Raw genomic sequence first — 54517 nt, 5'->3', positions numbered from 1 at the left:
ATCAATCCCATGCTTGCTGACATCAATGAACTGATCAATTTTCTGGCCGTCGCCAAGCACCGCAGCTTTCGCAAGGCTGCCGAAGAGCGCAACGTTACACCTTCCACCCTCAGCCACTCGATGCGTACGCTGGAAGACCGCCTCGGGGTCAAATTACTAAATCGCACGACCCGCAGTGTAGTGCTGACCGAGGCCGGTGGCTTGCTGTTTGGGAAAGTCGAGCCCATTTTGCGTCACTTGTCACAAACCCTGGATGAGGTGCATGCGTTCACCGCTTCGGTCAAAGGCACCTTGCGCCTGAACGTGCCGCGCCCAGGCGGCCGTGTATTGATCGAACCGATCATCAACGGGTTTCTGGCGCAATACCCGGATGTCCAGATTGAGATGGTCAGCGATGACAGCATCATCGACATCGTCGACAAGGGCTTCGATGCCGGCTTGCGTTTTGGCGGGAGTGTGGCGCTGGACATGATTGCTATCCCCATTGGCCCGCCTCAACGCTTCGCGGTGGTGGCTTCGCCGGCCTTCATCGAAGCCCATGGCCGCCCGGCCAGCCCTGAAGCCCTGCGCCAGTTTCCGTGCATTGGCAGGCGCTTTCCCAGCGGCGTGCTGTATGGCTGGGAGTTCCAGCACCGCGACGCGTTCATGACCGTGCGCGTACAGGGGCCGCTAACGCTGGATGACGACGAGTTGATGATCCGTTCGGCGATCAGCGGCGTCGGCCTGGCCTACGTGCACCGGACCTATGCCACCGAGCACCTCGAAAGCGGCGCGCTGGTCAGCGTGCTAGAAGAATGGTGTAACCCCATCCCGGGCTACTACCTGTACTATCCCCGCCACCGACACAACTCCGCCGTACTGCGGGTCTTCATTGAGTGGTGCAATCAGTATTACCAGCACCTGGCACCCTGGCGGCCCGAGCTTGCGCCCGAACCACTCAGCGCATTGCCGCCAGCTTGATGCCAAACCCTACCAGGCAAGCCCCTGCCAGCCGCTCGAACAGGTTGGTAATCCGGGGGTTGGCGCGCATGCGTTCGGCCAGCCGGTGCGTCAGTACCACGGCAATCAACCCGTACAGGAACGTCACCACAGCCACCGTCGCGGCCATGAAACCGAAGGTCACCAGCCCCTGGTGCTTCACCGGGTCGATGAACAGCGGGAAGAACGCCATGTAGAACATGATCGCCTTGGGGTTGAGCAGGGTGATCAGCAGGGTCTGGCGCAGGTATTGGCCGTTGTCCATGCGGCTGGTGCGCGGCGCGTCACCCGGTTTGCTCAACAGCATGCGCAGGCCCAGGTAGGCGAGGTACGCGGCGCCGGCCCATTGCACGATGTGGAAGGCTGCAGGGTAGGTGGCCAGCAAGGTGGCGACGCCAGCTACCGCCAGCCACAACAGGACCTGGTCACCGACGATCACCCCACAGGTCGCGGCCAGGCCTGCCTTGATGCCGCCCTTGCCGGTGGCAGTGATCAGGGCAAAATTGCCCGGGCCCGGGATGGCCAGAAGAATGATGAAGGCGATGACGAATGCGCCGTAGTCGGTGACGCCGAGCATGGTGAGCTCCTGTAGAGCAGTGCAAAGGCAGAGTCATGACTATCGTCGCCAACCGCGTGCTTTACAACCTGTTGTTGCACATTCGCAATCCATCATTGCCAAGCGCGACTTGGATCCAATGCCTGTTTTCTGTATCATCCCGCCGCCATCAGACGATGGTCGAAGATGATTCATTTAAAGGACTTAGTAATGAAAAAGCTGTTCAAGGCCACCGTAGCCGTTGCTGTAGTTTCGGGTGTTGCCCTGCTGTCGGGTTGCACTGGCCAGGTTTACAACCAGCCGAAAAACTGCACCTACGACTACCTGTTCCACCCTTCGGTTTCCATCTCCAAGATCATCGGTGGCTGCGGCCCGATCGATAAACTGCCTCAGCAGCAGTAATCTTGGCGGTACCCTGATCGCGACGCTTGCGGCGTGATCCAAGGCCCCCGGTCATGTACATGGCCGGGGGTTTTTTGTTGATGGGCCACTTACCAGCGCAGCGACACTGTTCCCAGCAGGGTTCGCTCTTCACCCCAGTAACAACGGCCGGCGTTGTTGCAGCCTGCCACATACTCTTTGTCGAACAGGTTGCGGGCATTGACCTCGACCGACCAGTTCTCGTCGATGTCATAGCCGACCTTGGCATCCACCAGCGTCACGTCGCCGGTATCCAGCTTGCCGTACAGGCTCGCCGGGGTGTATGCGAAGGTGCTGTCGAAGTGGCGCACGCCGCCGCCGATCTGCAGGCCTTTGAGCAGGCCGTCCCGGAAGCGGTACGTGCTCCACACCGACGCCTGGTTACGGGGTACACCGGTCATCTGGTGGTCTTCGTACAGTGAGCCGGCCACGTCCTTGGTGATGCGCGAATCGGTGTAGGTGTAGGCGGCCGTGAGGTTGAGGTTTTCGCTCAGGTCGCTGTTCAGCTCCAGCTCCACGCCCTTGGCTCGGCTGGCGCCGATCTGGCGGTAGTCACCCACGGTGGAATCGAACAACACGTCGTCCTTCTTGCGCAGGTCGTACACCGACGCTGTGAAGGCGGTGTTCCAGCCTTTGGGCTCGTACTTGATACCCACTTCGTACTGCTCGCTGGTGGTCGGGTCCAGCGGGCCGCTCTTGCTTTCTGTCTGCTGGGTCGGGGCAAAGGCGGTGGAGTAGCTGAAGTACGGCGACAGGCCGTTTTCGAACGGGTACATCACGCCGGTCTGCCAGGTGAACTTGCTGTCCCAGCTGTCCATGTCGGCTTGTGCGTTCAGGGTGCCGGCCTTGTTGCGGAACTGGCTGTTTACCCGGTCCAGGCGCCCGCCCAGCAGCAATACCCAGTTGTCCACCTTGGTTTGCATCTGGCTGTAAAGGCCGTACATGGTCTGTTCAAGCAGGGCGTTCTGCACATGCAGGGGTGTGCTCGGCTTGCCGTTCCACACCGGGTCGAACACGTTGATGGTGCCACCGTTGCCCGCGTCCCAGTCCTGGTTGAATGAGGTGCGGTCCAGGCTTGCCCCCACCAGGAAGGTGTGGTCGAACGCACCTTGGGTGAAGTGGCCTTCGAACTGGTTGTCCAGCGAGTAGGCGATGGACTTGTTGTAGCGGTCGTAGGCCGTGTTGCTCAGGGTGGTACCGAAGCCGCCGTTATTCAGGCTGCCTGGCCACATTTCCTGGCGGTCGATGCGCGATTGCATGTAGCGCGAGTTCTGGCGGAACTGCCAGGTGTCGTTGAAACGGTGGCTGAACGCGTAGCCTAGGCTCCAGGTTTCGCGTTCGAAGTTGTCCCAGTCCGGGTTGCCGGACAACTGGTCCTTGTCGATCTTGCCGTTGGGGTTGTGCAGCAGGGTACCGGCGGCCGGGTAACCAAGCTCCATCAAGGTGCGGTCGCGCTGGTAGGTGGCCAGCACCGTCAGGCTGTTGAAATCGTCGAAGTTCAGGGTCAGGGACGGCGCAAGGTACAGGCGATCATCAGGTTGATGGTCAACCTGGGTATCGGAATTGCGGCCCATCATCACCAGCCGGCCAAGCACATTGCCCTCATCGGTGAGCGGGCCGGACACATCCACGCCCAACTGGCGGCGGTTATGCGAGCCGTAGCTCAGTTGCACTTCGCCGCGCGCTTCGGCAGTAGGCCGCTTGCTGACCAGGTTGACCACGCCGCCGGGGGCGTTTTCGCCATACAGGATCGACGTCGGGCCACGGAATACTTCTACCCGCTCCAGGCCGTAAGGTTCACTGCTGGTGTCGTAGCGGTTGCCCTGCACTCGCAGGCCATCGCGCAACAGGCCGTAGCCATAGTCAGTGGCATTGAAACCACGGATGAAGAACAGGTCACCCGCCTGGCCATCACCGCCAGCAAAGGGCGGGGAGAAAATGCCTGGGACGTAGCCCAGCACCTCGGTGAGGGTTTGCGATTGCTGGTCGTCCATGCGTTGGCGGGTGACTACCGAAACCGAGCGCGGGGTGTCAGCCAGGGCGCTGCTGGTCTTGCTGGCGGTGGCGCTGGATACCGCGCGGTAGCCGCTATCACCCTGGCCGTTGCTGGCGAGCAGGGCTGCGGCGTTGATCGAGGTGGCGTCCAGTTGCAGTGCCGTGCCATCGGCAAGGGGTTGCAGCACGTAGCCGGCGCTACCTTGCGGCACGGCTTGCAGGCCGCTGCCTTGCAGCAGCCGGGCCAGGCCTTGGGCGACGCTGTAGCGGCCTTGCAGCCCAGGGCTGGTCTTGCCGGCGGCCAGTTCGTTACTGCCGGCCAGGTAGATGCCGGCCTGGCTGCTGAACTGGTTGAGTGCGCGGGTGAGCGAGCCGGGGGCGATGTTGAAGCTGGTTTCGGCGCTGGCCGCCTGTTCGGCGTGGGCCAGGCTTGCTGACAGCATCAGCGGTGTGGCGGCACACAGTGAAAGCGGGGCGGCAAGCGCCAGGCGAAGCGCGGGGTGGAAGGGCGTCGGCATGCGGGTCTCTGGAGTCGGTAAGGTGAGTTGGAAGGGCTATGCCGGGTTAACCGAACGAGATTGGAAAAAGGGAACTGGCTTGGCAGATATTTTTACTCCCACAGGAGGGTGTGTAGCGGGTCAGGCAGGCTCGACTGTGACCCACCACGGCGTCAGCCGCTGCACCCGCACTGGCAGTGCCGCTTGCAGTAATTCCAGCGCCCGATCGGTATCGTTGAGCGGAAACGCCCCCATCACTGACAAATTCGCCACCTCCGGGTGCCAGCCCAGATGCCCATGGCGATAGCGCCCGAGCGTTTGCAGCAAGTGCGCCAAGGGCATGTCTTCGGCATTCAGGCGGTGGTGAATCCACGACTCGCCTGCGCTTTGTGCCGGGCGGGTACTGCCGATGCCTTCGGCACTGAAGTCCACCTGCTGGCCGGCCTGGACGATGCAGCGCTCTCCGCTGAGCGCGGTGCTCACCTCCACGGCGCCGGCGTACACATCCAGCCTGGTGTTCTCGCCTTGCTGGCACACCGCAAAGCGGGTTCCCAGCGCCTGCATGCGCCCTTGCGCGGTGTCGACGAAGAAGGGGCGACGCGGGTCGTGGGCGGTTTCCACCAACAGTTCGCCAAAACGCAGTTTCAGCACCCGGCTGAAGGTGGAGAACTCCATGTCCACGGCACTCTGTGCGCCCAGCCACAGCTGGCTGCCATCGGCCAGGCGCGTCTCGCGGATTTCCCCAATGCCCGTGGCCATGTCGGCGCCCCAGCCCGATAAGGGGGCACCGTGCCAGGCCCGCCAGCCCAGTAACGAGCTGGCGCCCAGCACCAGCAGCGACTTGAGCCCGGTGCGCCGGCTGAAGCGGTGTGCGTCGTGCTCACGCAGTGCCCGGCCCGCCGCCGCGCCTTCGCCCTGCAAGGGGGTAAAGCGCTGACCGACACGTTGCACATAGTGCCAGGCCGCCTGATGGTCACTGTGCTGGCCCAGCCAATGCTGCCACTGTGCGCGCAGGTGAGGGCTGACGTTGTCGTCCTGCAACTGCACATACCACCGCGCGGCTTGTTGCAGGCTGGCATGGCTGAGCTTTTGTGCGGATGGGGTCATGGCGTCACTCCACCAGCAACCCGTCGAGTTCGGCTTCAAGAATGGCGCAATGCAGAAACGCCTGGGCCAGGTACTTCTTGATCATGCGTTCGCTCACGCCGATATGCGCAGCAATATCGCGATAGGCCAGGCCATCGATCTGCGCCAGCAGGAATGCCTGGCGCACCTTGCTGGGCAAACGCAGCAACATCGCGTCCACCTCGTGCAGGGTTTCGACAATGATTGCGCGCTGTTCGGGGGAGGGCTGCAATGCCTCGGGCTGCAAGACCAACTGCTGCAACCAGGCCTGTTCCAGCTTCTGCCGCCGCCAGTGGTCCACACACAGGCCGCGAGCGATGGTGGCCAGGTACGAGCGCTCACCGCGTTCACCGTCGAACTGCCTCGGGCGGTTGAGGATGCGCACGAACGTGTCCTGCACCAGGTCGGCAGCATCGCAACGGCTGCCCAGCCGACGGTATAGAAAACCCAGCAACCAGCGTGAATGGCTGTGGTACAGGGTATGGAGCGAGGTGTTCAACTCTGGGATCGAAACCACGGCGGCATCCGGCGCGAGCGCATACTGGTGTAAATGAGAAGTGATCGCGATAGTAGGGGGGCCAGAAAAATACTGCAATCGTCGTAATGCTTGCTGTTATCCCCTGGGACAACCCGTCACCTTGACGCGAGGACCGGCAATTTGTTTGTGCTGGCATTTCATATACAATCAAAAAAACGATTCAGCGTTGTCGGTCAATTCGACAAAAGGCCGAGTCGTTTTCTGGTTCTCTGGCTGCTGAACAATGATCAACAACAAGCCTGCGCTGAAGAACACGCTTTACCTGGGCCAGCCACAGGCCCGCCCTCTGTTCTCCTGACTGGAATTGATCAATGTTCAAGAAAGCTGGCAAGACCTTGCTGGGTCTGGCTGTCGCTGCAAGCTTCATGCAAGCGCACGCCGCAGAAACCAAGAAAGTAGACGTGCTGCTGGTCGGCGGCGGCATCATGAGCTCCACCCTGGCCGTGTGGCTGCATGAGCTGGAGCCAAGCTGGTCGATGGAAATGGTCGAGCGCCTGGACGGCGTGGCCGAAGAAAGCTCCAACGGCTGGAACAACGCCGGTACCGGCCACTCCGCGCTGGCCGAGCTGAACTACACCCCGGAAGACAAAGACGGCAACGTCAACATCGCCAAGGCCATCGAAATCAACGAAGCCTTCCAGATTTCCCGCCAGTTCTGGTCGTGGCAGGTACGCCAGGGCGTGTTGAAGAACCCACACTCGTTCATCAACACCACCCCGCACATGAGCTTCGTGTGGGGCGATGACAACATCAAGTTCCTGAAGAAACGCTACGACGCGCTGCAGGCCAGCCCGCTGTTCCGCCCGATGCAGTACTCCGAGGACCACGCGCAGATCGCCAAGTGGGTCCCGTTGATGATGGAAGGGCGCGACCCGAACCAGAAGCTGGCCGTGACCTGGACGCCGATCGGCACCGACGTGAACTTCGGCGAGATCACCCGCCAGTTCGTTGGCCACCTGCAAACACAGAAAGGCTTCGACCTGAAGCTGTCCAGCGAAGTGCAGGACATCACCCGCAACAAGGACGGCTCCTGGCACGTCGAGTACAAGAACCTGAAGGACGGTACCGAATCGGCCACCGACGCCAAGTTCCTGTTCATCGGTGCCGGCGGCGGCGCACTGAAGCTGCTGCAGAAGTCGGGCATTCCTGAAGCCAAGGAATACGCAGGCTTCCCGGTGGGCGGCTCGTTCCTGGTGACCGAGAACCCGACCGTGGCCATGCAGCACATGGCCAAGGCCTACGGCATCGCTTCGACTGGCGCACCACCCATGTCGGTACCACACCTGGACACACGCGTGCTGGACGGCAAGCGCGTGATCCTGTTTGGCCCGTTCGCCACCTTCTCGACCAAGTTCCTGAAGAACGGCTCGTACCTGGACCTGCTGAGCAGCACCACCACCCACAACGTGTGGCCAATGACCAAGGTGGGTATCGAGCAGTACCCGCTGGTCGAGTACCTTGCTGGCCAGCTGATGCTGTCGGATGACGACCGCTTCGAAGCCCTGCGCACCTACTTCCCGAACGCCAAGAAAGAAGACTGGCGCCTGTGGCAGGCCGGCCAGCGTGTGCAGATCATCAAGCGTGATGCCGAGAAGGGCGGCGTGCTGAAGCTGGGTACCGAAGTGGTAGCGTCCGAAGACCGCACCATCGCTGGCCTGCTGGGGGCATCGCCAGGCGCCTCGACGGCTGCACCGATCATGCTGAACGTGCTGGAAACCGTGTTCAAGGAGAAGGTCGCTACCCCTGAGTGGCAGGCCAAGATCAAGGAAATCGTGCCAAGCTACGGCACCAAGCTGAACGATTCGGCGGCGGCCACCCAGAAAGAGTGGAACTACACCGCTGAAGTGCTGCAACTGGAGAAACCGCCGGTGATTGACGCCAGCGTCGACTTCGGTGGCGATGTGAGCAAGCCGGTTGAGAGCAAGCCGGAGAACGACATGGCGCTGTAATCGGCCATTGTTGTGAAAGAAGCCACGGGGGAGACCTCGTGGCTTTTTTTTTGCCTTTCACTGTTGCCGAAGAATGCACTCCAGCAACCCGGGAAACCGCTCACCCAGCATTTCGCTACGCAGCGAATTCATGTGGGTTGTTCCCACGTTGCGGGTATGCACCAACCCCGCATCGCGCAACACACGGAAGTGGTGGGACATGCTGGACTTTGGCCGGCCGCCGTCCAGCTCGCCGCAGCTGGCTTCGGTGACACCGGCCAGGTGTCGGACGATTTCCAGGCGCACGGGGTCGCTCAGCGCATAGAGCAGGCGTTCGAGGATCAGGTCTTCAGCGGTGGGGTGTTTGTAGGCTCGCATGGCTCACATGATAACGGGGGTTTCATTAATTGCCATAGTTCGATTATGATCGAACAATAGTATTCAGATAAACCCGGAGTTTCCCATGTCCGCACTGTTCGAACCCTATACCCTAAAAGACGTCACCCTGCGCAACCGCATCGCCATTCCGCCCATGTGCCAGTACATGGCCGAGGATGGCCTGATCAACGACTGGCACCAGGTGCATTACGCCAGCATGGCCCGTGGCGGTGCCGGCCTGCTGGTGGTCGAAGCCACGGCGGTCGCACCGGAAGGGCGCATTACCCCCGGTTGTGCCGGTATCTGGAGCGATGCCCACGCCCAGGCTTTCGTGCCGGTGGTGCAGGCCATCAAGGCGGCCGGTTCGGTGCCGGGCATCCAGATTGCGCACGCCGGCCGCAAGGCCAGCGCCAACCGCCCGTGGGAGGGGGACGACCACATGGGTGCTGATGACGCGCGTGGCTGGGAGACTATCGCCCCGTCCGCCATTGCCTTTGGCGCGCACCTGCCAAACGTGCCGCGCGCAATGACCCTGGACGACATCGCCCGGGTCAAGCAGGACTTCGTCGATGCCGCCCGCCGTGCGCGTGATGCCGGCTTTGAGTGGATCGAACTGCACTTTGCCCACGGCTATCTGGGCCAGAGCTTCTTCTCCGAGCATGCCAACAAGCGTACCGATGCCTACGGCGGCAGCTTCGACAACCGCAGCCGTTTCCTGCTGGAAACCCTGGCTGCAGTGCGTGAAGTATGGCCGGAGAACCTGCCGCTGACCGCGCGTTTTGGTGTGCTGGAGTACGATGGCCGCGATGAGCAGACCCTGGAAGAGTCGATCGAGTTGGCGCGCCGCTTCAAGGCCGGTGGCCTGGACCTGCTGAGCGTGAGCGTCGGTTTCACCATCCCTGAGACCAACATTCCGTGGGGACCGGCATTCATGGGGCCGATTGCCGAACGCGTGCGCCGTGAGGCGAAGCTGCCGGTGACCTCGGCGTGGGGCTTTGGTACGCCGCAACTGGCTGAGGCCGCGTTGCAGGCCAACCAGCTGGACCTGGTGTCGGTAGGGCGTGCGCATTTGGCTGATCCGCACTGGGCGTACTTTGCGGCCAAGGAGCTGGGGGTGGAGAAAGCTTCCTGGACCTTGCCGGCGCCGTATGCGCACTGGCTTGAGCGCTATCGCTGAGGTTTGACGGGCTGCCTTGCTGGCCTATTCGCGGGCAAGCCCGCTCCCACAGGACACCACAGGTTTCAGACCCTGCGCCATACTGTGGGAGCGGGCTTGCCGGCGAATGGGCCAGAACAGGCTAAAACCGATCCAACCGGTAGGCCTCCCTCTCAGGCCTACTGGCCTGCTCAGCCAACCGCCCCACCCACTCCGCCGTCACCGCTGCCTGGGTCAGCCCCAAATGCTGATGCCCAAACGCCAACAGCACCCGCCCGTCACACACCCTGTCGATCACCGGCAACGAGTCTGGCAGCGAAGGCCTGAAGCCCATCCACGGCGTAGCCCCTTCGGCACTCAAGTCTTGCCGGAACAACCCCTTGCTCAAATGGTGCAACTGCCAGGCGCGTTGCATGCTCGGCGGTGCCTCCAGCCCGGCGAATTCCACCGTGCCGGCCAGGCGCAAGCCGTCGGCCATGGGCGTCATGATGAACTTGCGTTCCAGCGACGTGACCGCAAACGGCAGGCGCTGGTGCTCACTCGGCAGCATCAGGTGGTAACCGCGCTCCGTGTCCAGCGGCACCCGTTTGCCCGTCAGTGCGGCGGTCAGTTTCGCAGAGTGCGCACCACAGCTGATCAGCACCTGACGGGTATTGAACGTGCCCTGGTCGCTGACCAGGGTGACCCCGCCGCTGTGCAACCGGCCACCCTCGACCTGCGCCTGGGCAAACCGTACGCCACTGGCTTTGGCCGCTTCGAACAGCTCGCACACCACCCTGTATGGATCGATGAAATGACCGGTCTTCGGAAAGAACAGCCCGCCGAGCAATGACGGATTCAACTGAGGTGCCGCTTCGCGTACGGTCTCGGCCGACCAGAAGTCCACCGGCACCGCTTGTTGTTGCATGCGTGCGCGCAAGGCCTCCAGCGCCTGGCGTGATTCAGGCTTCTCGAACACCAGCAGTGAGCCATCTTCCTGGAACAGCTCGCTGCGCCCGATCGAGCCCAGTAGGCGCTGCCAGGCACTCAGGCTGCCTTCGTTCAGTGTGCGGATGCCGGCCACGCTGCGCTGGAACGGCGCCGGGCGCAGGTTGAGCAGCAGTCGGGTGAACCACGGCATGGCCTTGGGCAGGTACTTCCAGTCCAGGCGCAGGGGGCCCATCGGGTCCAGCAGCATGCGCGGCAGGCGCTTGAGGATGGACAGGTCGGCAATCGGGAACACCTGCTCGGTCGCCAGGTGCCCGGCATTGCCATAGGATGCGCCCTGGCCGGGCGCCTGACGGTCGACCAGCAGCACTCGGCGGCCCTGACGGGCCAGTTGCAGGGCGCAAGCGACGCCGACAATGCCGGCGCCAACCACCGCGATATCGGTTTCAGGGGTTTTGAGCATGCTCAGCCTTCCCGTTTACCGTCAAGCAGGCGCCGCAGCTGCAGCGGGTTGCCGTGCTGCAACGCCGACGGCAGCAAGGCTTCGGGGAAGTTCTGGTAGCACACCGGGCGCAGGAAGCGCAGGATCGCCGCCGTGCCCACCGAGGTGGTGCGGGCATCGGAGGTGGCCGGGAACGGTCCGCCGTGGACCATCGCATCGCACACCTCAACGCCCGTCGGCCAGCCATTGACCAGAATGCGCCCGGCCTTGCGTTCAAGGGTTGGCAGCAGGGCGCGGGCGCTGGCGATGTCGGCATCGTCCAGTTGCAAGGTAGCGGTCAGTTGGCCTTCCAGATGCTCGGCCACCTGGCGTACCTGCTTATCGCTCTTGCACGCCACTACCAGTGACGCGGCGCCGAATACTTCGGCCTGCAACGCCGGGTCTGCCAGGAAGGCTTCGGCCTGGGTCACGAACAACTGGGCCTGGCATTGGTTGGGGCCTTGCCCGGCCTGACCACTGGCTGCCGCCTCGGCATTGGCGTTTACCGCCAGGGCACCGACACCGGCCTGGTAAGCACTGAAGATGCCCGGGGTGAGCATGGTCTGCGCGGCGGCCTGTTGTACGTGCTCGCTGGCGGCAGCGATGAAGCGCTGCAACGCGGGCCCTTGCCGGGCGATCACCAGGCCGGGGTTGGTGCAGAACTGGCCAGCACCTTGGGTCAACGACGCAACGAAGCCTTGCGCCAGCGCTTCGGCGCGGGCCTCTAGAGCCGCCTCGAAGAGGAATACCGGGTTGATCGAGCTCATTTCGGCGTACACCGGGATCGGCTCCGGGCGTGCCTGAGCGGCCTGGCACAGTGCGACACCACCGCTGCGCGAGCCGGTAAAACCCACTGCCTTGATGCGCGGGTCGCTGACCAGGGCGATGCCCACTTCTCGGCCAGAGCCGTACAGCAGCGAGAACACGCCGGCCGGCAAACCGCACAGCTTCACCGCTTGCGCCACGGCCTGGCCGACCAGTTCGCTGGTGCCAGGGTGGGCGCTGTGGGCCTTGACCACCACCGGGCAGCCAGCGGCCAATGCTGACGCGGTGTCGCCACCGGCCACCGAGAACGCCAGCGGAAAATTGCTGGCGCCGAACACGGCCACCGGCCCCAGGGCCACCTGGCGCTGACGCAGGTCGGCGCGGGGCAGGGGCTGGCGTTCGGGCTGGGCATTGTCGACCCGCACATCCAGCCATTCACCAGCCCGCACCACCCGGGCGAAAGTGCGCAACTGGGTGCAGGTGCGGCCACGTTCGCCCTGGATGCGTGCTTTGGGCAGGCCGGTTTCGGCCACGGCGCGGTCGATCAGGGCATCGCCGAGGGCTTCGATCTGCGCGGCGATGGTTTCGAGAAATTGTGCCCGTTGTTCGAGCGAGGTTTCGCGGTAGGCGTCGAATGCCGCCCAGGCCAGGGCACAGGCCTGGGCCACGTGTTCGCCGGTGCCGCCGAGGTAGGCCGGTTCCAGCGTTTGGCCGGTAGCCGGGTTGATGGCGCGGATGGCTTCGCGGCTGCCGGTTACCGGCGTCTGGCCGATCAGCAGGTTGCCTGTGAGGGGCATGTAGCCTCCTTGGAATCAAATACGGGTATCAAGGGAAACCGCAGCCCCTGTAGGAGCGGCCTTGCCGGGGCGCCGGACCGGTCCTACAAGAGTCCGCGCAGGACTAAAGTCAGGCGACGTTCTGCTCAGCCGACCAACTCGCATACCAGCTACGGAACAGCGCGTACTGCTGCTCGGCATAGTTGCGCTGGGCATCGGTCAGCACGTCGGTCTCGTTGAAGTGCAGGCTGTACTCGCTGTCACCGTTCAGCACCATCAGGTGCTTGTAGTACAGCACCAGGTCGCAACCCTCATCGAATGACGACAGCACCGCCAGTGCCGCCTCCAGTTCACGCGCCAGGCGGCGGGCCTTGGCGTCGCCCTTGGCCGCCTGCTTGCTCAGGCTCACCAAATGCAGCACTTCACGCGGCAGGGCGTTGCCGATGCCGGTGATGGCACCGGTGGCGTTGCAGTTGACGAAGCCGTGCACCACCTGAGTGTCCACGCCAACCATCAAGGTCACAGCCTCATCCTTGGAGGTGATGTGCTCGGCGGCATAACGAAGGTCGGCACCCCCGCCGAACTCCTTGAAGCCGATCAGGTTGGGGAACTCGCTGCGCAGTTCGAAGAACAGATCGGCACGGGTGGCAAAACCGTAGTAGGGGCTGTTGTAGATGACTGCCGGCAGCTTCGGCGCAGCAGCCAGGATGGCCGAGAAGTGGTGTTTCTGGGCGATCAGCGAGGCACCACGGCTAAGCACGCGGGGGATGACCATAAGGCCGGCGGCACCGACCTTGGCGGCATGGGCAGCGTGGGAAACCGCTTCGCGGGTGTTCACCGCACCCGTGCCGACGATGGTCGGAATGCCGGCGGCCACCAGGCGCGCGACGCCTTCCTGGCGCTCGGCTTCGGTCAGCAGCGGCCAGTCACCCATCGAGCCGCAGTACACCACGGCGCTCATGCCGGCCTCGATCAGCTCTCGGCCCTTGCGCACCAGGGCGTCGAAGTCCGGCTTGCGGTCGGCGGTGCATGGGGTCATCAAGGCGGGCATGGTGCCGGTGAAGATGTTGTCAGTCATTGTTGTCACTCCTCGCAATGTTCAGTCGGAAAAAGCCGGGGTCAGATGCCCCAGGCGAACGGGTCTTGTTCGTCGATCAGCAGGGTGCTGTCGGCGGTCATGTAGGCGCGGCCGGTGATGAACGGGCGAATGTGTTCGCCGTCGCGCTCGTAGCGGCCGTGGAACTGGCTGCCGGTGATGCTCGCCTGCACCCAGGTCTGGCCTTCGGCAAGCTTGCCGTCGGCGGCCAGGCAGGCCAGCTTGGCGCTGGTGCCGGTACCGCAAGGTGAACGGTCGTAGGCCTTGCCTGGGCACATCACGAAGTTACGGCTGTCGGCGTTGGCGTCGTTGGCGAACAACTCGACGTGGTCGATGGGGGCGCCGTTTTCACCGGTGATGCCCTGGGCTTCGAGGGCCTTGAGCATGGCCCAGGTGTACTCGGTGAGCGCTTCCCGGTTGTCCAGCTCGATGCGCTGGCCGTGTTCGGAAACCAGGAAGAACCAGTTGCCGCCCCAGGCAATGTCGCCGTGCGCGACGCCGTGCCCGGGCACATCCACCGCCACCTGCTGGCGGTAGCGGTAAGAGGGCACATTGCCGACGGTGATGGCGCCATCTTCATGCAGAGTGGCGCTGACCTGGCCGACCGGGGTGTCGATCTTGTGCACGCCGGGCGCGATCAGGCCCAGGTGCTGCAACGAGGCGACCAGGCCGATGGTGCCGTGGCCGCACATGTTCAGGTAGCCGGCATTGTTGAAGAAGATCACCCCGCACGTGGCGTCGGCCGACACGGGTGGGCAGTACAGCGCGCCCACCAGCACATCGTTGCCGCGAGGCTCCAGCAGGCAGGCACGGCGCCAGTGGTCGTGCAGCTCGCGCAGTTCGTCGAGCTGTTCGGCCATGCTGCGGCCATGCAGTTGCGGGAAGCCCTTCATCACCAGGCGGGTCGGTTCGCCGCCAGTGTGGGAGTCGATGACGTGAATCTGTTTCATGGGCTTGTCCCTTGCGTAAAAGATCAGGAGGCGACGGCAGCAGGGCGGCCGGCATAGGTGTCAGCGGTGGTTTCGCTTTCGTCCTCGCCTTCCAGGCGCACCAGGTGTGCAGGCACGCCAGTGGCCGCTCCCCAGTAGTAGATGCCCAGGGCACAAGCCGCCACGGCTACGGTGTCGAGCGGGTGGCCGATGACCCCCAGGCCGCCGAAGCTGCCCAGCCACGACAGCAGGATGGTTACTGCGTAGAAGCCGATCAGCCATGCCGACGAGCGCACTTGCTGGGCCAGTGACAGGTGCTGGGTGGGCACGAAGCGACCGCACAGCAGGTACAGCACGAACATCACGATTTGCAGGGCCAGTAGCCACGACACGGTATTCCAGCCGGACCAGTACACGATCAGCGCGGCGATGATGAACGACAGCGGCCCGAGCACGCCCATGCCCTTGACCCGGAACGGGCGTGGCATGTCTGGCGCATTGCGGCGCAGGGCGGCGACGGTGACCGGGGCCACGGCGTAGCTCAGTACCAGGGCAGCGGAAACCACGTTGATCAGCGCTTCCCACGATGGGAATGGCAGGGTCCAGAACACCGACAGGGCAAACGTCAGCCACAGGGCCGGGCGCGGAATGCCGGACTCTGCATCGATGCGGGTGAAGTACTTGAAGAAGGTGCCCGTCTGCGCCCAGCCATAGATCACGCGCGGGGTGGCGTTCATGTAGATGTTGCCGCAGCCGCTGGGCGAGATCACCGCGTCCGCCACCACCAGGTAGGCCAGCCAGCCCACCCCCAGGGCAAGGGCGATGTCACGGTAGGGCAGGGCCAGTTCCTTGGTGACCGCAGCCCAGCCGTTGGTGAGCATTTCGGTCGGTACGCTGCCGAGGAAGGCCAGTTGCAGCAGGGCGTAGATGGCGGTGGACAGCAGCACCGAAAGGATCAGCGCAATCGGGATGGTGCGCTGCGGGTTCTTCACTTCGCTGGCCACCGAAATGATCGGTGTCAGGCCCAGGTAGGCGAAGATGATGCCGCCCGCCGACACGGCCATTTCCACCCCGGACAGGCCGAACGGGGCAAAACCGTGGACCTCGAAGTTTTCTGGCTTGAAGAAGGTGAACAGCACACCAATCACCAGCAGTGGCACGATGAACTTGAACACGCTGACCAGGTTGTTGGCCTTGGCGAAGGTTTTCACGCTGCGGTAATTGAGGAAGAAGAACAGCCCCAACAGCGCGAACTGCACAAGCCAGCCAAGCACGGTCGGGTCGCTTGAACCGGTTTGGGTCAGCCCGGGAAACCAGGCGGCGGCGTACTGGCGTGACGCGACCACTTCGATGGCGATCAGGCTGGAAAAGGCGATCAGGGTGATGAAGCCCATCAGGTAGCCCAGCAGCGGGCCGTGCGAGTAAACCGGGTAGCGCACCACGCCACCGGCGCGGGGCAGGGCGGCGCCCAGTTCGCAGTAGACGATGCCCAGCAGCAGTACGGCGAACCCGCCGAGGAACCAGGACAGGATGCCGGCCGGGCCAGCGATGGCCGAGACGTGGCTGGCGGCGAACAGCCAGCCGGAGCCAAAGATGGCCCCCAGGCCGATGAAGGTGAGGTCCAGCAGTGATAACTGTTTCTTGAATTTGCCTGACATGGGTTCGCCTTTTTGTTGGTTATTGGATAGGCAGGTCTGATGTCACGAGATGCGGCTTTGTGGGCCGCGCGCTTGTAGGACTTGGGCGGCTTGCGTGGGGCATAGAGTGAACCGGTCAGGGCGGCGGTTCTTGATGGTTTTCTGCAGAGGGAATGACGAAATCGGCACAGTTGCAAAAAATGCTGGCGGCGAGGGTGGGGTGCTGGATAGGCTGTAGGCCTTAGCGAATAAGGGCTGTAGAGATGTGTTGGTAGTGCCGGCCTCTTCGCGGGCAAGCCCGCTCCCACAAGTACAGCGCAGAATTAGAAGTGTGTCCGGGACCTGTGGGAGCGGGCTTGCCCGCGAAAGGGCCGGTACAGCCAGCAGAGAACCGACAGATGACCGATATTCCCCTGGCAACGCTATACCAATCCCTCGACCAGCACCGCCCCGCCACCTTGGAGGCCCTGCTGGCCAGCGTTTCCCTGCTGCTGCCGATCCTCGACGTAATCCCCAACGCCGCCATCTTTATCAAGGATCCGGCCGCCCGCTACGTGCTGGCCAACCACACCTTGGTCCAGCGCTGTGGCCTCAAGCGCTTGCAGCCGTTGCTGGGCAAGACCAGTGCCGAAGTGTTCCCGGCGCAGCTGGGCCCCGGCTACACCGAGCAGGACCGCCGCGTACTCAAGGAAGGGCTGGTGCTGGAAGACCAGCTGGAGCTGCACCTGTACGGCAGCCGCGAGCCCGGCTGGTGCCTGACCTACAAGCGCCCGCTGTACAACCAGGCGGGCGAGATCATCGGCCTGGTGGGCATTTCGGTCGACCTGCAATCAGCCGCCGACACTCACCCGGCCTACCAGCGCCTGGCCGCAGTGGACGAGCACATCCGCCAGCACTTTCACCAGCCGATCAGCATGGGCGAGCTGACCCGCATCGCCGGCATTTCCGTGGCTCAGCTGGAGCGCTACTGCAAGCGGGTATTTCACCTCACGCCCCGACAGATGATCCACAAGGCGCGCCTGGAGCACGCCCACCGCCTCCTGCATTCGGACCTGCCGATCACCGACGTGGCGATGCGCTGCGGCTACACCGACCACAGCGCCTTCAGCCGCCAGTTCAAGCAACTGACCGGCTTTACCCCGCGCCAGTACCGCCAGGCTACGGCGCTGTAGGCGCAGTGGTCGCAGGCGTCGCGATATTGGCCTGCCAGCGGTTATAGACCTTTTGCGCGCGCTCCATGCGTGACAGTTTCAGTACAACCAGCACGAGTCCGAGCATGAGGATCGCGGACAACCCCGCCAGAATGCCACGTTGCCCCTTTACCCCGTTTTCTACTTGTGCGCCGTAGTCGGATGCCAGGAAGAACGAGCAGATCGTGTCGAGCTTCTCTTCCGGCATGTACCGGGTGAAGGGCGCGAGGCTTTCTGAAGAGCGGCATTGGTCGAGCGTCAGTTTTTCATCCGGAAACCACATTTCAAACTTGATGTCCTGCGGTGACAGATAGAAAAAGGGGGAGTCCGGGTCATTTTTGAGCGATACCATCAAGTATTCCGACTGGCTCGCCATGGGTAGAGGAGCCATCATCATGCCAAGTACGGCCAGCAAGGCAATGAACCCCTTGAAACGCCGCGGGGAGAACCGCGCTGTAGCGAACTTGGGGGCGCTGAAGTCAGTCCAGTCAATGTAGGCGCGGTTGCGGCTCAGGTCGCCGGGCGCAAAGCCGTTGTCGACGATCCAGCGGTGCGCCTGGCTGGCCTCGTCCAGGTTATTGGCCGGGATGTTGAACTCATAACGGAAGAATTCGATCTCCCGCAGTTCCTTGCGCAGGGTATTCAACTGCGAGTGGCTGTCGAATTCGGTGGTGCCTCCAAAGCTGCGCCAAATAAGGTCTCGAAGGAAATACAGCGAGCCGGCCCGGCTGTAGATGAACCATAACGCCATCCCCAGCAGTATGGCCACACCGATACCGCCCAATGGGGCGAGCGTTTCTATGCTCCAGAATGAGGAGGCCAGGTTGGTGGAAGTCGTCATGTCAGCTCCTTGAGCGAAGTAAGCGGGCCTTGTGTCTGCATCAGGCCGGCGGGTCCGATAAGGTGACGATAGTAAAAGTGCTCAAGCTGACATGTCGTTAGTGAAACTTCCGAGTTGATTGTGGGAAATTTCCTTATTGTTCGCGAGGCATGAACTTCAAGCGTTGGCAAACAAGCTGCACGCCTCGGCAAAACACTGCTCGGCAATGGCTGAGCGCGGCTCGCTGCGGCGCAGCAACAGGCCGACCGGGCTGTGGATGGCTGCGTCGGCCACCGGCAGAATGCGCAGGTGCTCGCTGAGGTCTTCGAGGCCGCAGTCCAACGGCATGATCGCGCAGCACATGCCGGTGTTGATGGCCTGGATCAGCTGGAAGGTCGAGTCGCTTTCCAGTACCGCATGCGGTTCCAGGCCACGGCTGCGCAAGCTCAGGTCCAGCGACTGTCGGTAGTGCATACCCTTGCTCAACAGGCCCAGCGGTATGTCGCTGAGCGCGTCCCAGCGCAGGGTGTCGCTGCCAAACTGGAAGTGCCGGGTGTCGTGCAGCAGGCCCATGGTGGTGGTGCCCAGCTCCAGTACTTCGAAGAAGCTGGTGTTGACCTGGTCCAGGTAGCAGATACCCAGGTCGAGCTGGTTGCGGCTCAGTCCGTCGATGACTTGCTCCGAGCTCAGCGAGCTGAGCTGGAAGTGCAGTTCGGGGTATTTTTCGCGCAGCGGCAGCAGCAGGTGCATGGGGTTGAAGCTGGCCAGCGGCACTGTGCCCAGTCGCAGGCTGCCGACCACCTGGCCCCGGCAACTGGCGGCCTCGGCCTGCAGGCCGTCGTGGGCGGCGAGCAGGGTGCGGGCCCAGGCCAGAATACGCTCGCCGGCCTCGGTGAAACCTTCGAAGCGCTGGCCGCGTTTGACCAGCACCAGGTCCAGCTCGTCCTCCAGGTTGCGCAGGCGCATGGACAGCGTCGGCTGAGTGATATGGCACAGCGCCGCCGCCTGGCCGAAGTGGCGGGTCTGGTCGAGGGCGATGAGGAACTTGAGCTGCTTGATGTCCATGAAAGTGCCTGGCGTAGGGTTGTGCAGACCATAACCCACGTCTGCGATAGATGTCATTGATCGGCCGGTAAGCCATACCGATTGGACGCCCCCGAGCCACGCCTCTAGCGTGGTGACAATGCCATTCAAGGAGCTTTTACCGTGCGCGTCCAACCCGATGCGGTCTTCGTACCGCTCAACATCGCCGTGCTGACCGTCAGCGACACCCGTACCTACGACAACGATACCTCCGGCGAGCTGCTGGCCAGCCGGTCGGTCGAGATCGGCCACCGGCTGGTGGCGCGGGCGTTGCTCAAGGACGACCTGTACAAGATCCGCGCCCAGGTCGCCACCTGGATTGCCGACGAGCAGGTGCAGGTGGTGCTGATAACCGGCGGTACCGGCTTTACCGGGCGTGACAGCACACCGGAGGCGGTCGAGTGCCTGCTGGACAAGCGCATCGATGGTTTTGGCGAGCTGTTCCGGGCGCTGTCGATTCTGGATATCGGCAGTTCTACCGTGCAGAGCCGAGCGCTGGCCGGGTTGTCCAACCGCACGTTGGTGTGCTGCTTGCCGGGTTCCACCGGCGCCTGCCGTACGGCGTGGGAAGGAATTCTGGCGGAGCAGCTGGATGCAAGGCACCGGCCGTGCAACTTCGTCAAACACCTGTTGCCGATCGATGCCTGCGCAACTCGGGGCTGATACAACATCCTGCACGGGCCTCTTCGCGGGCAAGCCCGCTCCCATAGGTACAGCACAGGATTCGAAGTGTGTGAGGTCTCTGTGGGAGCGGGCTTGCCCGCGAAGAGGCCAGAACAGGCAATCACACACCGTCAGCTCAACACATACCCCACCGGCAACAACGCCGGTGGCAACTGCGTCTCCCCCAATCCCGCCAGCACATCCCGCTCCACCGTCCGCACCATGGCATCGGTCGGCAAGTCGTTCTCATCCCGCCCGAACGGGTCTTCCAGTTCGTTGCCAATCGCATCCAGCCCGAAGAACGTGTACCCCACGATGGTGGTGAACAGCGGTGCCAGCCAGCCCAGCGGCTCGGCCAGGGCAAACGGCAGCAGCAGGCAGAAGATGTAGATGGTGCGGTGCAGCAACAGTGTGTAGGGGAACGGTAATGGTGTGAACTTGATCCGCTCACAGGTGGCCTGCACCTCGGTCAGGCCTACCAGCCGCTGTTCCAGCAGGCTGTAGCGCCAATCGCTGATGTGCTGTTGTTCCGCCAGCCGCGAGCAATGCTGGCCAATGTCGCACAGGATGCCATCGCACACGTTATGCGGGCTGATCGCCTCTGGTCGGGCCAGCCAGGGCCGGGCGGCCGCCAGGTCGTCCTCGTTACGCAGGCGGGCATTCAGCGCATGGGCATAGCCACACAGGCTGCGCAGCAGCTCTGCGCGCAGCGCTTGGTCAGCAATCACCACGCTTTCGCGCACGAACGAGCGGGTTTCGATAATCAGCTTGCCCCAGGCCTTACGGCCCTCCCACCAGCGGTCGTAGCAGGCGTTGTTGCGAAAGCTCATGAAGATCGACAGCGACAGGCCCAGCAAGGTAAACGGCGTGGCACTGACCGGGTAGAAAAACGCGGGGAAATGGCGCTCGACCAGCACGATCAGCGCGGCCAACAGGGTCACCATCAGGCAGCGCAGGGCGATGCGCTTGACGATCGACCCCTTCAGGGTGAACAGCACACGCAGTACATCGGGGGTTGGGTGAACAATCATGGAAATCCAGAGACGGCCGTTCAGCCGCCGGTCATGTTCATGAAGCGCAGGATCTGCACATCGCCACCCACTTCGAAGTGGTGGCGGTAGGGCTTGAGGTGCAGGGAGTCGCGGATGGCCTTTTCCAGGCGCTCGCGGTTGCCTGGGTGAGCACGCAGCACGTGCTTCAGGTCTACCGAGTGTTCGTTGCCCAGGCACAGCAACAGGCGGCCTTCGACCGTCAGGCGCACGCGGTTGCAGGTGGCGCAAAAGTTGTGGCTGTGCGGCGAGATGAAACCGACCCGGGTGTTGGCGGCTTCGGCCAGGCGCCAGTAGCGGGCAGGGCCCTGTGATGATTCGGTGGACTCCACCAGGGTGAACTGTTCTGCCAGGCGCTCGCGTACTTCGTCGCTGGAGCAGAACGACTCGCCACGTTCGTGTTCACTGATTACCCCCAGCGGCATTTCTTCGATGAAGGTGATGTCCAGCTCCCGATCGATGGCAAAGCGCACCAGGTCGACCAGCTCGTGGTCGTTGCGGCCTTTGAGTACCACACAGTTGAGCTTGATGCGCTTGAAGCCGGCCTGGCGTGCGGCGTCGATCCCGGCGATGACCTGGTGCAGGTCGCCGGTACGGGTCAGCTGCTTGAAGCGTTCGGTGTCCAGGCTGTCGAGGCTGATGTTCAGGCGCGACAGCCCGGCGTCGAACAGCGGCTGCGCCAGGCGCCCGAGTTGCGAGCCGTTGCTGGTCATGCACAGCTCGCGCAGGCCGGGCAGGGCGGCAATCCGCCCGCACAGCTCGACGATGCCCTGGCGTACCAGCGGCTCGCCGCCGGTCAGGCGGATCTTGCGGGTGCCCAGGGCGACGAAGCGCTCGGCCACCTGGAACAGTTCTTCGAGGCTGAGGATCTGCTGGCGCGGCAAAAACTGCATGTCTTCGGCCATGCAGTACACGCAACGGAAGTCACAGCGGTCGGTGACCGACATCCGAAGGTAGTCGATTTTCCGGTTGAAGCCGTCGATCAGGGCCCGGCTGTTCTGTTCCACGTTCGCGCTCGAATGGGGTGGGTTCACTCCAAGCTATAGCCTGGCCGCAGGGCCGTCAAATTGCTTTGCCCGACTGGTTGATCGATGGTTTCTATCACGGCTGCAGGCCCGATGCCTCAAAGCTTCCACCCCATGATCGAAACCGCTTATCACGCCGTAAGATCTTTCGATTGGACGCCCCACCCCCACGCTCAATAGGCTGAAAAAAAGCATCGAAGCGTGAGGATTCATCGCATGAGCCAGGACGAACACATCCGGGACTACAAAGGCGCAGCCGCCGGCTGGGGAGCGCTCAAGAGCGTGACCAAAAGCTGGCTGGGCAGCGAAAATGCCTTCAAGAACCTGCGGGCCATGCTCAAGACCAACCAGAACGGCGGCTTCGACTGCCCCGGCTGTGCCTGGGGGGAGTCGCCGGAAAGCGACATGGTCAAGTTCTGCGAAAACGGCGCCAAGGCGGTCAACTGGGAAGCCACCGGCCGCTCGGTTGCCCCGGCGTTCTTCGCCAAATACAGCGTCAGCGCGCTGAAGGAACAGACTGACTACTGGCTCGAATACCAGGGCCGCCTCACGCACCCGATGCGCTACGACGCTGCCACCGACCACTATGTCGAAACCACCTGGCAGGAGGCCTTCGAGCTGGTCGCCAGGCACCTGCGTGCGCTGCAGTCGCCAGACGAGGCCGAGTTCTACACGTCGGGCCGGGCCAGCAACGAGGCGGCGTTCCTCTACCAGCTGTTCGTGCGCGCTTACGGCACCAATAACTTCCCCGATTGCTCGAACATGTGCCACGAAGCCAGCGGTGCAGGCATGTCGGAAACCCTCGGGGTGGGCAAAGGCACTGTCGTGTTTCACGACCTGGAGCTGGCCGACGCGATCTTCGTCATCGGTCAGAACCCAGGCACCAACCACCCACGCATGCTTGAACCATTGCGCGAAGCGGTGAAGCGCGGCGCCCAGGTGGTCTGCTTCAACCCGCTGAAAGAGCGTGGCCTGGAGCGCTTCCAGCACCCGCAGCACCCGTTCGAAATGCTCAGCAACGGCTCCGAGCCGACGTCCAGCGCCTACTTCCGCCCGGCCTTGGGCGGTGACATGGCGGCCATGCGTGGCATTGCCAAATTCCTGTTGCAGTGGGAGCGCGAAGCCCAGGCCAACGGTGAGCCGGCGGTGTTCGACCGTGCTTTCATCGCCGAACACACCAGCGGCGTCGATGACTATTTGGCGGCAGTGGACGCCACCTCGTGGGAGCACATTGTCAAGCAGTCGGGCTTGACCCTGGCCGAGATCGAACTGGCGGCACGCATGTACCGAAAGGCAGAGCGGGTGATCATGTGCTGGGCCATGGGCGTCACCCAGCACCGCCATTCGGTACCGACCGTGCAGGAAATCGTCAACCTGCAACTGCTGCGCGGCAACGTCGGCAAACCCGGCGCTGGCTTGTCGCCGGTACGTGGCCACAGCAACGTGCAGGGTGACCGCACCATGGGCATCGACGAAAAGCCCAGGCCGGCGCTGCTCGATGCCATCGAAAAACGCTTCCAGTTCCGTGTGCCGCGTGCCCATGGGCACAACGCGGTGCTGGCGATCAAGGCCATGGAAGAGGGGCGGGCCAAGGTGTTCGTCGCCCTGGGGGGCAACTTTGCCCAAGCCACCCCGGACACCCCGCGCACCCACGCGGCGCTGCAGAACTGCGCGTTGACCGTGCAGATTTCCACCAAACTCAACCGCTCACACCTGGTCACCGGCCGCGATGCGTTGATCCTGCCCTGCCTGGGCCGGACCGAAATCGACCTGCAGGCCGAAGGGCCGCAAGGCGTGACCGTGGAAGACACCTTCAGCATGGTGCACATTTCCAACGGCCAGCTGCGCCCGCGCTCACCGCACCTGCGCTCGGAGCCGTGGATCATCGCCGGCATGGCCAAGGCCACGCTGGGCAACCAGCCGATCGACTGGGAGTATGCGGTGGCCGACTACAACCGCATTCGTGACATGATTGCCGACGTGATCCCGGGTTTCACCGGTTTCAACGAACGCCTGCACAGCCCGGGCGGCTTCCACCTGGGCAACAATGCCGCCGATCGCAACTTCCGCACGGCCACGGGCAAGGCACGGTTCATGCCTCACGCACTGCCGGAGGAGTTGATCAACGCCAAGGTGCTGGCGCGGGGTGACAAGCCCGACCTGATCCTGCAGACCCTACGCTCGCACGACCAGTACAACACCACCCTGTATGGCCTGGACGACCGCTACCGTGGGGTGTTCGGCCTGCGTGAAGTGGTGTTTGTGAACGAGGCCGATATTCGCCGCCTGGGCTTCGAGCCGGGTGAGCATGTGGACCTGGTGTCGCTGTGGGAGGATGGCGTAGAGCGGCGGGTGTCGGGGTTCCGCCTGGTGGCGTATGACGTGCCTGAAGGGCAGGCGGCGGCCTACTACCCGGAAACCAACCCGCTGGTGCCGCTGGAGAGTTATGGCGTGGGGACCTATACACCGACGTCGAAGTTTGTGGCGATCAAGGTCGAGAAAGCCAAGGTGGGGAACCGGATTGCGGCGGTGTTGGCCTTGGATTGATGGGTTGCCCGCGAAGAATCCAACGCCGATTCAGGATCGACGTACCGGGTAGGCCGTGGTGTATTTCATCTGCTCCATGGCAAAACTGGACGTAATGTTAGATAGCCCATCGGTACGGGTAATCAGCTTTTTGTAGAACCGGTCATACGCCGCAATATCCCCCACCACCACCCGCAGCATGTAATCCCAGTCGCCGGACATGCGATAGAACTCCATCACTTCCTCGAACCCGGTCACGGTCGCGGCAAACTGCTCAAGCCAGGCGCTGTCGTGGCGCTGGGTCTTGAGCTGGACGAACACCGTCAGCCCCAGGCCAAGCCGTTCGGGGTCGAGCAGGGCGACGCGGCCAAGAATGTAGCCTTCTTCTTCCAGGCGCTTGACCCGCTTCCAGCAGGGCGTGGTGGACAGGTTGACGGCCTCGGCCAGGTCCTTGAGCGATATCGAAGCATCGCGCTGAAGCAGGGTAAGAATGTGCTGGTCGAAACTGTCCATATCGCGCGCGGGCCGTGAAGAAAATTTTTCACAGATTACCCCAAGGCCAGAACATTTGGGTTGTGCGATAGTTGCAGCCTTAACTCTGCCAATGGGCCTGACCATGTCCGACAAGCCGCGCAATTTCGCCACCCGTACCATTAACGCCGGCGAGCAGTTCAGCGTCGCTGAAAACGCCATTTTTCCAGCCATCGTCACCGCCAGCTCGTTCACCAAACGCAGCCTGGATGACAAACCGGAATACTCCTACAGCCGCGTTGGCAACCCCACCCGGCATGCCTACGAAACCTGTGTCGCCGCGCTGGAAGAGGGCGTGGGCGCGGTTGCCTGTGCCTCGGGCGTGAACGCTACCGCGACGGTGCTGGAGCTGCTGCCCAAGGATGCCCATGTCGTGGTGATGAACGGCGTGTACGGCGGCACTTTCCGTATTCTGGAAGACTACCGCAGCCGCACCTCGGGCCTGACCACCACCTATGTCGACCTCAACGACCTGGAGGCCGTGGCCGCCGCCATCAAGCCCCAAACCCAGCTGATCTGGATCGAATCGCCGACCAACCCGCTGCTGCACCTGGTCGACATCAAGGCCGTGTGCGACCTGGCCAAGGCCCGGGGCATCCTCACCTGCATCGACAATACCTTCTGCTCGCCGTGGAACCAGCGCCCGATCACCTTGGGCGTGGACCTGGTGATGCACTCGGCCAGCAAGTACATCGGTGGCCACTCCGACCTCACCGGTGGTGTGGTGGTGGCGGCCAACGATGCACTGCTGGCGCGCCTTCGCCGCATCAGCATGGCAATTGGCGCGGTGCAGGGGCCGTTCGACTGCTACCTGGCCCTGCGTGGCCTGAAAACGCTGGATGTACGCATGGAGCGCCAGTGTGGCAATGCCCTGCAGGTGGCGCGCTTCCTCGAAAACCATCCGCAGATCGAGCAGGTGTATTACCCGGGCCTGGAAAGCCACCCGCAACACGAATTGTGCAAACGCCAGATGCGCAGTGGCGGGGCGGTGGTGGCCATGAAGGTCAAGGGCGACCGCGCCGCGCTCAACCGCTTGGTGGAAGCGTTGCAGATCTTTGTGCTGGCCGACTCGCTGGGTGGGGTGGAGAGCATGATCAACCACTCGTGGACCATGTCGCACTGCTCGCTGAGCCCGGAGCAGAAAGGGGTGATGGGGATCAGCGAGAACCTGCTGCGGCTTTCGATGGGGATCGAGGATTACCGTGATCTGATCGAGGATCTGGATGGCGCCTTGAAAGCTTCGGCAGCTGTGTAAGGGTTGCTGGCCCCTTCGCGGGTGAACCCGCGAAGGGGCCAGTGAATTCAATGCATTTCCATCAGGATTTCGGCGGATGAATGATCCGTTCGATCTTGTCCTTGATCAGCAACCGTTCCTTGCGCAGGCGGTTGACGGTGTCGTCGTTGGTGCCGTTGCCTTCGGCGGCGACCACCTCCTTGTCCTTGGCGTTGTATTCCTTGTGCAGTGAGTGCAGCGTCTGGTCCTTGTCAATGAGCGCCTGGAATGCATCGGCGGTAACGTGCAGGTCAGCGAGCAGATCATGCGGAACTGGCATTTCTTCACCTCTGTCAGGGTTGTCAATAAGGTCCTGACCTCTGAGGATAGCCGCCTTTGCGCAGGCCGGTGATGTCGGCCAGCCTGAATGGCAGCTGAATGAAGCGCCGTTAATCACCGAAAGGCGCGCCCTCACGAAATTGTTACCAACTTTTTCACAAAAAATTGATGACGGGCTTTCTAGAGTTCGCCCAACTTTCCCACGGTGCCAGCCGGCCTGGGGGTTGATAATCACTCTTGATTGCGAACGCTAATGCTCAACTTCAAATCCCTGCGGACTGAATGGGTCACGCTGCTGGCCAGCCTTTACCTGCTGATTGGCTTGAACATGTTCCTTTGGGGGCACCTGCAAGAGGTGGTGCCTGCCGGCCTGTCCGGGCTGTGGCTGAGCCTGGCGTTTGCCGTGCTGATGTTGTTCGCTTTCAATCTCATCCTCACGTTGTTTGCCTTCCGATATGTATTGAAGCCGGTACTTATCGTGTTGTTCATGAGTGGCGCGGGTGTGGCTTACTTCATGAATCAATACGGCGTCCTTATTGATGCGGGTATGTTCCGCAATATTGCAGAAACCAACGTAGCCGAAGTGCGCGACCTGCTTTCGCTGAAGTTTGCCTTGTATATCCTGGGGCTGGGCGTGCTGCCTTCGGTGCTGTTGTGGAAGGCGCCCATTGCCTACCGTCCCTGGCACCGCGAGTTGCTGGGCAAGCTGGTAGTCAGTGGCGCTTGCGTGGTAGCTCTGGGCTCGGTGGCGCTGGTCAACTATCAAGGGTTGTCCTCGCTGTTTCGCAACCACCACGAGTTGCGCCTGATGCTGACCCCCAGCAATATCGTCGGTGCCTCCATTGGCTATGTCAGCGAACGCGTCGGTACCGCATCGCGTCCTTTCCAGCACTATGGCGAAGATGCCAAGCGTGATGCCGCCTGGCAGAAGCATGAGCGCAAGTCGTTGACCGTGCTGGTGGTGGGTGAAAGTGCGCGGGCCGACCACTTTGGCGTGTTGGGCTATGACCGCGATACCACCCCGAACCTGGCCAAGGAGCAAGGCCTGGTGGCGTTTTCCGATGTGCATTCGTGCGGGACGGAAACAGCTGTCTCGGTGCCGTGCATGTTCTCGGGTATGACCCGCAAGGAATACGATGCCCGCGTGGCCAAGAACCGCGAAGGGCTGCTGGATATCCTCCAGCGGGCCGGCCTGGCCGTGCAGTGGCGCGACAACCAGTCGGGCTGCAAAGGCACCTGCGACCGTGTGCAGTTCATCGATGTCAGCAACCTCAACGACCCGCAGCTGTGTGCCAATGGCGAATGCCATGACCAGATCCTGCTGCAAGGGTTGGACGCGCTGATCGACAACCTTGACAAGGACACCGTGCTGGTGCTGCACCAGATGGGCAGCCACGGCCCGGAATATTTCAAGCGCTACCCAAGTGACAGTGAGCGCTTCGCGCCGGTGTGTCAGAGCAACGCGCTGAACCAGTGCAGCGAGCAAGACATCATCAACGGTTACGACAACACCCTGGCCTACACCGACAAAGTGCTGGCGTCGCTGATCGACACCCTGCGCAGCAAACAGGACAAGGTCGACACCGCAATGATTTACCTGTCCGACCATGGCGAGTCGCTGGGTGAGTACAACCTGTTCCTGCACGGCACGCCTTACGCCATCGCCCCGGAGCAGCAGAAGCACGTGCCATTGCTGACCTGGTTCTCCGACAGCTACAAGGACGATTTCGGCATCGACACCGACTGCCTGGCCAAGCTCAGCGATGCGCCGCTGTCGCAGGACAACCTGTTCCACTCCATGCTCGGCCTGTTGCAGGTGCGCACCGAGGTGTATCAGCAGTCGCTGGACATGTTTGCGAGCTGCCGTCCGTGGTTGGCGGCCAAACGCTGACCCACACACCACCACTTATCGATATCAAGGATGGCCCGGGTTTCACCAGCAGTGCCCGCGCCGTATATACTGCGCGCCAATGTTAGTGGGAGAGCCTTGTGGCCATCGAAATTCACTGGATCCGTGACGACCAGAGCCTGGCCGAACACTGCCGCGACTGGCACCAACTGCCTTTTGTCGCTGTCGACACCGAATTCATGCGGGTTGACACCTTCTACCCGAAAGCCGGGCTGATCCAGATCGGCGACGGTCAGCGGGCCTACCTTATCGACCCGTTGCTGATCGGTAACTGGCAACCCTTGGCCGACTTGCTCGAAGACAGCGGTGTGGTCAAGGTGCTGCACGCCTGCAGCGAAGACCTCGAAGTGCTGTTGCGCCTGACCGGCAAGCTGCCGCAGCCGCTGTTCGACACCCAGCTGGCAGCCGGCTACCTGAACCTGGGCTTCTCCATGGGCTATTCGCGCCTGGTGCAGGAGGTGCTGGGTATCGAGCTGCCCAAGGGCGAAACCCGCTCTGACTGGCTGCAGCGCCCGCTCTCCGACACACAGGTCAGCTATGCCGCCGAAGATGCCGTGCACCTGGCCGAGCTGTTCACCGCCTTGCGCCCGCGCCTGAGCGACGACAAGTACGCCTGGGTGCTGGAAGACGGCGCCGAGCTGGTGGCCGCCTTGCGCCGTGAGGTCGAGCCCGAAACCCTGTACCGCGACGTCAAGCTCGCCTGGAAGCTGGCCCCCCAGCAACTGGCGGTGTTGCGAGAGCTGTGTGCCTGGCGCGAGCGTGAAGCCCGTAGCCGCGATGTGCCGCGCAACCGCATCCTCAAGGAGCACTCGCTGTGGCCCATGGCCAAGAGCCAGCCGAACAACCTCTCGGCGCTGGCCAGAATCGACGAGATGCACCCGCGCACCATTCGTCAGGACGGCGAGTTCCTGATCAAGCTGATCCAGCGCGCCGCCAGCCTGCCTGCCGAGCAGTGGCCAGCGCCTTTGCCCGAGCCGCTGCCGATCGAGGCCGCCGGCATCCTCAAGCAGCTGCGTGCCATCGGCCAGGCCGAAGGCGAGCGCCTGGGGATCGCCCCCGAGCTGATGCTGCGCAAGAAAGCCCTGGAAGCGCTGCTCAAGAGCGGCTACCCCAATGGCCCTTATCAACTGCCCGATTCGCTGCGCGGCTGGCGCCGTGAGCGTATGGGCCAGGCCCTGCTGGACAGCCTTGCAGGTGCCGGAGAGACCCGATGAAACGCATTTGCTCGATCTACAAGAGCCCCCGCAAGAACGAAATGTACCTGTATGTGCTCAAGGCCGACGGCCTGGAGCGCGTGCCGGAAGGCCTGCTGCCGTTCTTCGGCACCCCTGTGCATGCCTTCGACCTGGTGCTCACCCCGGAGCGCAAGCTGGCCCGCGAGGACATCGCCAAGGTGTTGGAAAACCTCGACAACCAGGGCTACCACCTGCAGATGCCGCCAGCGGAAGACGAGTACATCGAGCACCTGCCTGAAGAGCTACTGCGCCGAAACGACCCGGTCTGACCATGCGCGTACTGATTGCTGAGCATGATCATGCTCGTTACGCCGCGCTTTTGCGCGAAGCTGCGCCTGATGTGGAAGTACTGACCAGCGGTGATTCCGCCGAACTGGCCCGCCAGGCACCGCAGTGCAAGGTGTGGCTGGGCCAGCCGGACCTGCTGGCGAGCTTGCTGCGCCAAGGCCACAAGCCGGACTGGGTGCAGTCGACCTGGGCGGGTATCACGCCGTTGCTGGCCGATGGCTTGCCGCGTGACTATCGCCTGACCCGCGCGGTAGGCATCTTCGGCCAGGTGATGGCCGAGTACATGCTTACCTACATGCTCGGCCACGAACGCGAGGTGCTGTCGCGCCTGGTCAGCCAGGTGGAGCGGCGCTGGGACGATCGCCCAGGACGTACGCTGGAAGGGCGCAAGGTGCTGATCGTGGGCACCGGCGACATTGGCCAGCGCGTGGCCGAGTTCCTGCAGCCGTTTGGTGTGGTGCTGTACGGGGTCGCCAGCAGTGCCCGGGAGCAGGCACCGTTCGTCGAGGTGGCGGCGCTGGCCGACTTGCCGCGTATGGTTGGCCAGGTCGACTACGTGCTCAACCTGCTGCCGGACACCCCGGCTACCCATGACCTGTATGACGCGGCGCTGTTCAAGTGCTTCCAGCCGAGCACGCTGTTCATCAATGCCGGGCGCGGCGCGGCGGTGGTGGATGCGGACTTGGTCGAGGCGCTGAAGGACGGGCATCTGGCCGGTGCGGTGATCGATGTGTGCCGCCAGGAACCGCTGCCCAAACAGCACCCGTTCTGGACCGCCTGGGGCTTGCTGCTGACCGGACACAGCTCGGCACCCACCTCACCGACGGCGATGGTGCGGCTGTTTGTCGAGAATGTGCAGGCGTATGTAGCGGGGCAGGGCTTGCGGGGTGAGGTGGACTTTGCCCGGGGCTATTGATTTGTAGTGCCTGTACTGGCCTCTTCGCGGGCTTGCCCGCGAAGAGGCCATTAAGGCCATCACAAGGCTTACAGGCTAAAATCACCCTCAGCCGCCAGCTCGCTCAATGGCTTGCGCGGGCTCGGCACTTCGCGCGCCTGCAACGCCTCATCCAGGCTGGCCTTTTCACCCAGTTTGCCGATCGCCACCATGGCATGCAGCACATAACCTTCAGGAACCTTCAGCTCCTGACGCGCCAGGTCCTGGTCGAAGCCGGCCATGCCATGGGTGTGCCAGCCGCTGATGCTGGCCTGCAGGGCCAGGTGCCCCCAGGCGGAACCGGTGTCGAAGGTATGCCACAGTGCCGGCTTTTCCTCCGTGGCGCCCGGGGCGGCGAAGGTGGTCTTGGAAATGATCAGCACCAGTGCCGAGGCCTGTTGTGCCCAGCTGCGGTTGAACGGCACCAACAGGTTCAGGTAACGCTCCCAGTTTGGCGTATCGCGGCGGGCATACAGGAAGCGCCAAGGCTGCGAGTTGTACGCCGACGGAGCCCAACGGGCGGCTTCCAGGAAGCTCAACAGCGTTTCTTCGCTGATCGGCTCGGCGGTGAAAGCACGCGGCGACCAGCGGTTGATGAACTGCTCGTTGATGGCGTAGTCGGCAATGCGAGGGTTGGCGCTCATGACAGCTCCTGCAAAAGGACGGGAAACCCTCACGCTACTGCGTCCCGTCGTGACTGACAAGCGGTCTGGCTTTGCGCAAGGTCAGGCTCTAGACTGGCGCCGCCGCGCGCCGTGGCCCAATGAAGAATGCAGGAAACCGTGTGATGATCGCTGAAAACGCGCCGTTCTGGCGGCGCAAGACCCTCGAACAACTCAGCCCGTCAGAGTGGGAGTCGCTGTGCGACGGCTGCGGCCTGTGCTGCCTGCAAAAGCTTGAGGACGAGGACGACAACAGCGTCTATTACACGCGCATCGCCTGCAAGCTGCTGGACCTGCACACCTGCCAGTGCAGCGACTACCCCAACCGCTTCGACCACGTGCCGGACTGCATCCAGCTCACGCCGGGCAAAGCCGACCAGTTCAAGTGGCTGCCGAGTACCTGCGGTTACCGTCTGGTCAGCGAGGGCAAGGACTTGCCCGCCTGGCATCACCTGGTCTGCGGCGACCGCCAGCAAGTCCATGAACAGCGCATTTCCCAGTCGGGGCGTATGCTCAGTGAACACGATGTGCACGAAGACGACTGGGAAGACCACCTGATCTTCCGCGCCAGCTGACCGGCGCGGCCCGCTGCCACGGGGAAACAAGGAGTTTCTGTATGCGTTGCCAGCTGTTGCTGTTGTTGGGCCTGATGTCCAGTTCGCCGGCCTGGGCGAAAAAGGTCGACCTCGATTACCAGGTGCGTTTGTTGCCTGCCAGTGGCCAAGCTGAAGTCCGCCTCACATTGGCCGAAGGCAGCGCCGTGCGCAGCCTTGACTTCGACCTGGGCAAGGCTGGGGCCTATAGCGGCTTCCAGGCCGATGGCCAATGGCAATTGCAGGGGCAGCGCGGCGTGTGGCAGCCGGCGGCCGGCAAGACCAGCCTCAGCTACCGCGTGCAGTTGGACCAGAAGCTCGCCAGCGGTGCCTATTCCTCGCGTGTTACCCCGCACTGGGCGTTGTTCCTCGGTGACCAGCTGGTGCCGCCCGCGCGCCTCGACCAGCAGGATGGCACCGAGCTGGTGGCACGCCTGGCGTTCGACCTGCCCGAGGGCTGGAAAAGTATCGAGACCTCCTGGCCGCGCATCGGCAAGGACAAGTTCCGCATCGACAACGTTTCGCGCCTGTTCGACCGCCCCACTGGCTGGATGCTGGCCGGCGATCTGGGCAGCCGCCGTGCTCGCCTGGGCGATACCGAGGTCACCGTGGCTGCGCCGGTGGGGCAGGGTATGCGGCGTATGGACAGCCTGACCCTGCTGACCTTCGTATGGCCGCAGTTGCAGGCGGTGTTCCCGCGCAACCCGCCGAAGCTGCTGCTGGTCGGTGCCCGTGACGGCATGTGGCGTGGGGCAATGGCAGCACAGGGCTCGCTGTACCTGCACAGCGCCCGGCCGATGGTAAGCGAGAATGGCAGCAGCCCGTTGCTGCGCGAAGTGGTGCAGCTGTTTGCGCAGATCCATGGGCGTGACGGCAGTGACTGGCTGGTGGAAAGCCTGACCGACTACTACGCCAGCGAGTTGCTGCGCCGCTCGGGCGGGGTGAGCGATGACCGTTACCAGGCCTGGCAGGCACGCCTGAGCAAACAGGGCGCCAAGGTCACCCGGCTCAAAGGTGAACGCGCCAGCCCTGCCCAGGTGGCGCGCGGGGTGATGCTGTTGCAGGCACTGGACAAGGAAATCCGTATCCATACCCAGGCCAAGCGTTCGCTGGACGATGTGGTGCGCGGCCTGATGCGCCTGCCCAGCGTGAGCACCGAAGACTTTGTGCAAATCAGCGAGAACGTGCTGGGACGCAAGTCCGAGGTCCTGCAGAGCAAGGCGTTACGTTAGATATCTCCATCGCCTGTACCCGCGAAGCGGCCGGTACAGGCAGTGCAGAAATCAACGTCCAGCCAACGGATTCTGCCCAGTCACCGACACCCCTCTGGTCGCCGCCTTGGCACTGGCCTTCAACGCCTCCAGCTCCGCCGCACTGCGTTCTATGTCCGAACGCAACCGGTGATATTCCTGCCGATGCCGCTGCCACCACGCCTTGGTCGAGCAATGCCCGCTGACCCCGCGTGCCACCGCAACGCCCCCCACCACCATTTGCAGCAAACCAATCAGGCCGCCATGGCGCAGCCCCTTGCTGAACATCAACGCGCCACCGGCCAGCGAGCCGACCCGTTCCAGGCCATGGACATTGTGCTGCGACGTTGTCGCGTTATGGATATCAAGCATGGCAAGGCCTCCTTGTGAGTGTAAGCAGCTGACCCTTTCACCCTCGCCATGGTTCAGTCGGTGCGCCCGGCGACATCCCGTGTCGTGCAGAGGGCTCATCCACGCTGGGTTTCGATCCAGAAGAGCAAGACCGGTGCTGTTCTGACGGAGTTCGGCACCTGGCCGCCCTGCTTTTGCAGTGGCGGCCTTTTTATTACTTGAACTTGGGCCCCGACCGGGTATTCAGCCCCTTGGCCATGCGGTCGTACAGCACCACATTCACCGTCGCCGCCAGGTTCATGCAACCTTCGGTCGGTATGTAGATGGTCTCTTCACACCAGCCCCGCACATCCTCGCTCAACGAGCCGTCCTCTGGCCCGAAGATGTAGATGGCACGGTCCGGGTGGGTGTATTCCGGCAATGGCCGCGCTCCGTCCACCAGCTCCACCGCCACCGGCGTGCAGCCCAGCGGGATGATGCGTTGCAGGTCGTCGATGCCGATCAGCGGAATGTCGTAATGCACGCGCTTGGTGTCGGTGACGAAGTCACGCGCGCGTTCGTAGCGTTTGCCGGTGTAGAACACCGAATTGACGCCATAGCAGCCCGCAGCGCGCATCACCGAGCCGACGTTTTCTGGCGACTTGGGGTTGAACAGGCCGATGCAGCTGTATCGTTTGTTTGCCACGTACCGGGGCCCTTCACGAAAAAGCGCGATTATACGGGCTGCCCGGCAGCAGCGGGGGGCGAATCGATGGTCAGTCTTTCTTCAGCATGCCCGCCAGCCCGGCGAACGGGTTGTGGGTGGCCTTGGCGATGCTTGGGGTGCTGGTGGAGCCTTCGCTGAAGTATTGCTGGTCGGTGTAGCGCGAGTGCTCGTTGTCGTGGCAGTACAGGCACAGCAGCTCCCAGTTGGAGCCGTCCTGCGGGTTGTTGTCGTGGTTGTGGTCGCGGTGGTGCACGGTCAGCTCGCTCAGGCGCTTGCCAGCGAACTCGCGGGCGCAGCGGCCGCACACGTGCGGGTACATTCTCAGGGCCTTGTCGCGGTAGCCCATTTCCTTGTCACGCTTGGCATCGGCCAGGATGCGGTCGAGGCGCGCGGTGGCGGCGGCGGAAGAGGTGGAGCTCATGGTGTTTCCTTTGTTCTGATCAGGCAAATGACGGTTATGTCATTGAGTCTAGCGCGCTTGCAGGGCGGGCGGACAGGCGAAAGCTTTGATTTAGGCGTAGCCTGTAGGAAGGTTCCCGACAGGAGGTTGCTGATGGTTCACGCGATCCTCACCGCGCTGTTGTTGGCTGGCTTGCCGCTGGCCGAAGCGGCCAGCACACCACCCCGGTTGACGACGCCTGTGCCTGGTGCGCCGGGCACGCCGACGCCCACGCCATACCCGCAGGTTACCCCGAGTACGCCGCCCAAGGCTTATGACAGCCAGCCGGGGGCGCCGCTGTTGCCGCCCATGCCGGTGCCGGGGCCGCCGAAGGACCAGCCATTACCGGGTATGCGGCCGGAGCCACAGAAGCCGGCGGCGCAGGACGATTGAGAGAGAGCGGCCCGCGCCGATCATGTGGGAGCAATGGTCTTGCACAAAACCTAAGCGCTGGCGCGCTCCCACAGGGATTGCGTGGGGGTTTGAATCTCGGCTTTACACCACCCCCAGCTCGCCAAGCACGAACGCATATTCCAGCGCCACATCCTTCAACCCCTGGTACCGCCCGCTCATCCCGCCATGCCCAGCCCCCATCTCGGTCTTGAGCAACAGCAGGTTGCTGTCGGTCTTGCGGGTACGCAACCGCGCCACCCACTTGGCCGCTTCCCAGTACTGCACGCGGCTGTCGTTGTAACCCGCCACCACCAGCATCGCCGGATAGGCCTGGGCTTTCACGTTCTCATACGGCGCATACGCCTTGATCCGCTCATACACCTCAGGCTCTTCAGGGTTGCCCCATTCGTCGTACTCGGTCACGGTCAGCGGCAGTTCGGGGTCGAGCATGGTGTTGAGCACGTCGACGAACGGCACTTCGGCAATTGCACAGCGGAACAGTTCGGGGCGCAGGTTGAGCACCGCGCCCATCAGCAGGCCACCGGCACTGCCGCCACTGATGGCCAGCCGGTCAGAGGCGGTCACGCCCTCGGCAATCAGGTGCTCTGCACAGGCGATGAAATCGCTGAAGGTGTTGTGTTTGTGCTCCTGCTTGCCGGCGCGGTACCAGGCCTCACCCAGTTCACCGCCGCCACGCACATGGGCGATGGCAAACGCCACGCCGCGCTCCAGCAGGCTCAGACGTGCATGGGAGAACCACGGATCGAGGCTTTCGCCATAGGCACCGTAACCGTACAGGTAGAGCGGCACGGTCTTGCCCAGGTCCTGGCGGCGACGCACCAGGCTGATCGGCACCCGGGTGCCGTCTGCTGCGCTGGCCCACAGGCGCTCACTCACATAGTCATCGGCATCGAATGCACCCAGTACAGGGGTTTGCTTGAGCACGGCCTGTGCGCCTGTGGCCAGCTCCAGCTGGCGCACCTGGGCCGGGCGGTTGAGAGCCTCGTAGCGCAGGCGTACGCGGGTGCTGGCGAACTCCAGGCTGTCCTGCACGTACAGGCTGTAGGCCGCGTCTGGCAGTTCGACGCGATAGGCCGGCAGAGCCTGCGGGCGTACTTCAATGATCGGCAGGCCGCCTTCGCGCAGGCTCAGGGTGAGGGCGCCGGCATTCAGGCTGAGGCCTTCGAGCATGATCGTGTCGCGGTGCGCCACCAGCACCTGCCATTGCTCACGGCTTGGTACGGGCGTGGCCGGTGCGTGGTACAGGGCAAAGTTGATGCCGTCCTGGTTGGTGCGGATAAACCAGCGCCATTCGCCATCGAGCTGACCGTGGTCGGGGAAGTACTCGTGGCCTTCGACACGCGGGGCCAGGCAGGTAAACGGCGCCTGTGGGGTTTCGGCGTCCAGTACCCAGGCTTCACTGGTGGTTTTGCTGTTCAGCAGCAGCACCAGCTGGCGCTCGGAGCTGGTGCGGTAGCAGTGCAGGAAGAAGCGCCCGTCGGGCTCTTCGAACACGGTCTGAGCACCGTCGCTGCCCAGGGTGTGGCGGCGCAGGCGCCATGGCCGGTGGGTGTCATCCAGTTCGGCGAAGAACAGCGTCTGGCTGTCGTTGGCCCAGGTCAGGCTGCCGTCGCAGTCGTCGAAGGGCAGGGCAGTGACGCTGCCAGTGGTCAGGTCCTTGACGTACAGGGTGTAGATTTCGTCGCCGCTGGTGTCCAGGCTGTAGGCCAGCAGGCGGTGGTCGGGGCTGACGTTGAAGGCGCCCAGCGACAGGAACCCACCCTTGGCCAGGGCGTTGGGGTCGAGCAGCAGTTGCTCCTGGCTCTCGTCGACGGTGTTGGCGTCGTCGGCCGGACGAGGGCAGCGGTAATGGCGTGGGTATTCGTCCCCAGCGGTGGTGCGGGTGTAATAGAGGTAAGGGCCCCACGGAGACGGCAGCGACAGGTCGGTTTCCTGGATGCGGCCCTTGATCTCTTCGAACAGTTGTTCGCGCAAGGGGGCCTGGTCAGCCAGGCAGGCTTCCTGGTAGGCGTTTTCGGCTTGCAGGTAGGCGAGCACCTCGGAGGTGTCGCGCTGTTGCAGCCAGGCGTACGGGTCGGTGGTGTTGTCGGCGTGGGCGATGGGCGGCTGGGGCTTGTTGGGCATTGGCGATCTCTTGGCTAGGGACAGGCAAACACTGTCTGCGCCCGGAAAAGTGTTTATCATAGGCGTCTCTTTGCCTGGCTTGCACGAACACCATGACCGAGAACGACTACACCTTCGCCTGGGGCCTGTACGCTGTGGCCGCTTTGGGCTGCCTGCTGGTGGGCTTCAAGCTCACCGGCTGGATGTGGCGCTGGCTGCGCGAACCGCTGCGGGTGGTGCTGGCGGTGCTGCTGCTGACCCCGACCGTGGTCGACCCGGTCAAGGACAGCTTCGCCCCGGCCATTGCCATCACGGCCCTGGATGTCGCGTTCAAGGTCGGCAACAACGCCTGGCGTGCGGTATCCGATTTCGCCATGTACGGCATGATTGCCTTCGGCCTTTACTTCCTCTTCGTGGTGCTGCGCTGGCCGCTGGAAAAGCGCGCCCGTGAGCGCCGTGCGCAAGCCGAGGCGGCTGCCCAGCGCCAGGCGGCTGAAGATGACCAGCTCTCCGCCCAGGCGCCCTTGGCTGCCGAACGCGGCGACCGTTACCGCGACGACCCACGCCCTGCCGCACCGCGCGGCAATGGCCGGGTCGAGCCCCGTCTGTAAGCGCAGGAGACACGCCTATGTGCGAACTGCTGGGCATGAGTGCCAACGTCCCCACCGATATCGTTTTCAGCTTCACCGGCCTGATGCAGCGCGGCGGGCGTACTGGCCCGCACCGTGACGGCTGGGGCATCGGCTTTTACGAAGGCCGTGGCCTGCGCCTGTTCCAGGACCCGGCAGCCAGCAGCGAATCCGAAGTGGCCAACCTGGTGCAGCGCTACCCGATCAAGAGTGAAGTGGTGATCGGCCATATCCGCCAGGCCAACGTTGGCCGGGTGTGCTTGTCCAACACCCATCCGTTCGTGCGGGAAATGTGGGGCCGCAACTGGTGTTTCGCGCACAACGGCCAGCTGGGTGACTTCAAAGGCCTGGCCAGTTTTTATCGACCAGTGGGTGATACCGACAGCGAAGCGGCCTTCTGCGACCTGCTCAATCGCATCCGCAGTGCGTTCCCCGAGCCGGTGCCGGTGGAACAGCTGCTGCCGGTGCTTGTCGAAGCCTGTGCCGGCTACCGTGGACAGGGCGTGTTCAACTGCATGCTCAGTGACGGCGACTGGCTGTTCTGCTTCTGCTCGACCAAGCTGGTACACATTACCCGGCGTGCGCCTTTCGGTGCCGCGCGGTTGAAGGATGTCGACCTGATCGTCGATTTCCATACCGAAACCACCCCCAACGACGTGGTCACGGTGATCGCCACCGAGGCCCTGACCGAAAATGAGACCTGGCAGCGCTACGAGCCGGGTCAATGGGCCGTGTGGCGGCACGGCGAGTGCGTGGCGCACGGCCAGAGCTAAGGACGCTGCATGTTCAGAAGTTACCTGCGGTTGCTGCTGTTCACTTTCGGCCTGCTGGCCGGTATTCAGGTTCCGGGGCTGGTCAAGGACTACAGCCAGCGGGTCGAGGCGCACCTGTTCGAATCACGCGAGGCGTTGGATGGCTTCCGGCAAACGGCCGAGCGCTTTTTCAAGGGCGACTTGCAGGCGCTTCTGCAGCATTACCGCAGCAGTGACGACCCGGTGTTCAACAGCGATGCCAACAGCATCGAAAGCCTGATGATCCGCAACGAACTGCTGGAAAACGAATGGCAGGCGTTGCAAGGGCCGTGGGCGCAGCGTACCTGGCATGTGCTGGTGCAGGCTGACCCGCAGTTGCGGGAAGAAACGCTCAATGGCTACAGCTACCAGATTCTGTTGGTGCCCGAGGCGGTCGGCTGGGGTGTAGGAGCCGGGTTTTTGCTGGCCTTTGTGGTTGAGAGCCTGTTGCTGGGGATTGGCTGGGTGATCCTCGGCGGGCGGCGCAGGGCGGTCAAAGAGAGCTGGCGCTGAGCTCGCCACAAAACTTGTAGCGCCTGGGAGGCCGAACGCCGCCCACGCGGCGCATCGCGAGCTGCGCTCGCTCCTACGTTTGTTTCGGGCCAGTTATGCCTGTGAGGGTAGTGCGCGACCGCTTGTTTGTACCCTTCGATATCGAGCCATGCACCAAGGCGGTCGCGCGCGCTTGGCACAGGACACATTGGCCCGAAACAAACGTAGGAGCGAGCGCAGCTCGCGATGCGCCGCGCGGGCGGCGCTCGATCTCACAGGCGCTGCATTTCTAACGGCAAGTACCTACGAAACCAACACAATCCGCTGCCCACCCACATCTCGGGCATACCCCTCCAGCACCTGCCGGCAAACCCCGACCACTTCATCCACCAGCGCCACCCCGGTCTGCCAGGCCACCACCAGTTCCAGGCTGGGTGGGGGTTGCAGCCCTTCCAGCAACACCAGCTCGCCCCGCCTCAACTCGGCATCCACTAGCGCCGGCGGCAACGCACCAATACCAAACCCATCGCGCAACAGCCGGGTAATCGCCGCCACCGAGTTCACGCAGTTCAGACGCGGTGCCTCAGCCCCCGCAGCTTGCAGCAAGCTCAGCACCTCCTGGTGTGGCCGCGAATTTTTCGAAAAGGTGATGATGCGCTCGCGCCCAAGCTCGGCCAGCGAGGCATAGTCCCGGTGCTGGTGCGAGCCTGCGGCCACCACCCAGCCCATCGGGTAACGCGCCAGGTCCAGGCTGCGGATCGACTGCTCGCGCAGCAGGTCGGTCTGCAAAATCACGTCCAGAAAACCCTTTTGCAGCTGCTCGCGCAGGTTCAGCGCGGTGTCGGCCACCAGTTCGATTTCCACCTGTGGGTAGCGCTCGGTCAGCTCCGCCACCAGTGCGCTCATCCAGGTGTGGATCACCGTGTCCATCACCCCGATACGAATTCGCCCAACCTTGGCCCGGTCGCTGTCCAGCGACTGTTTCATGGCCTTGGCGGTTTCCAGCATGCGTTCGGCATATTCCAGCACCTTGCCGCCTTCCGGCGTCAGGCTGACCCCGCGTGAGTCGCGCAGCAACAGCTTCACGCCAAGGTCTGCCTCCAGCGCGGCAATGCGGCTGGACACCGAGGCTTGAGTGGTGAACAGCTTTTCTGCGGTCAGGCGGAAGCTCTTGAGCCGGGCGACCCAGACGAAGGTTTCGAGGAAGCGAAGGTTCATGATCAGTTTTTCTTGTTCCAGACCGGCGGTTTTTCTCGTTGGACGCGGGCGGCGTGGCCTCTGAACAATGGTGCCCAGGCCGCGACGCTTTATGTCGCCCATAAAACAATACCAACAAGCCGAGGCATCCATGAACCCCACCGGCGTGCAGCAGCAGGTCAGTTCCCCACCTTCGTCCGGGCCTTTCGCCTGGTACCGCGATATCGACAAACAGCAACGGCGCACCTTCTGGAGCTGCAAGATCGGCTACGGCCTGGACGGCATGGATACGCAGATGCTCAGCTTCGTCATCCCTACGCTGATCATGCTGTGGGGTATCACCACCACCGAAGCCGGGTTGATCCACACCAGCACGCTGATCGCCTCGGCCGTAGGCGGCTGGGTCGCCGGCATCCTCTCCGACCGCATCGGCCGCGTACGCACCCTGCAATTGACGGTGCTGTGGTTCGCCTTCTTCACCTTCCTGTGCGGCTTCGCCCAGAACTACGAACAGTTGCTGATCGCCCGGACGCTGATGGGCTTTGGTTTCGGCGGCGAATGGACTGCTGGCGCGGTCTTGATCGGCGAGGTCATCCGCGCCCAGGACCGTGGCAAGGCGGTGGGCATGGTGCAATCCGGCTGGGCCATCGGCTGGGGCCTTACGGCGATTCTTTACGCGCTGCTGTTCTCCTGGCTGCCGCCAGAGCAGGCCTGGCGTGCACTGTTCCTGCTGGGGCTGGTGCCGGCTGTCTTCGTGATCTTCGTCCGCCGCCTGGTCAAGGACCCTGAGGTGTACCGCGAGGCCAAGGCGGTGGAAAACGCCGAGGCACCTTCGCACTTCTACGAGATCTTCGCCCCGGGCATGCTCTGGACCACTGTACGTGCGTCCCTGCTGACCACCGGTGCACTGGGCGGCTACTACGCCATCACCTCGTGGTTGCCAACCTTCCTCAAGAACGAGCGCGGCCTGAGTGTGCTGGGCACGGGTGGCTACCTGGCCATGGTGATCGTCGGCTCCTACGTGGGCTATGTGGTCAGTGCTTACCTGTCCGACCTGCTGGGGCGCAAGAAGAACTTCATCCTGTTCGCCGTGGGCTCGTTCGTCATCGTGCTGCTGTACACGCAAATGCAGGTCAGCGATGGCGTGATGCTGTGGCTGGGCTTCCCGCTGGGCTTCTTCGCCTCGGGCATCTTCAGCGGCATGGGGGCGTTTCTCACCGAGCTGTTCCCTACGCGCATTCGCGGTTCGGGGCAGGGCTTTTGCTACAACATCGGCAAGGTCATTGCGGCACTGTTCCCGTTGCTGATCGGCATGCTTGGCCAAAATGTGCCGCTGGGCCTGGGTATCGGTGTGTTTTCTGCGGTGTCGTACGGGATTGTGATCGTGGCGGCCTTGAGCCTGCCGGAAACCCGCGGCAAACAGCTCAAGGCGCGGTAAGGTAGGGCTATGGACAACAACAAGGGAGACCGCGTGGTGGAACGCCTGCTACTCAATTGCGACATGGGCGAGAGCTTCGGCAGCTGGCGCATGGGCCTGGACGCCGAGGTGATGCCCTACATCGATTGCGCCAACATCGCCTGTGGCTACCACGCGGGTGACCCCGGCATCATGCGCCGCACCGTGGCCCTGGCGCTGGAGCATGGGGTGACCATCGGCGCCCACCCGGCCTACCCGGACCTGGTCGGCTTCGGCCGCCGCTCCATGGCGTGCAGCCCGGAAGAAATCCGCGACCTGCTGCATTACCAGATCGGTGCGCTGGAGGGTATCTGCAAAGTGCTGGGGGGCCGCGTATCCTATGTGAAACCACATGGCGCGCTGTACAACGACATGATGGCCGACCCGCTCAAGCTGCGCACGGTGCTGGAGGCCGTGGCAGCCTACGACAGCAACCTGCCGCTGATGCTCATGGCCACTGCCGACAACCGTGCTGCCCAGGCGCTGGGCGATGAAGTCGGCGTGCCGCTGTGGTTCGAAGCGTTCGCCGACCGCGCCTACACCGCCAGCGGCCACCTGGTGTCGCGACGCCTGCCTGGGGCCGTGCATCACGACCCGGCACTGGTCGTTGAACAGGCCGTGCGTCTGGCTCGGGGCGACACCCTTGTGGCGGACGATGGCAGTGCCCTGCGCCTGCACGCCAGCACCCTCTGCGTGCATGGCGACAACGACAGTTCGGTGGCAGCGGTGCGGCAGATACGCCAGGCCCTGGATGCCCTGGAGGGACGATGAAGCCGCGCATCGAAGTGGTGGCCATCGACAGCCTGATGGTGCGCCTGTTCGACGGTATCGACGAAGCCAACATGCCGTGGATGCTCGCCGCCAGCCAGGGCTTGAGCGCCGCGTTCGGTAAGCACTTGCTGGACCTGGTGCCGTCCTACACAACGCTGATGGTGCAGTTCGATTTGCAGCCGGGTGAGGCGAGGGCGCTGATCTCCCAGGCGCTGGACGGTTTGCAGCCAGACACCGGCAGCGGCGGTCGGCGTCATGAGATTCCAGTCTGGTATGACACCAGCGTCGGCCCTGAGCTGCCTGTGCTGGCGGCCCGCAGCGGCTTGAGTGAAGACGATGTCATCCGCTTGCACAGCGAGCGCGACTATCCGGTATTCGCTTTGGGCTTCGCCCCCGGTTTTGGCTTTATGGGCCTGGTGGACGAGCGCCTGGCCAGCCCGCGCCTGAGCACCCCGCGCAAGCGCGTGGCGGCGGGTAGCGTGGGCATTGCCGAGCGGCAGACGGCAGCGTATCCGGCGGTATCGCCGGGCGGCTGGAACCTGATTGGCCGTACCCCGGTGCGCCTGTTCGACCGGGATCGCGAGGGCTACAGCCTGTTGCAACCCGGTGACCGGGTGCGCTTCGTGCCGGTTTCGCGCAGCGAATTCCTGGCCTTGGGTGGTGATGTGGAGGCGCAGGCATGAAGCAGTTGAAGATCGAGGCCAGTACGCCGTTGTGCCAGTTGCAGGACGCCGGGCGCTTTGGCGTGCGCCACTTGGGCGTAACCCAGGGCGGCGCGCTGGACTGGGTGGCGATGCACTGGGCCAACTGGCTGCTGGGCAACCCGTTGGGGGCGCCGGTGGTCGAGGTAGCGCTGGGTGGGTTCTGCGTGGTGGCCGAACAGGATTGTGTGCTGGCCTTGGCCGGTGCCGACCTGGATGCGCGGGTTGATGATCAGCCTTTGGCCCCCTGGCGCAGCGTTGCCCTGGCCAAGGGGCAGCGCTTGACCCTGAAGCAGCCTAAGCAGGGCGTTCGGGCTTATCTGGCGGCACCGGGCGGGTTCCTCGGCGAAGATGTGCTGGGCAGTTGTGCCACGGTGGTACGTGAAGAGCTGGGTGGCATTGATGGCCAAGGGGCTGCGCTGGTTAAAGGCCAGGAATTGGCGTTCACCGGTAGCGATGCCACCCTGCGCGAAGTGCCGCATGCGTTGCGGCCGCAGTACGCACAAAAGCCTGTGCTCAATTTGGTCATGGGTGCGCAGATCGGCGACTTCAGTGGTATCAGCCTGTTCGAGGCGTTCAACAGTGACTGGACGCTGGACAGCCGGGCCGACCGCATGGGCATCCGGCTGCTGGGGCCGCAGCTGGTCTATCAGGGCGCGCCGATGATTTCCGAAGGGATACCGCTGGGGGCGGTGCAGGTGCCGCCGGATGGGCAGCCGATCGTGCTGCTCAATGACCGGCAGACCATTGGTGGCTATCCGAGGCTGGGGGCGTTGACGCCGCTGGCACTGGCGCAACTGGCGCAGTGCATGCCAGGGACGGCGGTGCGGTTCAGGGCGGTGGTGCAGGAGGAGGCCTGGCGGGAACAGCAGGGTTACCTGGGCCGCTGGTTGTAAAGGCTGCCGGCCTCTTCGCGGGTAAACCCGCTCCTACACAGGACAGCGCATGCCTCAGGCTTTCGCAATTCTTTGTAGGAGCGGGTTTACCCGCGAAAGGGCCGGCACAGGCTGCATCACTTGGACAGATACCGCATCCCTTCCTCCAACCCCTGCAAGGTCAGCGGGTACATCTTGTCCTCGATCAGGTCCCGCACCAGATGGGTCGAAGCGGTGTAGTCCCAGGCCTGCTTCGGATACGGGTTGATCCAGATGATCTTCCTGAATTTCTCCATGAAGCGCTGCATCCACACATACCCGGCCTCTTCGTTCCAGTGCTCCACGCTACCCCCCGGCTGGGTGATTTCATAGGGCGCCATGGCCGCGTCACCCACGAACACCACCTTGTAGTCGTCGCCGTACTTGTGCAGCAGGTCGAAGGTGGAATACCGCTCCGAAGTGCGGCGCAGGTTGTTCTTCCACACCGACTCGTACACGAAATTGTGGAAGTAGTAGTACTCCAGGTGCTTGAACTCGGTCTTGCACGCCGAAAACAGCTCTTCGCAGACCTTGATGTGCGCGTCCATCGAGCCGCCGATGTCGAACAGCAACAGCAGCTTCACCGTGTTGCGCCGCTCAGGGCGCATCTGGATGTTCAGCAACCCGGCATCACGCGCGGTGTGGTCGATGGTGCCGTCGATGTCCAGCTCTTCGGCAGCACCCTCACGGGCGAACTTGCGCAGCCGGCGCAGGGCCAGCTTGATGTTGCGCGTGCCCAGTTCCACCTGGTCGTCCAGGTTCTTGTACTCGCGCTGGTCCCACACTTTTACTGCCTTGCCCTGGCGCTTGCCGGCTTCGCCCACGCGGATACCCTCGGGGTTAAAGCCGCCTGAGCCGAACGGGCTGGTACCGCCAGTGCCGATCCACTTGTTGCCACCGGCGTGGCGCTCCTTCTGCTCTTCAAGGCGTTTCTTGAATGCTTCGATCAGCTTGTCCAGGCCGCCAAGGGACTGGATCTGTGCACGCTCTTCGTCCGTGAGCGAGCGCTCGAATTCCTTGCGCAGCCAGTCTTCGGGGATCAGTGCCTCGATGTGCCGGTCGAGGTTTTCCAGGCCCTTGAAGTAGGCGGCGAACGCCCGGTCGAACTTGTCGAAATGGCGTTCGTCCTTCACCAGAATGGCGCGGGCGAGGTAGTAGAATTCGTCCATGTCGGCGAACACCACGCGCTTTTGCAGGGCCTGGTGCAGGTCCAGCAGCTCGCGTACCGACACCGGCACCTTGGCCGCGCGCATTTCATTGAACAGGTTGAGCAGCATGGCCCGGCTCCTGTCAGCGGTTGCCGCGCCGGCTCATGAAGGCCAGGCGCTCCAGCAGTTGCACGTCCTGCTCGTTCTTCACCAGCGCACCGGCCAAGGGTGGTATGGCCTTGGTCGGGTCGCGCTCGCGCAGCACCGCTTCACCGATGTTGTCGGCCATCAGCAGCTTCAGCCAGTCGACCAGCTCGGAGGTGGACGGCTTTTTCTTCAGGCCCGGTACCTTGCGCACGTCGAAGAACACATCCAGCGCCTCGCTGACCAGCGACTGGCTGATGTTCGGGTAGTGCACGTCGACGATCTGCTGCAGGGTAGTGCGGTCAGGGAAGGCGATGTAGTGGAAGAAGCAGCGGCGCAGGAAGGCGTCCGGCAGCTCCTTTTCGTTGTTGGAGGTGATGATGATGATCGGGCGCTGCTTGGCCTTGATGGTCTCGTCGATTTCGTAGACGTAGAACTCCATCTTGTCCAGCTCTTGCAGCAGGTCGTTGGGGAACTCGATGTCGGCTTTGTCGATTTCGTCGATCAGCAGGATGACCCGTTCTTCGGCCTCGAAGGCCTCCCACAGCTTGCCCTTTTTCAGGTAGTTGCGCACATCGTGCACCTTGTCCACACCCAGTTGCGAGTCACGCAGGCGGCTCACCGCGTCGTACTCGTACAACCCCTGGTGGGCCTTGGTGGTGGACTTGATGTGCCAGGTGATCAGGCGCGCGCCGAACGAGGCAGCCAGCTGCTCGGCAAGCATGGTCTTGCCGGTGCCGGGTTCGCCCTTGACCAGCAGCGGGCGTTCGAGGGTGATGGCCGCGTTCACCGCCAGTTTCAGGTCGTCTGTGGCGACGTAGTCGCGGGTGCCTTCGAACTTCATGGGTTTGTCCTCTGTTGTAAGCCTGTGCTGGCCTCTTCGCGGGTTTACCCGCGAAGAGGCCAGCACAGGCAACACATGAATTGATTTGTCACCGACTATAACGCGGGGTTCGGCAGCTGCAAACGCAGACCAGGTATTCAGTCTCTGAATGCCCCGTCACGCCCACTCAGTCAGAATCCGGCCTGGGCTGCTCATACCGCGCATTGAACGCCTGGATAAAGCCATTACGCAGTATCTGCAAGAACGCCTCGAATGCGCTGACATCCTGTTTACGCACACTGCCACTGAGCTCCACACGGGTGGCGAACTGGTTCTTGCGCTGGTTCTTCAGTACCGTCTCGGTCGCCCCAATCAGCGCCTCCCACACCGAGCGGAAAAAGCCTTTGTCCTTTTCCTGCACGTCCTGTTGCCAGTTGAACACGTCCACATCACGCAATAACGGTTTGATATAGCCCGTGAGCCGACCGTTTTCTGCCTGCGCCTCGATCACCAGGTCGCCATGCCCGGCATTGAAGTCGAACTTGCCGTAGGCGCTGGAAAAGTCATTGAGCCTGCGCAGCTCGATACCCGTGGCGCGCAAGCGGAACTGGAAGTCGTCGAAATCGCTGAACGGGTCGAAAGTGGCGCGGCTCTCAACCTTGGCATCGCCCAACAGCAGGGCGCTGGCCTCCAGACTGGCGTCGCGCCGGCCCTGCTTGTTGCGCACGTTGGTCAGGTTGCGGATGCTGGCGTTCAACTCTGTGGCCTTGAGGTCCACCGGTGGCTTGGAATTGAAGTTGCGGAAGGTGAGCACGCCGCTGTCGATACGCACTTCGTTAAGGGTGATGGGCAGCAGTTTTTCCAGTTGTTGCCGCCAGTCGGTCCCCCGGCCGGTCTGCGATGCCTGTTTGCTGCCGCCGTCGACGAAATTCAGCTCAGGACGAACGAAGGTCACTGTGGCCACCACGGCCTTGTCGTACCAGAGCGAGGCCCAGCTCACCGACAGGTCGATCAGCGGTGCGTCAAGGAGGGGTACCGGAACCTTGCCGCTGGTCTTGACGATCTTCAGCCCGTTGATCTGGTAAGCGCCGCGCCACCAGGCCAGGTCCACATCAGCCACCTGGCCCCGATAGTCGCCCATGTTGGCCAGTTTGTCGTTCAGGTAGTCGCGCACCAGGTAGGGCAGGGCCAGGTGCAGGGTGACCAACAGCACGACCAGGCTGCATATGCCGATCAGCGGCCAGCGATAACGGGCTCTCATCGGTGCGTCTCCAAGGCGGGATGTGCGGTTGACCGCAATGCGCCCGGCTGAGTTCTAACAGGCTTTACGGGCCACTGGCCGGGGCTTACCCTTGAGGTCTTTCCCTGCTCTTTTTCATGCCAAGGACCCCTGCCATGAGCCGTATCTTTGCAGACAACGCCCACTCCATCGGTAACACGCCGCTGGTGCAGATCAACCGCATCGCCCCGCGCGGCGTGACCATCCTGGCCAAGATCGAAGGGCGCAACCCGGGTTACTCGGTCAAGTGCCGCATTGGTGCGAACATGGTCTGGGACGCCGAGAGCAGCGGCAAGCTCAAGCCGGGCATGACCATCGTCGAGCCCACCTCGGGCAACACCGGTATCGGCCTGGCCTTCGTCGCCGCTGCCCGTGGCTACAAACTGATGCTGACCATGCCCGCTTCCATGAGCCTGGAGCGCCGCAAGGTACTGAAGGCACTGGGCGCCGAGCTGGTACTGACCGACCCGGCCAAGGGCATGAAGGGCGCCATCGAGAAGGCCAACGAAATCGTCGCGTCCGACCCGGCCCAGTACTTCCTGCCGGGCCAGTTCGAAAACCCGGCCAACCCGGCCATTCACGAGAAAACCACCGGCCCGGAAATCTGGAACGACACCGACGGCGCAGTCGACGTATTGGTGGCGGGTGTGGGCACTGGCGGCACCATCACCGGTGTATCGCGCTACATCAAGCACACCCAGGGCAAGGCCATTCTGTCGGTGGCCGTTGAGCCCGCTTCGTCGCCGCTGATTACCCAGACCCTGGCCGGCCAAGAGCTCAAGCCCAGCCCGCACAAGATCCAGGGCATCGGCGCCGGTTTCGTGCCAAAAAACCTCGACCTGTCCATCGTCGACCAGGTGGAAACGGTAACCGATGAAGAGTCCAAGGCCATGGCCATCCGCCTGATGCAGGAAGAGGGCATCCTCTGCGGCATTTCCTGTGGCGCAGCCATGGCTGCCGCCGTGCGCCTGGCCGAAAAGCCGGAAATGCAAGGTAAGACCATCGTCGTAGTACTGCCGGATTCGGGCGAGCGTTACCTGTCGAGCATGTTGTTCAGCGACATGTTCAGCGAGCAGGAAAACCAGCAGTAATCGGCCCTGCCGCTGACCCGGCGCAACAATCGGCGGCCTGGTTTATTGCAGAATCTTCATGAATGCGATCCCGCCCGGGTTGTTTTTACCTCGGCGGGATCGGTTTATGATGGCAGGATGATTTTCAGGAGAGCAGGACGCGCAGCCCTGGCTCTTCCCCAAGGAGTGAAAGCATGACCTTTTCCTTTGCAGCCAAGGCGGGTGTCTTGCTGGTGTTTTTCGGCAGCGTGCTGTTCGTGCACCTGCGCGGCAAGGCCCGCCTGCCGGTGTTGCGCCAGTTCGTCAACCATTCGGCGCTGTTCGCCCCGTACAACGCTTTGATGTACCTGTTCTCCGGCGTGCCGTCCAAGCCTTATTTGGACCGTCAACGCTTCCCTGAACTGGACGTGTTGAAAGACAACTGGCAGGAAATCCGCGAAGAGGCCATGCGCCTGTTCGACGAGGGCTACATCCGCGCCGCCGAGAAGGACAATGACGCCGGTTTCGGCTCGTTCTTCAAGAAAGGCTGGAAGCGTTTTTACCTGAAGTGGTACGACAAACCTCTGCCTTCGGCCGAAACGCTGTGCCCGCGCACCGTCGAGCTGGTCAGCAGCATCCCCAACGTCAAGGGTGCGATGTTTGCCCTGCTGCCTGGCGGCAGCCACCTGAACCCGCACCGTGACCCGTTTGCAGGTTCGCTGCGCTACCACCTGGGCCTGTCCACGCCGAACTCCGATGCTTGCCGCATCTACGTCGATGGCGAGGAATACGCCTGGCGTGACGGTGAGGATGTGATGTTCGACGAAACCTACGTGCACTGGGTCAAGAACGAGACCGACGTTACCCGCGTCATTCTGTTCTGCGACATCGAACGCCCGCTGAGCAGCCCGCTGATGACCCGCATCAACCGCCAGGTCAGTGCCTTCCTCGGTCGCGCCACCGCGCCGCAGAATACCGATGACGAGCGGGTGGGCGGGATCAACCAGGCGTATGCCTGGAGCAAGCGCTTCAGCAACAAGATCAGTGGCCATGTGAAGCAGTTCAAGCGCGCCAACCCTAAGGCCTACCGCGTGCTGCGGCCGGTGCTGGCGGTGGTGGTGGCCTATTTGCTTTATCGTTGGTTGTTCTGACCGGCTGGGCGGGCCTCTTTGCGGGTTTAAGCCGCGAATTGGCCGGCTCAGGTTGTTGCCCAATCCGGCATTCACCGCTATATTCCGAAACACCTATCTTCCCTGAAGACCTGAACATGCCAGCCAGCCCTTCCACCACACGCTTTGCCATCGCGCCAGTCGCGGGCATGGTCGTGCGTGGCAGCCAGCAGCCGGCCATGATCAGTCACTACCCACCACCTGTCAGTGGCGTTGTAGGCGGCGTAGCTCCGCCTCCTTGCGTGGTCGTGCTGGGCTGATCGGCTTCTGGCCGAACCCTTTCGCACACGCAAGCTACTGAACACGGTCGGCTACTTCCCCTGCTGAAGTCTACGCCCACCGTTCGGCTTATTTGCCCGAATACAGGTGCATACATGTCTGTCTTTTCCAAAACTTCCGTGGCCTCGGCGGCCACTACCAGCCTGTTCGTCCTGCTGTGGAGCAGCGGGGCGGTCGTCTCCAAGCTGGGCCTGGCGCATGCCAGCCCGTTTGCCTTCCTGCTGTTGCGCTCGGCGCTGGCCCTGGCCGGCTTGCTGCTGATCGGCCCTCTGCTGGGGCTGCGCTGGCCGCGCAGCCGTGGGGCTATCCTGCGGGCACTGGGTACCGGGTGTGTGCTGCTGGGCGCGTACCAGATATTCTACTTGTTGGCGCTCAACACCCATGTCACCCCCGGCGTGATGGCCACGGTGATGGGGGTTCAACCTATCCTGACCGTGGTGCTGATGGAGCGCGAGCGTTCCTGGAGCCGCCTGTTCGGCCTTGGGTTGGGGCTGGGTGGCTTGATCATGGTGGTCTATCAGGGTATCAACCTGGGCGGCGTTTCGCTGGCGGGGATGCTGTTCGCCTTGCTGGCGCTGGCCAGCATGACTTTGGGCTCGATCCTGCAGAAGCGCATCACCGACAACCCCATGGGCACGCTGCCGCTGCAGTACCTGGTCGGCTTTGCCATGTGCGCGCTGTTCGCGCCTTTGCAACCGCTGTATGTCGAGTGGACAGGCGGCTTCGTCGGCGCGCTGCTGTGGATGGGCCTGGTCGTCTCGCTGCTGGCAACCTTGCTGCTGTACCGGCTGATCGCCAAGGGCAACCTGGTCAATGTCACCAGCCTGTTCTACCTGGTGCCGGCAGTCACTGCGGTGATGGACTTCCTGATTTTCGGTAACCGCCTGGCACCGCTCAGCCTGCTGGGCATGGGGCTGATCGTGGTGGGCCTGCTGTTCGTGTTTCGCAAACCCGCTGCGCGGTTGGCCGAGGCGTAAGCCTTAGCGGAACTCTTCGGGGATGGTGTGGCGCAGCACGCCTTCCTCGAAGTCCAGCAAGCCGGCTTCGCGCTGGGTGAGCAGGTAGTAGACCAGGGTATCGAGCGACCGCTGCGACGGCACCTCGACAGCCAGCATCTTCACGGCTTGCTCGGTTTCGCAGTTGCAGCCGAAGTCCTGCAAGGCTGCGCGTACCTGGTCCAGGGTTTCCGGCGGTTTGACCACCACCCGAAACACCGAGCTGCCGCTGTGCTGGCGCAGTTCGGCGAACCAGGTCTCGCCGGCTTCTTCATGGGTGCCGATCACGTCGCCCGGGGCGATACCGTAAACGTGGAAGGGAATATTGTCGACGGCATAGCCACCTTCCACGGCCTTGGCCCACAGGCCCTCGACCGAGGCCGGTGGATAGCCGGTCTCGTCCTGCTCCAGGCGGAACAGGACTTTCTTGTACGCGCTGTTCATCGTGTACCCCGCTTCAGCTGCGCGCCGGGCGCAGCACCAGCCACAGTGCCACGCCAATCAGCAAGCCACCGTACAGGTGTGCCATCGACAGCGGCTCGTCCAGCAACCACGCCCCCCACAATACGCCGAATGCCGGGATCAGGAAGGTTACTGTGCTGGCTTTTACCGGGCCGATTTCTTCCAGCAGGCGGAAGTACAGGATGTAGGCGAATGCGGTGCACAGCAGGCCCAGGCCCAGCAGCGACAGCCAAACCTGCCAACCGCCCCAGCTGGCGGGCGGGTGGGTGAGTGCGCTCCAGCCGAACAGCGGGCTCAGCATGAGGGTGGCACCGAGCATGCTGCCCAGTGCTGACAGGCGGCTGTCCAGGCCACTGACCCAGCGGCGGGCGAGGAACCCGGCAAAGCCGTAGCAGGTGGTGGCCGCCAGGCAGGCGAGGGCACCTTGCACCAAGGCCATGTCCAGTGCCACCGGGCCGGCGCCGCTGAGGATGCCGACGCCGAACAGGCCCAGGAAAATGCCGCAAAGCTTGGGCAGGGTCATGGGTTCGCGGAAGAACAGCACGCCGATGAGTACGCCCATCAGTGGCGTGGTAGCGTTGAAAATGGCCGAATAGCCAGCCGGCAACACCTGGGCCGCTACGGAATAGAACGTGGCGGGGATGCCGGAGTTGATCATGCCCAGCACCAGGCAGGCGCCGAGCTTGCCCTGGAAGTCCCAGCGTACGCGGGCGGCGGCGACGATGGCGACCAGGCCCAGGCAGGCGATGGACACACGGAAGAACGCGGTCGGCACCGTGCCCAGCGCGGGGGCGATGATGCGCATGAACAGGAAACTCGCCCCCCAGACGGCGGCAAGGGTTAGCAGGCGGGCTAGGGCGATGGGGCTCACAACGGTCTCCGGAGGCAGGGCAGGGGCGCGAGTTTACGCGAGGGGGCGGGGAGATTCTTGTGCTTTCTTGCGGTGTAATCCTGTGCGGCTAAGCTGTCTATCTCACCCCGCACCGAGGTGTCCCGCATGACCCAGCACTGGCCTGCCGGCGAGATCGCCCGGATGATCCTCGATGGCTTTGACGACTACCGCGAGCATTTTCGCTGCATCACCCTCGGTGCCCGTGAGCGATTCGAGCAGGCGCGTTGGCAAGATTGCCAGCGCGCAGCCGCCGCGCGGATCAACCTCTATGAAAAGAAGGTCGGCGAGGTCAACGGCTGGTTGCGGGATGCGTTCGATGACGAGGTGCTGCTGGAGGTCGGCCAGTGGCCCTTGGTGAAAAGTGCCTACATAGGCCTGATCGACCCGCGCCTGGACGATGAACTGTCGGAAACCTGGTACAACTCGCTGTTCTGTAGCCTGTTCAGCCATGACCAGATCAGCGACGGCTGCATGTTCATCCACACCACCCGGCCGTCGATCCGCAGCCACCAGCGCGCTGCGCAAACCCGAACCTATTGCCCCAATGGCAGCCTCAGGGGCCTGTTGCGGGCGATCTTCGCCGACTACGCATTCGTCTATGGCGACCTTGAAAGCGACCTGTCACGCCTTGAGGAACAGCTGCGCGAGTGCCTGCCGGACTGGGTCTGCAAGGACCCGACGCTGGCGGTGGAGCTGTTTTCACCGGTGTTGTACCGCAACAAGGGCGCCTACCTGGTCGGCCGGCTTTACAACAGCGACGAGCAGTGGCCACTGGTGATTCCGCTGTTGCACCGTGAGGGGCATGGCGTAGAGGCCGATGCGCTGATTACCGACGAGGCCGAGGTGTCGATCATCTTTTCCTTCACCCGCTCGTACTTCATGGTCGATGTGCCGGTGCCGGCCGAGTTCGTCAACTTCCTCAAGCGCATCTTGCCCGGCAAGCACATTGCGGAGCTGTACACTTCAATCGGTTTCTACAAACACGGCAAGTCGGAGTTCTACCGGGCGCTGATCAACCACCTGGCCAGCAGCGACGACCGCTTCGTCATGGCACCCGGCGTGCGTGGCATGGTCATGAGCGTGTTTACCCTGCCGGGCTTCAATACGGTGTTCAAGATCATCAAGGACCGTTTTTCGCCCTCGAAAACCGTTGACCGCGCTACGGTGATCGACAAGTACCGGCTGGTGAAAAGTGTCGACCGTGTCGGGCGTTTGGCCGATACCCAGGAATTTGCAGACTTTCGCTTCCCGCGTGACAAGTTCGAGCCAGAGTGCCTGGCCGAGCTGCTGGAGGTGGCGCCATCGACCGTGGCGCTGGAGGGTGACACGGTGCTGATCCGCCACTGCTGGACCGAGCGGCGCATGACGCCGCTGAACCTGTACCTGGAGCATGCCAGCGAAGGCCAGGTGCATGAGGCGCTGGAAGACTATGGCCTGGCCATCAAACAACTGGCGGCGGCGAACATCTTCCCGGGTGACATGTTGCTGAAGAACTTTGGGGTGACGCGTCATGGCCGGGTGGTGTTCTACGACTATGACGAAATCAGCTTTTTGACCGAAGTGAATTTCCGCCATATCCCGCCGCCGCGTTACCCGGAAGACGAAATGTCGGGCGAACCGTGGTACTCGATTGGCCCGCATGATGTGTTTCCCGAAGAGTTTCCGCCGTTCCTGTTTGCCGATATCGGCCAGCGGCGGTTGTTCAGCCGCTTGCATGGGGAGTTGTATGACGCGGATTACTGGAAGGGGTTGCAGGCGGCGATCAGGGAAGGGAAGGTGATTGATGTGTTTCCTTATCGGCGCAAGGCTCGGTAAATCTGT

54 protein-coding genes are annotated in these 54517 nt (G+C 63.0%); 27 read left to right on the top strand and 27 right to left on the bottom strand.

Translation table 11 applies throughout. From position 1 onward, the window contains the following. Nucleotides 1-9 precede the first annotated feature (9 nt). Entirely contained in the window at nucleotides 10-960 is a 951-nt protein-coding gene (locus ACF8MI_RS03615; protein ID WP_082426371.1) for a LysR family transcriptional regulator, read from the top strand. Here ACF8MI_RS03615 and ACF8MI_RS03610 read toward each other — a convergent pair. After that, nucleotides 938-1555 (bottom strand): LysE family transporter, encoded by a 618-nt coding sequence (locus tag ACF8MI_RS03610; RefSeq protein WP_060498638.1) that lies wholly within the window; start codon nucleotides 1553-1555, stop codon nucleotides 938-940. The two genes, ACF8MI_RS03615 and ACF8MI_RS03610, sit on opposite strands and share 23 nt — an antisense overlap. 189 nt (nucleotides 1556-1744) lie before the next feature. Here ACF8MI_RS03610 and ACF8MI_RS03605 point away from each other — a divergent pair, with 189 nt between their 5' ends. Then, a complete protein-coding gene (locus ACF8MI_RS03605) occupies nucleotides 1745-1936 on the top strand; it encodes a YhfL family protein (protein ID WP_003254720.1) in 192 nt (63 codons plus the stop codon). Between the two features lie 89 nt (nucleotides 1937-2025). Here ACF8MI_RS03605 and ACF8MI_RS03600 read toward each other — a convergent pair whose 3' ends face one another. From ACF8MI_RS03600 to ACF8MI_RS03590, 3 genes are all read right to left on the bottom strand, one after another. Continuing rightward, on the bottom strand, nucleotides 2026-4467 hold the full coding sequence (locus ACF8MI_RS03600; RefSeq protein ID WP_164524208.1) for a TonB-dependent siderophore receptor: 2442 nt from the start codon (nucleotides 4465-4467) through the stop codon (nucleotides 2026-2028). Between the two features lie 120 nt (nucleotides 4468-4587). After that, nucleotides 4588-5553: a FecR domain-containing protein gene (locus ACF8MI_RS03595; RefSeq protein WP_060498640.1), complete on the bottom strand. Its 966-nt coding sequence runs from the start codon at nucleotides 5551-5553 to the stop codon at nucleotides 4588-4590. 4 nt (nucleotides 5554-5557) lie between these two features. Then, nucleotides 5558-6088 carry a sigma-70 family RNA polymerase sigma factor gene (locus ACF8MI_RS03590; protein WP_200929162.1) on the bottom strand — a complete coding sequence of 177 codons (531 nt, stop codon included), beginning with the start codon at nucleotides 6086-6088 and terminating at the stop codon, nucleotides 5558-5560. 332 nt (nucleotides 6089-6420) lie between these two features. Between ACF8MI_RS03590 and mqo the strand changes: the two genes are divergently transcribed. Continuing rightward, entirely contained in the window at nucleotides 6421-8058 is a 1638-nt protein-coding gene (gene mqo / locus ACF8MI_RS03585; protein WP_060498642.1) for a malate dehydrogenase (quinone), read from the top strand. Nucleotides 8059-8115: 57 nt separating this feature from the next. Here mqo and ACF8MI_RS03580 read toward each other — a convergent pair whose 3' ends face one another. Then, on the bottom strand, nucleotides 8116-8415 hold the full coding sequence (locus ACF8MI_RS03580; RefSeq protein WP_060498643.1) for a helix-turn-helix transcriptional regulator: 300 nt from the start codon (nucleotides 8413-8415) through the stop codon (nucleotides 8116-8118). Nucleotides 8416-8500: 85 nt separating this feature from the next. Between ACF8MI_RS03580 and xenA the strand changes: the two genes are divergently transcribed. Further along, a complete protein-coding gene (gene xenA / locus ACF8MI_RS03575; RefSeq protein ID WP_060498644.1) occupies nucleotides 8501-9592 on the top strand; it encodes a xenobiotic reductase XenA in 1092 nt (363 codons plus the stop codon). 121 nt (nucleotides 9593-9713) lie between these two features. Here xenA and ACF8MI_RS03570 read toward each other — a convergent pair whose 3' ends face one another. From ACF8MI_RS03570 to ACF8MI_RS03550, 5 genes are all read right to left on the bottom strand, one after another. After that, complete coding sequence (locus ACF8MI_RS03570) at nucleotides 9714-10961, bottom strand: FAD-binding oxidoreductase (RefSeq protein ID WP_104833273.1); 1248 nt, start codon at nucleotides 10959-10961, stop codon at nucleotides 9714-9716. A gap of 2 nt (nucleotides 10962-10963) precedes the next feature. Then, a complete protein-coding gene (locus ACF8MI_RS03565) occupies nucleotides 10964-12541 on the bottom strand; it encodes an aldehyde dehydrogenase (NADP(+)) (RefSeq protein WP_104833272.1) in 1578 nt (525 codons plus the stop codon). Nucleotides 12542-12650: 109 nt separating this feature from the next. Next, on the bottom strand, nucleotides 12651-13598 hold the full coding sequence (locus ACF8MI_RS03560; RefSeq protein ID WP_060498647.1) for a dihydrodipicolinate synthase family protein: 948 nt from the start codon (nucleotides 13596-13598) through the stop codon (nucleotides 12651-12653). A gap of 41 nt (nucleotides 13599-13639) precedes the next feature. Continuing rightward, nucleotides 13640-14566: a 4-hydroxyproline epimerase gene (locus ACF8MI_RS03555; protein ID WP_200929163.1), complete on the bottom strand. Its 927-nt coding sequence runs from the start codon at nucleotides 14564-14566 to the stop codon at nucleotides 13640-13642. A gap of 23 nt (nucleotides 14567-14589) precedes the next feature. Next, nucleotides 14590-16203, bottom strand: coding sequence for an APC family permease (locus ACF8MI_RS03550; RefSeq protein ID WP_060498649.1), 1614 nt, complete (start codon nucleotides 16201-16203; stop codon nucleotides 14590-14592). A gap of 377 nt (nucleotides 16204-16580) precedes the next feature. Here ACF8MI_RS03550 and ACF8MI_RS03545 point away from each other — a divergent pair, with 377 nt between their 5' ends. After that, nucleotides 16581-17354: an AraC family transcriptional regulator gene (locus tag ACF8MI_RS03545; RefSeq protein WP_156868068.1), complete on the top strand. Its 774-nt coding sequence runs from the start codon at nucleotides 16581-16583 to the stop codon at nucleotides 17352-17354. Here ACF8MI_RS03545 and ACF8MI_RS03540 read toward each other — a convergent pair. Both ACF8MI_RS03540 and ACF8MI_RS03535 read right to left on the bottom strand, forming a co-directional pair. Beyond that, nucleotides 17341-18213, bottom strand: a complete 873-nt coding sequence (locus ACF8MI_RS03540; RefSeq protein ID WP_060498651.1) for a DUF6216 family protein — start codon at nucleotides 18211-18213, stop codon at nucleotides 17341-17343. The two genes, ACF8MI_RS03545 and ACF8MI_RS03540, sit on opposite strands and share 14 nt — an antisense overlap. A 156-nt stretch (nucleotides 18214-18369) precedes the next feature. Continuing rightward, nucleotides 18370-19257: a LysR family transcriptional regulator gene (locus ACF8MI_RS03535; protein ID WP_060498652.1), complete on the bottom strand. Its 888-nt coding sequence runs from the start codon at nucleotides 19255-19257 to the stop codon at nucleotides 18370-18372. Nucleotides 19258-19398: 141 nt separating this feature from the next. Here ACF8MI_RS03535 and moaB point away from each other — a divergent pair, with 141 nt between their 5' ends. Further along, the gene (gene moaB, locus ACF8MI_RS03530; protein WP_060498653.1) at nucleotides 19399-19938 is read left to right on the top strand and encodes a molybdenum cofactor biosynthesis protein B; all 540 of its coding nucleotides are present in this window, start codon (nucleotides 19399-19401) and stop codon (nucleotides 19936-19938) included. A gap of 131 nt (nucleotides 19939-20069) precedes the next feature. On the opposite strand, the gene ACF8MI_RS03525 is transcribed toward moaB, so the two are convergent. Together ACF8MI_RS03525 and moaA are read right to left on the bottom strand one after the other, a co-directional pair. After that, nucleotides 20070-20969, bottom strand: coding sequence for a bestrophin family protein (locus ACF8MI_RS03525; RefSeq protein ID WP_060498654.1), 900 nt, complete (start codon nucleotides 20967-20969; stop codon nucleotides 20070-20072). Nucleotides 20970-20989: 20 nt separating this feature from the next. Then, nucleotides 20990-21994 carry a GTP 3',8-cyclase MoaA gene (gene moaA, locus ACF8MI_RS03520; protein WP_016711953.1) on the bottom strand — a complete coding sequence of 335 codons (1005 nt, stop codon included), beginning with the start codon at nucleotides 21992-21994 and terminating at the stop codon, nucleotides 20990-20992. 234 nt (nucleotides 21995-22228) lie between these two features. On the opposite strand from moaA, the gene ACF8MI_RS03515 reads away from it, so the two are divergent. Then, nucleotides 22229-24559 (top strand): FdhF/YdeP family oxidoreductase, encoded by a 2331-nt coding sequence (locus ACF8MI_RS03515; RefSeq protein WP_200929164.1) that lies wholly within the window; start codon nucleotides 22229-22231, stop codon nucleotides 24557-24559. A gap of 30 nt (nucleotides 24560-24589) precedes the next feature. Here ACF8MI_RS03515 and ACF8MI_RS03510 read toward each other — a convergent pair whose 3' ends face one another. Then, nucleotides 24590-25051: an Lrp/AsnC family transcriptional regulator gene (locus ACF8MI_RS03510; protein WP_060498656.1), complete on the bottom strand. Its 462-nt coding sequence runs from the start codon at nucleotides 25049-25051 to the stop codon at nucleotides 24590-24592. Between the two features lie 91 nt (nucleotides 25052-25142). On the opposite strand from ACF8MI_RS03510, the gene ACF8MI_RS03505 reads away from it, so the two are divergent. Then, nucleotides 25143-26324: a PLP-dependent aspartate aminotransferase family protein gene (locus ACF8MI_RS03505; protein ID WP_200929165.1), complete on the top strand. Its 1182-nt coding sequence runs from the start codon at nucleotides 25143-25145 to the stop codon at nucleotides 26322-26324. A 61-nt stretch (nucleotides 26325-26385) separates the two neighbouring features. Here ACF8MI_RS03505 and ACF8MI_RS03500 read toward each other — a convergent pair whose 3' ends face one another. Beyond that, nucleotides 26386-26622 (bottom strand): YdcH family protein, encoded by a 237-nt coding sequence (locus ACF8MI_RS03500; RefSeq protein ID WP_016711950.1) that lies wholly within the window; start codon nucleotides 26620-26622, stop codon nucleotides 26386-26388. Nucleotides 26623-26874: 252 nt separating this feature from the next. Here ACF8MI_RS03500 and ACF8MI_RS03495 point away from each other — a divergent pair, with 252 nt between their 5' ends. The 4 genes from ACF8MI_RS03495 (at nucleotide 26875) to ACF8MI_RS03480 (ending at nucleotide 30969) form a co-directional block, all read left to right on the top strand. After that, nucleotides 26875-28512, top strand: coding sequence for a phosphoethanolamine transferase (locus ACF8MI_RS03495; protein WP_060498658.1), 1638 nt, complete (start codon nucleotides 26875-26877; stop codon nucleotides 28510-28512). A gap of 98 nt (nucleotides 28513-28610) precedes the next feature. Continuing rightward, a complete protein-coding gene (gene rnd, locus ACF8MI_RS03490; protein WP_060498659.1) occupies nucleotides 28611-29744 on the top strand; it encodes a ribonuclease D in 1134 nt (377 codons plus the stop codon). Beyond that, the gene (locus ACF8MI_RS03485) at nucleotides 29741-30034 is read left to right on the top strand and encodes a YcgL domain-containing protein (RefSeq protein ID WP_060498660.1); all 294 of its coding nucleotides are present in this window, start codon (nucleotides 29741-29743) and stop codon (nucleotides 30032-30034) included. Before rnd ends, ACF8MI_RS03485 begins: the two co-directional genes overlap by 4 nt. Before the next feature lie 2 nt (nucleotides 30035-30036). Further along, the gene (locus tag ACF8MI_RS03480; protein WP_156868065.1) at nucleotides 30037-30969 is read left to right on the top strand and encodes a D-2-hydroxyacid dehydrogenase; all 933 of its coding nucleotides are present in this window, start codon (nucleotides 30037-30039) and stop codon (nucleotides 30967-30969) included. Between the two features lie 68 nt (nucleotides 30970-31037). Here the strand turns inward: ACF8MI_RS03480 and ACF8MI_RS03475 are convergent, their stop codons facing one another. Then, nucleotides 31038-31631: a nitroreductase family protein gene (locus ACF8MI_RS03475; protein WP_060498662.1), complete on the bottom strand. Its 594-nt coding sequence runs from the start codon at nucleotides 31629-31631 to the stop codon at nucleotides 31038-31040. A 143-nt stretch (nucleotides 31632-31774) separates the two neighbouring features. Between ACF8MI_RS03475 and ACF8MI_RS03470 the strand changes: the two genes are divergently transcribed. Next, nucleotides 31775-32224 (top strand): YcgN family cysteine cluster protein, encoded by a 450-nt coding sequence (locus tag ACF8MI_RS03470; RefSeq protein WP_060498663.1) that lies wholly within the window; start codon nucleotides 31775-31777, stop codon nucleotides 32222-32224. A 41-nt stretch (nucleotides 32225-32265) separates the two neighbouring features. Further along, on the top strand, nucleotides 32266-33474 hold the full coding sequence (locus ACF8MI_RS03465; RefSeq protein ID WP_060498664.1) for a hypothetical protein: 1209 nt from the start codon (nucleotides 32266-32268) through the stop codon (nucleotides 33472-33474). A gap of 51 nt (nucleotides 33475-33525) precedes the next feature. Here the strand turns inward: ACF8MI_RS03465 and ACF8MI_RS03460 are convergent, their stop codons facing one another. The 3 genes from ACF8MI_RS03460 to ACF8MI_RS03450 form a co-directional block, all read right to left on the bottom strand. After that, the gene (locus tag ACF8MI_RS03460) at nucleotides 33526-33864 is read right to left on the bottom strand and encodes a YgaP-like transmembrane domain (protein ID WP_200929166.1); all 339 of its coding nucleotides are present in this window, start codon (nucleotides 33862-33864) and stop codon (nucleotides 33526-33528) included. Between the two features lie 193 nt (nucleotides 33865-34057). Further along, a complete protein-coding gene (locus ACF8MI_RS03455) occupies nucleotides 34058-34528 on the bottom strand; it encodes an RNA methyltransferase (RefSeq protein ID WP_060498666.1) in 471 nt (156 codons plus the stop codon). A gap of 70 nt (nucleotides 34529-34598) precedes the next feature. Beyond that, nucleotides 34599-34970 carry a YajD family HNH nuclease gene (locus ACF8MI_RS03450; RefSeq protein ID WP_003254676.1) on the bottom strand — a complete coding sequence of 124 codons (372 nt, stop codon included), beginning with the start codon at nucleotides 34968-34970 and terminating at the stop codon, nucleotides 34599-34601. Nucleotides 34971-35102: 132 nt separating this feature from the next. On the opposite strand from ACF8MI_RS03450, the gene ACF8MI_RS03445 reads away from it, so the two are divergent. Next, nucleotides 35103-35381 (top strand): hypothetical protein, encoded by a 279-nt coding sequence (locus ACF8MI_RS03445; RefSeq protein ID WP_060498667.1) that lies wholly within the window; start codon nucleotides 35103-35105, stop codon nucleotides 35379-35381. A gap of 102 nt (nucleotides 35382-35483) precedes the next feature. On the opposite strand, the gene ACF8MI_RS03440 is transcribed toward ACF8MI_RS03445, so the two are convergent. Then, nucleotides 35484-37526 carry a S9 family peptidase gene (locus ACF8MI_RS03440; protein ID WP_200929167.1) on the bottom strand — a complete coding sequence of 681 codons (2043 nt, stop codon included), beginning with the start codon at nucleotides 37524-37526 and terminating at the stop codon, nucleotides 35484-35486. A gap of 92 nt (nucleotides 37527-37618) precedes the next feature. Between ACF8MI_RS03440 and ACF8MI_RS03435 the strand changes: the two genes are divergently transcribed. The 3 genes from ACF8MI_RS03435 to ACF8MI_RS03425 are packed head-to-tail and all read left to right on the top strand — an operon-like array spanning nucleotide 37619 to nucleotide 39438. Further along, complete coding sequence (locus ACF8MI_RS03435) at nucleotides 37619-38116, top strand: hypothetical protein (protein WP_060498669.1); 498 nt, start codon at nucleotides 37619-37621, stop codon at nucleotides 38114-38116. A 17-nt stretch (nucleotides 38117-38133) separates the two neighbouring features. Beyond that, the gene (locus ACF8MI_RS03430; RefSeq protein ID WP_060498670.1) at nucleotides 38134-38907 is read left to right on the top strand and encodes a class II glutamine amidotransferase; all 774 of its coding nucleotides are present in this window, start codon (nucleotides 38134-38136) and stop codon (nucleotides 38905-38907) included. Nucleotides 38908-38916: 9 nt separating this feature from the next. Continuing rightward, entirely contained in the window at nucleotides 38917-39438 is a 522-nt protein-coding gene (locus tag ACF8MI_RS03425; protein WP_104835377.1) for a DUF2937 family protein, read from the top strand. 282 nt (nucleotides 39439-39720) lie between these two features. On the opposite strand, the gene ACF8MI_RS03420 is transcribed toward ACF8MI_RS03425, so the two are convergent. Continuing rightward, nucleotides 39721-40635, bottom strand: a complete 915-nt coding sequence (locus tag ACF8MI_RS03420) for a LysR family transcriptional regulator (protein WP_060498673.1) — start codon at nucleotides 40633-40635, stop codon at nucleotides 39721-39723. A 130-nt stretch (nucleotides 40636-40765) separates the two neighbouring features. Here ACF8MI_RS03420 and ACF8MI_RS03415 point away from each other — a divergent pair, with 130 nt between their 5' ends. The 4 genes from ACF8MI_RS03415 to ACF8MI_RS03400 are packed head-to-tail and all read left to right on the top strand — an operon-like array spanning nucleotide 40766 to nucleotide 44438. Next, nucleotides 40766-42052, top strand: a complete 1287-nt coding sequence (locus ACF8MI_RS03415) for an MFS transporter (protein ID WP_060498674.1) — start codon at nucleotides 40766-40768, stop codon at nucleotides 42050-42052. A 9-nt stretch (nucleotides 42053-42061) separates the two neighbouring features. After that, on the top strand, nucleotides 42062-42841 hold the full coding sequence (locus ACF8MI_RS03410) for a 5-oxoprolinase subunit PxpA (protein WP_200929168.1): 780 nt from the start codon (nucleotides 42062-42064) through the stop codon (nucleotides 42839-42841). Next, nucleotides 42838-43524, top strand: coding sequence for a 5-oxoprolinase subunit PxpB (gene pxpB, locus ACF8MI_RS03405; protein WP_200929169.1), 687 nt, complete (start codon nucleotides 42838-42840; stop codon nucleotides 43522-43524). The genes ACF8MI_RS03410 and pxpB overlap by 4 nt, the downstream gene beginning before the upstream one ends. Beyond that, nucleotides 43521-44438, top strand: a complete 918-nt coding sequence (locus ACF8MI_RS03400; RefSeq protein ID WP_104835373.1) for a biotin-dependent carboxyltransferase family protein — start codon at nucleotides 43521-43523, stop codon at nucleotides 44436-44438. The genes pxpB and ACF8MI_RS03400 overlap by 4 nt, the downstream gene beginning before the upstream one ends. A gap of 116 nt (nucleotides 44439-44554) precedes the next feature. Here ACF8MI_RS03400 and ACF8MI_RS03395 read toward each other — a convergent pair whose 3' ends face one another. The 3 genes from ACF8MI_RS03395 to ACF8MI_RS03385 form a co-directional block, all read right to left on the bottom strand. Then, nucleotides 44555-45733 (bottom strand): VWA domain-containing protein, encoded by a 1179-nt coding sequence (locus ACF8MI_RS03395; RefSeq protein WP_060498678.1) that lies wholly within the window; start codon nucleotides 45731-45733, stop codon nucleotides 44555-44557. Nucleotides 45734-45746: 13 nt separating this feature from the next. Beyond that, a complete protein-coding gene (locus ACF8MI_RS03390; RefSeq protein WP_012273667.1) occupies nucleotides 45747-46592 on the bottom strand; it encodes a MoxR family ATPase in 846 nt (281 codons plus the stop codon). A gap of 166 nt (nucleotides 46593-46758) precedes the next feature. After that, entirely contained in the window at nucleotides 46759-47832 is a 1074-nt protein-coding gene (locus tag ACF8MI_RS03385) for a DUF748 domain-containing protein (RefSeq protein ID WP_060498679.1), read from the bottom strand. Between the two features lie 134 nt (nucleotides 47833-47966). On the opposite strand from ACF8MI_RS03385, the gene cysK reads away from it, so the two are divergent. From cysK to ACF8MI_RS03365, 4 genes are all read left to right on the top strand, one after another. Next, a complete protein-coding gene (gene cysK, locus ACF8MI_RS03380) occupies nucleotides 47967-48941 on the top strand; it encodes a cysteine synthase A (RefSeq protein WP_104835371.1) in 975 nt (324 codons plus the stop codon). Nucleotides 48942-49114: 173 nt separating this feature from the next. Next, nucleotides 49115-50050, top strand: coding sequence for an aspartyl/asparaginyl beta-hydroxylase domain-containing protein (locus ACF8MI_RS03375; protein ID WP_060498681.1), 936 nt, complete (start codon nucleotides 49115-49117; stop codon nucleotides 50048-50050). Nucleotides 50051-50166: 116 nt separating this feature from the next. Continuing rightward, nucleotides 50167-50328: a hypothetical protein gene (locus tag ACF8MI_RS03370; RefSeq protein ID WP_156342120.1), complete on the top strand. Its 162-nt coding sequence runs from the start codon at nucleotides 50167-50169 to the stop codon at nucleotides 50326-50328. A 114-nt stretch (nucleotides 50329-50442) separates the two neighbouring features. Next, nucleotides 50443-51324 carry a DMT family transporter gene (locus tag ACF8MI_RS03365; protein ID WP_200929170.1) on the top strand — a complete coding sequence of 294 codons (882 nt, stop codon included), beginning with the start codon at nucleotides 50443-50445 and terminating at the stop codon, nucleotides 51322-51324. Between the two features lie 3 nt (nucleotides 51325-51327). Here ACF8MI_RS03365 and ACF8MI_RS03360 read toward each other — a convergent pair whose 3' ends face one another. Then, nucleotides 51328-51786 carry a DUF4265 domain-containing protein gene (locus ACF8MI_RS03360; RefSeq protein WP_164524218.1) on the bottom strand — a complete coding sequence of 153 codons (459 nt, stop codon included), beginning with the start codon at nucleotides 51784-51786 and terminating at the stop codon, nucleotides 51328-51330. A gap of 13 nt (nucleotides 51787-51799) precedes the next feature. Further along, nucleotides 51800-52675 (bottom strand): DMT family transporter, encoded by an 876-nt coding sequence (locus tag ACF8MI_RS03355; protein ID WP_060498684.1) that lies wholly within the window; start codon nucleotides 52673-52675, stop codon nucleotides 51800-51802. A 126-nt stretch (nucleotides 52676-52801) separates the two neighbouring features. Here ACF8MI_RS03355 and aceK point away from each other — a divergent pair, with 126 nt between their 5' ends. Continuing rightward, on the top strand, nucleotides 52802-54511 hold the full coding sequence (aceK, locus tag ACF8MI_RS03350; protein WP_200929171.1) for a bifunctional isocitrate dehydrogenase kinase/phosphatase: 1710 nt from the start codon (nucleotides 52802-52804) through the stop codon (nucleotides 54509-54511). Nucleotides 54512-54517 lie beyond the last annotated feature (6 nt).

The sequence above is a fragment of the Pseudomonas sp. yb_9 genome (assembly GCF_043103635.1).
GTDB lineage: Bacteria > Pseudomonadota > Gammaproteobacteria > Pseudomonadales > Pseudomonadaceae > Aquipseudomonas > Aquipseudomonas monteilii.
The sequence above is the reverse complement of the archived record's forward strand: the minus strand, read 5'-3'. Positions and strand labels throughout refer to the sequence as shown.

Excerpts from the sequence above, each read along its gene's own strand:
- ACF8MI_RS03435 (WP_060498669.1), top strand. The coding sequence starts at position 37,619 with ATGACCGAGAACGACTACACCTTCGCCTGGGGCCTGTACGCTGTGGCC.
- ACF8MI_RS03370 (WP_156342120.1), top strand. The coding sequence starts at position 50,167 with ATGCCAGCCAGCCCTTCCACCACACGCTTTGCCATCGCGCCAGTCGCG.
- ACF8MI_RS03560 (WP_060498647.1), bottom strand. The coding sequence starts at position 13,598 with ATGACTGACAACATCTTCACCGGCACCATGCCCGCCTTGATGACCCCA.
- ACF8MI_RS03425 (WP_104835377.1), top strand. The coding sequence starts at position 38,917 with ATGTTCAGAAGTTACCTGCGGTTGCTGCTGTTCACTTTCGGCCTGCTG.
- ACF8MI_RS03480 (WP_156868065.1), top strand. The coding sequence starts at position 30,037 with ATGCGCGTACTGATTGCTGAGCATGATCATGCTCGTTACGCCGCGCTT.
- ACF8MI_RS03535 (WP_060498652.1), bottom strand. The coding sequence starts at position 19,257 with ATGGACATCAAGCAGCTCAAGTTCCTCATCGCCCTCGACCAGACCCGC.
- ACF8MI_RS03515 (WP_200929164.1), top strand. The coding sequence starts at position 22,229 with ATGAGCCAGGACGAACACATCCGGGACTACAAAGGCGCAGCCGCCGGC.
- ACF8MI_RS03485 (WP_060498660.1), top strand. The coding sequence starts at position 29,741 with ATGAAACGCATTTGCTCGATCTACAAGAGCCCCCGCAAGAACGAAATG.
- ACF8MI_RS03400 (WP_104835373.1), top strand. The coding sequence starts at position 43,521 with ATGAAGCAGTTGAAGATCGAGGCCAGTACGCCGTTGTGCCAGTTGCAG.
- ACF8MI_RS03545 (WP_156868068.1), top strand. The coding sequence starts at position 16,581 with ATGACCGATATTCCCCTGGCAACGCTATACCAATCCCTCGACCAGCAC.
- ACF8MI_RS03615 (WP_082426371.1), top strand. The coding sequence starts at position 10 with ATGCTTGCTGACATCAATGAACTGATCAATTTTCTGGCCGTCGCCAAG.
- ACF8MI_RS03510 (WP_060498656.1), bottom strand. The coding sequence starts at position 25,051 with ATGGACAGTTTCGACCAGCACATTCTTACCCTGCTTCAGCGCGATGCT.
- pxpB (WP_200929169.1), top strand. The coding sequence starts at position 42,838 with ATGAAGCCGCGCATCGAAGTGGTGGCCATCGACAGCCTGATGGTGCGC.
- ACF8MI_RS03430 (WP_060498670.1), top strand. The coding sequence starts at position 38,134 with ATGTGCGAACTGCTGGGCATGAGTGCCAACGTCCCCACCGATATCGTT.
- ACF8MI_RS03475 (WP_060498662.1), bottom strand. The coding sequence starts at position 31,631 with ATGAGCGCCAACCCTCGCATTGCCGACTACGCCATCAACGAGCAGTTC.
- cysK (WP_104835371.1), top strand. The coding sequence starts at position 47,967 with ATGAGCCGTATCTTTGCAGACAACGCCCACTCCATCGGTAACACGCCG.
- ACF8MI_RS03610 (WP_060498638.1), bottom strand. The coding sequence starts at position 1,555 with ATGCTCGGCGTCACCGACTACGGCGCATTCGTCATCGCCTTCATCATT.
- ACF8MI_RS03595 (WP_060498640.1), bottom strand. The coding sequence starts at position 5,553 with ATGACCCCATCCGCACAAAAGCTCAGCCATGCCAGCCTGCAACAAGCC.
- ACF8MI_RS03395 (WP_060498678.1), bottom strand. The coding sequence starts at position 45,733 with ATGCTGCTCAACCTGTTCAATGAAATGCGCGCGGCCAAGGTGCCGGTG.
- ACF8MI_RS03605 (WP_003254720.1), top strand. The coding sequence starts at position 1,745 with ATGAAAAAGCTGTTCAAGGCCACCGTAGCCGTTGCTGTAGTTTCGGGT.
- ACF8MI_RS03540 (WP_060498651.1), bottom strand. The coding sequence starts at position 18,213 with ATGACGACTTCCACCAACCTGGCCTCCTCATTCTGGAGCATAGAAACG.
- ACF8MI_RS03525 (WP_060498654.1), bottom strand. The coding sequence starts at position 20,969 with ATGATTGTTCACCCAACCCCCGATGTACTGCGTGTGCTGTTCACCCTG.
- ACF8MI_RS03440 (WP_200929167.1), bottom strand. The coding sequence starts at position 37,526 with ATGCCCAACAAGCCCCAGCCGCCCATCGCCCACGCCGACAACACCACC.
- mqo (WP_060498642.1), top strand. The coding sequence starts at position 6,421 with ATGTTCAAGAAAGCTGGCAAGACCTTGCTGGGTCTGGCTGTCGCTGCA.
- ACF8MI_RS03500 (WP_016711950.1), bottom strand. The coding sequence starts at position 26,622 with ATGCCAGTTCCGCATGATCTGCTCGCTGACCTGCACGTTACCGCCGAT.
- ACF8MI_RS03410 (WP_200929168.1), top strand. The coding sequence starts at position 42,062 with ATGGACAACAACAAGGGAGACCGCGTGGTGGAACGCCTGCTACTCAAT.
- ACF8MI_RS03570 (WP_104833273.1), bottom strand. The coding sequence starts at position 10,961 with ATGCTCAAAACCCCTGAAACCGATATCGCGGTGGTTGGCGCCGGCATT.
- ACF8MI_RS03450 (WP_003254676.1), bottom strand. The coding sequence starts at position 34,970 with ATGAGCTCCACCTCTTCCGCCGCCGCCACCGCGCGCCTCGACCGCATC.
- ACF8MI_RS03365 (WP_200929170.1), top strand. The coding sequence starts at position 50,443 with ATGTCTGTCTTTTCCAAAACTTCCGTGGCCTCGGCGGCCACTACCAGC.
- ACF8MI_RS03420 (WP_060498673.1), bottom strand. The coding sequence starts at position 40,635 with ATGAACCTTCGCTTCCTCGAAACCTTCGTCTGGGTCGCCCGGCTCAAG.
- ACF8MI_RS03470 (WP_060498663.1), top strand. The coding sequence starts at position 31,775 with ATGATCGCTGAAAACGCGCCGTTCTGGCGGCGCAAGACCCTCGAACAA.
- ACF8MI_RS03460 (WP_200929166.1), bottom strand. The coding sequence starts at position 33,864 with ATGCTTGATATCCATAACGCGACAACGTCGCAGCACAATGTCCATGGC.
- ACF8MI_RS03565 (WP_104833272.1), bottom strand. The coding sequence starts at position 12,541 with ATGCCCCTCACAGGCAACCTGCTGATCGGCCAGACGCCGGTAACCGGC.
- ACF8MI_RS03445 (WP_060498667.1), top strand. The coding sequence starts at position 35,103 with ATGGTTCACGCGATCCTCACCGCGCTGTTGTTGGCTGGCTTGCCGCTG.
- ACF8MI_RS03465 (WP_060498664.1), top strand. The coding sequence starts at position 32,266 with ATGCGTTGCCAGCTGTTGCTGTTGTTGGGCCTGATGTCCAGTTCGCCG.
- ACF8MI_RS03495 (WP_060498658.1), top strand. The coding sequence starts at position 26,875 with ATGCTCAACTTCAAATCCCTGCGGACTGAATGGGTCACGCTGCTGGCC.
- ACF8MI_RS03360 (WP_164524218.1), bottom strand. The coding sequence starts at position 51,786 with ATGAACAGCGCGTACAAGAAAGTCCTGTTCCGCCTGGAGCAGGACGAG.
- ACF8MI_RS03415 (WP_060498674.1), top strand. The coding sequence starts at position 40,766 with ATGAACCCCACCGGCGTGCAGCAGCAGGTCAGTTCCCCACCTTCGTCC.
- ACF8MI_RS03375 (WP_060498681.1), top strand. The coding sequence starts at position 49,115 with ATGACCTTTTCCTTTGCAGCCAAGGCGGGTGTCTTGCTGGTGTTTTTC.
- ACF8MI_RS03555 (WP_200929163.1), bottom strand. The coding sequence starts at position 14,566 with ATGAAACAGATTCACGTCATCGACTCCCACACTGGCGGCGAACCGACC.
- aceK (WP_200929171.1), top strand. The coding sequence starts at position 52,802 with ATGACCCAGCACTGGCCTGCCGGCGAGATCGCCCGGATGATCCTCGAT.
- xenA (WP_060498644.1), top strand. The coding sequence starts at position 8,501 with ATGTCCGCACTGTTCGAACCCTATACCCTAAAAGACGTCACCCTGCGC.
- ACF8MI_RS03550 (WP_060498649.1), bottom strand. The coding sequence starts at position 16,203 with ATGTCAGGCAAATTCAAGAAACAGTTATCACTGCTGGACCTCACCTTC.
- ACF8MI_RS03505 (WP_200929165.1), top strand. The coding sequence starts at position 25,143 with ATGGGCCTGACCATGTCCGACAAGCCGCGCAATTTCGCCACCCGTACC.
- ACF8MI_RS03390 (WP_012273667.1), bottom strand. The coding sequence starts at position 46,592 with ATGAAGTTCGAAGGCACCCGCGACTACGTCGCCACAGACGACCTGAAA.
- ACF8MI_RS03600 (WP_164524208.1), bottom strand. The coding sequence starts at position 4,467 with ATGCCGACGCCCTTCCACCCCGCGCTTCGCCTGGCGCTTGCCGCCCCG.
- ACF8MI_RS03580 (WP_060498643.1), bottom strand. The coding sequence starts at position 8,415 with ATGCGAGCCTACAAACACCCCACCGCTGAAGACCTGATCCTCGAACGC.
- ACF8MI_RS03385 (WP_060498679.1), bottom strand. The coding sequence starts at position 47,832 with ATGAGAGCCCGTTATCGCTGGCCGCTGATCGGCATATGCAGCCTGGTC.